This is a genomic window from Sulfitobacter sp. G5_S2_6_S6 (assembly GCF_054968505.1).
Genome location: NZ_JBQKUI010000005.1, coordinates 113,845 through 170,196 on the forward strand (window position 1 = coordinate 113,845; position 56,352 = coordinate 170,196).

At 60.6% G+C, this 56,352-nt stretch carries 56 protein-coding genes (2 of these 56 cut by a window edge); 31 read left to right on the forward strand and 25 right to left on the reverse strand.

What is annotated here, in order from left to right; translation table 11 throughout:
* Positions 1-2,661, forward strand: the 3' portion of a protein-coding gene (locus ACTRWK_RS10495) for a Hint domain-containing protein (protein WP_422802435.1). The gene continues 3,030 nt to the left of window position 1, outside the view; only the last 2,661 of its 5,691 coding nucleotides appear in the window; its start codon lies beyond the left edge, outside the window; its stop codon occupies positions 2,659-2,661.
* A gap of 114 nt (positions 2,662-2,775) precedes the next feature.
* On the opposite strand, the gene ACTRWK_RS10500 is transcribed toward ACTRWK_RS10495, so the two are convergent.
* Positions 2,776-3,378 carry a nucleotidyltransferase family protein gene (locus ACTRWK_RS10500; protein ID WP_289081139.1) on the reverse strand — a complete coding sequence of 201 codons (603 nt, stop codon included), beginning with the start codon at positions 3,376-3,378 and terminating at the stop codon, positions 2,776-2,778.
* A gap of 173 nt (positions 3,379-3,551) precedes the next feature.
* Between ACTRWK_RS10500 and ACTRWK_RS10505 the strand changes: the two genes are divergently transcribed.
* The gene (locus ACTRWK_RS10505; RefSeq protein ID WP_037966411.1) at positions 3,552-4,919 is read left to right on the forward strand and encodes a DUF2254 domain-containing protein; all 1,368 of its coding nucleotides are present in this window, start codon (positions 3,552-3,554) and stop codon (positions 4,917-4,919) included.
* Between the two features lie 9 nt (positions 4,920-4,928).
* Here the strand turns inward: ACTRWK_RS10505 and ACTRWK_RS10510 are convergent, their stop codons facing one another.
* Positions 4,929-6,233: an HlyC/CorC family transporter gene (locus ACTRWK_RS10510; RefSeq protein ID WP_064215721.1), complete on the reverse strand. Its 1,305-nt coding sequence runs from the start codon at positions 6,231-6,233 to the stop codon at positions 4,929-4,931.
* Between the two features lie 64 nt (positions 6,234-6,297).
* On the opposite strand from ACTRWK_RS10510, the gene ACTRWK_RS10515 reads away from it, so the two are divergent.
* Complete coding sequence (locus ACTRWK_RS10515) at positions 6,298-7,125, forward strand: metallophosphoesterase family protein (protein ID WP_289081138.1); 828 nt, start codon at positions 6,298-6,300, stop codon at positions 7,123-7,125.
* Here the strand turns inward: ACTRWK_RS10515 and ACTRWK_RS10520 are convergent.
* From ACTRWK_RS10520 to ACTRWK_RS10530, 3 genes are read right to left on the reverse strand one after another with little or no spacing between them, the layout of a single operon-like run.
* A complete protein-coding gene (locus tag ACTRWK_RS10520) occupies positions 7,062-8,036 on the reverse strand; it encodes a site-specific tyrosine recombinase XerD (RefSeq protein WP_289081137.1) in 975 nt (324 codons plus the stop codon). The genes ACTRWK_RS10515 and ACTRWK_RS10520 overlap by 64 nt on opposite strands.
* Complete coding sequence (locus ACTRWK_RS10525; RefSeq protein WP_289081136.1) at positions 8,036-9,604, reverse strand: hypothetical protein; 1,569 nt, start codon at positions 9,602-9,604, stop codon at positions 8,036-8,038. Before ACTRWK_RS10525 ends, ACTRWK_RS10520 begins: the two co-directional genes overlap by 1 nt.
* Entirely contained in the window at positions 9,601-9,750 is a 150-nt protein-coding gene (locus tag ACTRWK_RS10530; RefSeq protein ID WP_005853380.1) for a hypothetical protein, read from the reverse strand. The genes ACTRWK_RS10525 and ACTRWK_RS10530 overlap by 4 nt, the downstream gene beginning before the upstream one ends.
* An 80-nt stretch (positions 9,751-9,830) precedes the next feature.
* Between ACTRWK_RS10530 and ACTRWK_RS10535 the strand changes: the two genes are divergently transcribed.
* Positions 9,831-10,421, forward strand: a complete 591-nt coding sequence (locus ACTRWK_RS10535) for a shikimate kinase (RefSeq protein WP_289081135.1) — start codon at positions 9,831-9,833, stop codon at positions 10,419-10,421.
* Positions 10,421-11,536: a 3-dehydroquinate synthase gene (gene aroB, locus ACTRWK_RS10540; protein WP_289081134.1), complete on the forward strand. Its 1,116-nt coding sequence runs from the start codon at positions 10,421-10,423 to the stop codon at positions 11,534-11,536. Before ACTRWK_RS10535 ends, aroB begins: the two co-directional genes overlap by 1 nt.
* Positions 11,537-11,621: 85 nt before the next feature.
* Here aroB and ACTRWK_RS10545 read toward each other — a convergent pair whose 3' ends face one another.
* Positions 11,622-12,146, reverse strand: coding sequence for a single-stranded DNA-binding protein (locus ACTRWK_RS10545; protein ID WP_005853386.1), 525 nt, complete (start codon positions 12,144-12,146; stop codon positions 11,622-11,624).
* Between the two features lie 220 nt (positions 12,147-12,366).
* Between ACTRWK_RS10545 and ACTRWK_RS10550 the strand changes: the two genes are divergently transcribed.
* Together ACTRWK_RS10550 and ACTRWK_RS10555 are read left to right on the forward strand one after the other, a co-directional pair.
* Entirely contained in the window at positions 12,367-12,951 is a 585-nt protein-coding gene (locus ACTRWK_RS10550; protein ID WP_064215715.1) for a lytic transglycosylase domain-containing protein, read from the forward strand.
* 173 nt (positions 12,952-13,124) lie between these two features.
* On the forward strand, positions 13,125-13,652 hold the full coding sequence (locus ACTRWK_RS10555; protein WP_037944222.1) for a hypothetical protein: 528 nt from the start codon (positions 13,125-13,127) through the stop codon (positions 13,650-13,652).
* Positions 13,653-13,725: 73 nt separating this feature from the next.
* Here ACTRWK_RS10555 and ACTRWK_RS10560 read toward each other — a convergent pair whose 3' ends face one another.
* From ACTRWK_RS10560 to miaA, 5 genes are all read right to left on the reverse strand, one after another.
* Positions 13,726-15,813: a dipeptide ABC transporter ATP-binding protein gene (locus ACTRWK_RS10560; RefSeq protein ID WP_340269934.1), complete on the reverse strand. Its 2,088-nt coding sequence runs from the start codon at positions 15,811-15,813 to the stop codon at positions 13,726-13,728.
* 97 nt (positions 15,814-15,910) lie between these two features.
* Positions 15,911-17,335: an ABC transporter permease gene (locus tag ACTRWK_RS10565; RefSeq protein ID WP_289081132.1), complete on the reverse strand. Its 1,425-nt coding sequence runs from the start codon at positions 17,333-17,335 to the stop codon at positions 15,911-15,913.
* Between the two features lie 13 nt (positions 17,336-17,348).
* Complete coding sequence (locus tag ACTRWK_RS10570; protein ID WP_184582149.1) at positions 17,349-18,434, reverse strand: ABC transporter permease; 1,086 nt, start codon at positions 18,432-18,434, stop codon at positions 17,349-17,351.
* 261 nt (positions 18,435-18,695) lie between these two features.
* A complete protein-coding gene (locus tag ACTRWK_RS10575; RefSeq protein WP_037944226.1) occupies positions 18,696-19,484 on the reverse strand; it encodes an AraC family transcriptional regulator in 789 nt (262 codons plus the stop codon).
* 103 nt (positions 19,485-19,587) lie between these two features.
* Positions 19,588-20,478, reverse strand: a complete 891-nt coding sequence (gene miaA, locus ACTRWK_RS10580) for a tRNA (adenosine(37)-N6)-dimethylallyltransferase MiaA (RefSeq protein ID WP_289081131.1) — start codon at positions 20,476-20,478, stop codon at positions 19,588-19,590.
* Between the two features lie 99 nt (positions 20,479-20,577).
* Here miaA and pyrH point away from each other — a divergent pair, with 99 nt between their 5' ends.
* From pyrH to lpxB, 13 genes are all read left to right on the forward strand, one after another.
* Complete coding sequence (gene pyrH, locus ACTRWK_RS10585) at positions 20,578-21,306, forward strand: UMP kinase (protein ID WP_009826990.1); 729 nt, start codon at positions 20,578-20,580, stop codon at positions 21,304-21,306.
* Between the two features lie 99 nt (positions 21,307-21,405).
* Positions 21,406-21,969, forward strand: coding sequence for a ribosome recycling factor (gene frr, locus ACTRWK_RS10590; protein WP_005853404.1), 564 nt, complete (start codon positions 21,406-21,408; stop codon positions 21,967-21,969).
* Between the two features lie 63 nt (positions 21,970-22,032).
* Positions 22,033-22,776 (forward strand): polyprenyl diphosphate synthase, encoded by a 744-nt coding sequence (gene uppS / locus ACTRWK_RS10595; protein WP_037966392.1) that lies wholly within the window; start codon positions 22,033-22,035, stop codon positions 22,774-22,776.
* A 23-nt stretch (positions 22,777-22,799) separates the two neighbouring features.
* A complete protein-coding gene (locus tag ACTRWK_RS10600; protein ID WP_005853409.1) occupies positions 22,800-23,594 on the forward strand; it encodes a phosphatidate cytidylyltransferase in 795 nt (264 codons plus the stop codon).
* Between the two features lie 10 nt (positions 23,595-23,604).
* Positions 23,605-24,777, forward strand: coding sequence for a 1-deoxy-D-xylulose-5-phosphate reductoisomerase (gene dxr, locus ACTRWK_RS10605; RefSeq protein ID WP_289081130.1), 1,173 nt, complete (start codon positions 23,605-23,607; stop codon positions 24,775-24,777).
* 4 nt (positions 24,778-24,781) lie between these two features.
* Complete coding sequence (gene rseP / locus ACTRWK_RS10610; protein WP_462843923.1) at positions 24,782-26,134, forward strand: RIP metalloprotease RseP; 1,353 nt, start codon at positions 24,782-24,784, stop codon at positions 26,132-26,134.
* Positions 26,135-26,254: 120 nt separating this feature from the next.
* The gene (locus ACTRWK_RS10615) at positions 26,255-26,377 is read left to right on the forward strand and encodes a hypothetical protein (protein WP_005853414.1); all 123 of its coding nucleotides are present in this window, start codon (positions 26,255-26,257) and stop codon (positions 26,375-26,377) included.
* Between the two features lie 250 nt (positions 26,378-26,627).
* Entirely contained in the window at positions 26,628-28,898 is a 2,271-nt protein-coding gene (gene bamA, locus ACTRWK_RS10620) for an outer membrane protein assembly factor BamA (RefSeq protein ID WP_037966504.1), read from the forward strand.
* A gap of 7 nt (positions 28,899-28,905) precedes the next feature.
* The gene (locus ACTRWK_RS10625) at positions 28,906-29,457 is read left to right on the forward strand and encodes an OmpH/Skp family outer membrane protein (protein ID WP_132996636.1); all 552 of its coding nucleotides are present in this window, start codon (positions 28,906-28,908) and stop codon (positions 29,455-29,457) included.
* Between the two features lie 68 nt (positions 29,458-29,525).
* Positions 29,526-29,984 carry a 3-hydroxyacyl-ACP dehydratase FabZ gene (gene fabZ / locus ACTRWK_RS10630; protein WP_005853421.1) on the forward strand — a complete coding sequence of 153 codons (459 nt, stop codon included), beginning with the start codon at positions 29,526-29,528 and terminating at the stop codon, positions 29,982-29,984.
* Positions 29,984-30,766, forward strand: coding sequence for an acyl-ACP--UDP-N-acetylglucosamine O-acyltransferase (gene lpxA / locus ACTRWK_RS10635; protein ID WP_005853423.1), 783 nt, complete (start codon positions 29,984-29,986; stop codon positions 30,764-30,766). The genes fabZ and lpxA overlap by 1 nt, the downstream gene beginning before the upstream one ends.
* Positions 30,766-31,557 carry an LpxI family protein gene (locus ACTRWK_RS10640; RefSeq protein WP_037944232.1) on the forward strand — a complete coding sequence of 264 codons (792 nt, stop codon included), beginning with the start codon at positions 30,766-30,768 and terminating at the stop codon, positions 31,555-31,557. The genes lpxA and ACTRWK_RS10640 overlap by 1 nt, the downstream gene beginning before the upstream one ends.
* Complete coding sequence (gene lpxB, locus ACTRWK_RS10645) at positions 31,554-32,705, forward strand: lipid-A-disaccharide synthase (protein WP_037945017.1); 1,152 nt, start codon at positions 31,554-31,556, stop codon at positions 32,703-32,705. Before ACTRWK_RS10640 ends, lpxB begins: the two co-directional genes overlap by 4 nt.
* 113 nt (positions 32,706-32,818) lie before the next feature.
* Here lpxB and mnmA read toward each other — a convergent pair whose 3' ends face one another.
* On the reverse strand, positions 32,819-33,961 hold the full coding sequence (gene mnmA, locus ACTRWK_RS10650) for a tRNA 2-thiouridine(34) synthase MnmA (RefSeq protein ID WP_005853429.1): 1,143 nt from the start codon (positions 33,959-33,961) through the stop codon (positions 32,819-32,821).
* Between the two features lie 168 nt (positions 33,962-34,129).
* Here mnmA and sciP point away from each other — a divergent pair, with 168 nt between their 5' ends.
* The 5 genes from sciP (at position 34,130) to ACTRWK_RS10675 (ending at position 39,745) form a co-directional block, all read left to right on the forward strand.
* Complete coding sequence (gene sciP, locus ACTRWK_RS10655) at positions 34,130-34,408, forward strand: CtrA inhibitor SciP (protein WP_037944233.1); 279 nt, start codon at positions 34,130-34,132, stop codon at positions 34,406-34,408.
* A gap of 97 nt (positions 34,409-34,505) precedes the next feature.
* Positions 34,506-35,225 (forward strand): response regulator transcription factor CtrA, encoded by a 720-nt coding sequence (gene ctrA, locus ACTRWK_RS10660; RefSeq protein WP_005853432.1) that lies wholly within the window; start codon positions 34,506-34,508, stop codon positions 35,223-35,225.
* A gap of 85 nt (positions 35,226-35,310) precedes the next feature.
* A complete protein-coding gene (ligA, locus tag ACTRWK_RS10665; RefSeq protein WP_289081127.1) occupies positions 35,311-37,431 on the forward strand; it encodes an NAD-dependent DNA ligase LigA in 2,121 nt (706 codons plus the stop codon).
* Positions 37,428-39,518 carry an ATP-dependent DNA helicase RecG gene (gene recG / locus ACTRWK_RS10670; protein ID WP_289081126.1) on the forward strand — a complete coding sequence of 697 codons (2,091 nt, stop codon included), beginning with the start codon at positions 37,428-37,430 and terminating at the stop codon, positions 39,516-39,518. Before ligA ends, recG begins: the two co-directional genes overlap by 4 nt.
* A 98-nt stretch (positions 39,519-39,616) precedes the next feature.
* Complete coding sequence (locus ACTRWK_RS10675; protein WP_005853439.1) at positions 39,617-39,745, forward strand: hypothetical protein; 129 nt, start codon at positions 39,617-39,619, stop codon at positions 39,743-39,745.
* A gap of 267 nt (positions 39,746-40,012) precedes the next feature.
* Here the strand turns inward: ACTRWK_RS10675 and ACTRWK_RS10680 are convergent, their stop codons facing one another.
* A complete protein-coding gene (locus ACTRWK_RS10680) occupies positions 40,013-40,468 on the reverse strand; it encodes an iron-sulfur cluster assembly scaffold protein (RefSeq protein WP_289081125.1) in 456 nt (151 codons plus the stop codon).
* A 75-nt stretch (positions 40,469-40,543) separates the two neighbouring features.
* Here ACTRWK_RS10680 and hisI point away from each other — a divergent pair, with 75 nt between their 5' ends.
* The gene (gene hisI, locus ACTRWK_RS10685) at positions 40,544-40,909 is read left to right on the forward strand and encodes a phosphoribosyl-AMP cyclohydrolase (RefSeq protein WP_289081124.1); all 366 of its coding nucleotides are present in this window, start codon (positions 40,544-40,546) and stop codon (positions 40,907-40,909) included.
* Positions 40,910-40,912: 3 nt separating this feature from the next.
* Here hisI and gluQRS read toward each other — a convergent pair whose 3' ends face one another.
* The 3 genes from gluQRS to ACTRWK_RS10700 all read right to left on the reverse strand — a co-directional run bounded on the left by gluQRS (position 40,913) and on the right by ACTRWK_RS10700 (position 44,176).
* Positions 40,913-41,749 carry a tRNA glutamyl-Q(34) synthetase GluQRS gene (gene gluQRS / locus ACTRWK_RS10690; protein ID WP_289081123.1) on the reverse strand — a complete coding sequence of 279 codons (837 nt, stop codon included), beginning with the start codon at positions 41,747-41,749 and terminating at the stop codon, positions 40,913-40,915.
* On the reverse strand, positions 41,746-43,098 hold the full coding sequence (trmFO, locus tag ACTRWK_RS10695; protein ID WP_289081122.1) for a methylenetetrahydrofolate--tRNA-(uracil(54)-C(5))-methyltransferase (FADH(2)-oxidizing) TrmFO: 1,353 nt from the start codon (positions 43,096-43,098) through the stop codon (positions 41,746-41,748). Before trmFO ends, gluQRS begins: the two co-directional genes overlap by 4 nt.
* Before the next feature lie 298 nt (positions 43,099-43,396).
* Positions 43,397-44,176, reverse strand: a complete 780-nt coding sequence (locus tag ACTRWK_RS10700) for an enoyl-CoA hydratase (RefSeq protein WP_009824570.1) — start codon at positions 44,174-44,176, stop codon at positions 43,397-43,399.
* A gap of 63 nt (positions 44,177-44,239) precedes the next feature.
* On the opposite strand from ACTRWK_RS10700, the gene ACTRWK_RS10705 reads away from it, so the two are divergent.
* Entirely contained in the window at positions 44,240-44,659 is a 420-nt protein-coding gene (locus ACTRWK_RS10705) for a PaaI family thioesterase (RefSeq protein ID WP_005853451.1), read from the forward strand.
* A gap of 87 nt (positions 44,660-44,746) precedes the next feature.
* Here the strand turns inward: ACTRWK_RS10705 and ACTRWK_RS10710 are convergent, their stop codons facing one another.
* Positions 44,747-44,977, reverse strand: coding sequence for a DUF1127 domain-containing protein (locus ACTRWK_RS10710; protein WP_005853453.1), 231 nt, complete (start codon positions 44,975-44,977; stop codon positions 44,747-44,749).
* A gap of 98 nt (positions 44,978-45,075) precedes the next feature.
* Between ACTRWK_RS10710 and ACTRWK_RS10715 the strand changes: the two genes are divergently transcribed.
* From ACTRWK_RS10715 to ACTRWK_RS10730, 4 genes are all read left to right on the forward strand, one after another.
* Positions 45,076-46,506: an aminotransferase-like domain-containing protein gene (locus tag ACTRWK_RS10715; protein ID WP_005853455.1), complete on the forward strand. Its 1,431-nt coding sequence runs from the start codon at positions 45,076-45,078 to the stop codon at positions 46,504-46,506.
* A gap of 162 nt (positions 46,507-46,668) precedes the next feature.
* Positions 46,669-47,130: a 50S ribosomal protein L13 gene (gene rplM, locus ACTRWK_RS10720; RefSeq protein ID WP_005853457.1), complete on the forward strand. Its 462-nt coding sequence runs from the start codon at positions 46,669-46,671 to the stop codon at positions 47,128-47,130.
* Positions 47,131-47,132: 2 nt separating this feature from the next.
* Positions 47,133-47,633: a 30S ribosomal protein S9 gene (gene rpsI, locus ACTRWK_RS10725; protein WP_005853459.1), complete on the forward strand. Its 501-nt coding sequence runs from the start codon at positions 47,133-47,135 to the stop codon at positions 47,631-47,633.
* A 177-nt stretch (positions 47,634-47,810) separates the two neighbouring features.
* Complete coding sequence (locus ACTRWK_RS10730) at positions 47,811-48,800, forward strand: LLM class flavin-dependent oxidoreductase (protein WP_289081121.1); 990 nt, start codon at positions 47,811-47,813, stop codon at positions 48,798-48,800.
* Here the strand turns inward: ACTRWK_RS10730 and ACTRWK_RS10735 are convergent.
* The 8 genes from ACTRWK_RS10735 to guaA form a co-directional block, all read right to left on the reverse strand.
* Positions 48,797-49,414 carry a TetR/AcrR family transcriptional regulator gene (locus tag ACTRWK_RS10735; protein ID WP_005853462.1) on the reverse strand — a complete coding sequence of 206 codons (618 nt, stop codon included), beginning with the start codon at positions 49,412-49,414 and terminating at the stop codon, positions 48,797-48,799. The genes ACTRWK_RS10730 and ACTRWK_RS10735 overlap by 4 nt on opposite strands.
* On the reverse strand, positions 49,407-50,276 hold the full coding sequence (ppk2, locus tag ACTRWK_RS10740; RefSeq protein ID WP_289081120.1) for a polyphosphate kinase 2: 870 nt from the start codon (positions 50,274-50,276) through the stop codon (positions 49,407-49,409). Before ppk2 ends, ACTRWK_RS10735 begins: the two co-directional genes overlap by 8 nt.
* 52 nt (positions 50,277-50,328) lie before the next feature.
* On the reverse strand, positions 50,329-51,291 hold the full coding sequence (locus ACTRWK_RS10745; protein ID WP_289081119.1) for an alpha/beta fold hydrolase: 963 nt from the start codon (positions 51,289-51,291) through the stop codon (positions 50,329-50,331).
* Between the two features lies 1 nt (position 51,292).
* Positions 51,293-52,225, reverse strand: coding sequence for a homoserine O-acetyltransferase MetA (gene metA, locus ACTRWK_RS10750; protein ID WP_005853468.1), 933 nt, complete (start codon positions 52,223-52,225; stop codon positions 51,293-51,295).
* Positions 52,226-52,308: 83 nt separating this feature from the next.
* On the reverse strand, positions 52,309-53,163 hold the full coding sequence (locus ACTRWK_RS10755; protein ID WP_289081118.1) for an ATPase: 855 nt from the start codon (positions 53,161-53,163) through the stop codon (positions 52,309-52,311).
* A 159-nt stretch (positions 53,164-53,322) separates the two neighbouring features.
* Positions 53,323-54,438: an OmpP1/FadL family transporter gene (locus tag ACTRWK_RS10760; RefSeq protein ID WP_289081117.1), complete on the reverse strand. Its 1,116-nt coding sequence runs from the start codon at positions 54,436-54,438 to the stop codon at positions 53,323-53,325.
* A 143-nt stretch (positions 54,439-54,581) separates the two neighbouring features.
* Positions 54,582-55,415 (reverse strand): DMT family transporter, encoded by an 834-nt coding sequence (locus ACTRWK_RS10765; RefSeq protein WP_037944247.1) that lies wholly within the window; start codon positions 55,413-55,415, stop codon positions 54,582-54,584.
* 103 nt (positions 55,416-55,518) lie between these two features.
* Positions 55,519-56,352, reverse strand: the 3' portion of a protein-coding gene (gene guaA / locus ACTRWK_RS10770) for a glutamine-hydrolyzing GMP synthase (RefSeq protein WP_005853474.1). Its footprint extends 729 nt past the window's final position; 834 of the gene's 1,563 nt are visible here — the last part of the coding sequence; its start codon lies beyond the right edge, outside the window; it ends in the stop codon at positions 55,519-55,521.

A 56,352-nucleotide genomic window follows, 5' to 3' on the forward strand; every position in this document is an offset into this window, starting at 1 on the left:
ATCGACAGCGGGTTGGGCGACGATACCGTTGACGGCGGCGCGGGCGACGACACGTTCACACTGACCGATGGCGTCGATAACGACGTTATCATCGGCGGCGAAAGCGGCGAAACCGACGGCGATGTCATCGACAGTACGGCCGTGGATGACGACCTGACAGTCACTTTCACCGACAAAGAGGAAGGGACACTGACCAACGGGTCCGGCACCACCGAATTCTCGGAGATCGAGAGACTCGAACTGGGTGGCGGTGACGATACGGTCACAGGCTCCGGCGGTGATGAAAATGTCTTGACCGGTGACGGCAACGACGTGGTGAACGCCGGCGGTGGTGATGATACCATCGATGGCCAGGGCGGCAATGATACCATCGACGGTGGTAAATATGACGACAGCCTGATCGGTGGTGACGGCAACGACTCCCTCGTCGGTGGTGAGGGTGACGACGTACTGATCGGCAACAAGCCCGGTGCGATTGGCGTGCCCGACACGGACGTTCCTTTGGTCTCCACACCCTTTGATCAGGATACCAACCCCAACGACGACAAAGACACGCTGATCGGCGGCGCGGGGAATGATACGATCGATGGCGGTGATGATGCCGACTATATCGACGGTGGCGACGATGATGATGTCATCGAAGGCGGCATCGACAACGACACCATCTATGGCGGCAGCGGCAACGACACCATCACCGATGTCCAAGGTGCGGACGAAATCTATGGCGGTGACGGTGACGATCTGATCGAAGCGGGTATCGACACCTTCTCTGATTATGCGAATGATCAGCCGACCGTTGGTGGACGACCCAACCCCTTCTTCAACTCCGGCGATCCGAATAAGGACGATGGTCGTGATTTCGTCGATGGCGGCAGCGGCAACGATACGATCCGCACCGGCGACGATTCTGACACCATCTACGGCGGTACGGGCGACGATTCTATCAACGCGGGTATCGATGACGATGAGGTCTACGGCGACGACGGCGATGACAGCATCATCGGCAGCCACGGGTCCGACAGCCTTTATGGCGGCGAAGGCAATGACACCATCTATGGTGGCTTTGGCAACGAACCGATCGCCGGCTACGAGGGAGAGGAAGTCGACGCCACCGATCCGCAGCCGAATAACGGCAAGGATTATATCGAAGGCGGTGCCGGCAATGACGTGCTGTACGGTGAAGACGACAACGACACCATCCTGGGTGGTGCCGATGACGACTACATCGACGGTGGCATTGACGACGACAGCCTGGATGGCGGTCAGGGCAACGATACGATCTTGGGTGGTCAAGGCAACGACACCATCCGCGGCGCACAGGGCCATGATGAGATCGAAGGGGGGGACGGTGACGACTCCATCCTCGCTGGCAATGGCAACGACGACGTTAAAGGCGGTGACGGGAACGACACCATCGACGGTGGTCAGGGCAACGACACCATCGACGGCGGTGACGGCGATGACTCCATCCTTGGGGGCTTTGGCGACGACTCCATCCTCGGGGGGGCCGGAAACGACACGATCATCGCGGCCGGTGACAATGATACCGTAGACGGTGGGACCGGTGACGACTCCATCAGCGGTGTGCGCGGCGACGACATCTTGTTCGGTGGCGAGGGTGACGACACCATCGACGGCGGTGAAGACAACGACGAAATCGACGGCGGCGACGGCGACGACAGCCTGCTTGGTGGCTTTGGCAACGACACCATCGAAGGTGGTGAGGGCGACGATACCATCAGCGCAGGTGGCGGTGACGACATCATCAGCGGTGGCGCGGGCAATGACAGCCTGCAAGGTAACGACGGGCGCGATACCTTCACCAACGTCAATGGTGGCGACACCATCGACGGCGGTGCCGGCACAGATGCCTCCGACTACGACGTCATCGATCTGAGAGGCGCGCTGAGCCCCGGCGGCGGTTATCGCCTTGAAAACGTCACGCCGGATAATGATGCCGGTGACACCATCGACGGCGACAGCCCCAACGATGGCATCGACGGTACGATCGTCTTTACGGATGCGTCCGGCACTGAGACCGGTCGTCTCGACTTTACCAACATCGAAGAGATCATTCCCTGCTTCACACCGGGCACCTTGATCGCTACGCCTAAAGGGGAACGTCGGGTCGAAGATCTGGTGGTGGGCGACCGTGTCATCACCCGTGACAACGGTATCCAGGAAATCCGCTGGGTCGGTGCCCGCGAGATGACCGGACAAGAGCTGGCGCATAAAGCGCATCTGCTGCCGGTTCTGATCCGTCAGGGTGCTTTGGGCAACAATCTGCCCGAGCGTGACATGCTGGTCAGCCCCAACCACCGCGTTCTGGTGGCCAACGACAAGACAGCGCTCTACTTTGAAGAGCGCGAAGTTCTGGTCGCGGCGAAACACCTGACCGGTCTGGAAGGTGTTGATATCGTTGAAACCTCTGGCACGACCTACATCCATGTGATGTTCGACCAGCACGAGGTGATCCTGTCTGACGGCACATGGACCGAAAGCTTCCAGCCGGGCGATATGAGCCTTGCAGGTGTCGGCAACGCGCAGCGCAACGAGATCCTGGAGCTTTTCCCGGAACTGGCAACGCGCGAAGGGGTGGACGGCTATGTCGCCGCGCGCCGCACGCTGAAAAAGCACGAGGCGAAGCTTCTGACGAAGTAAGCGCCACATTATATGCAGCAACATGCCTGCATCCCCTAGGGGGTGCGGGGCGAAGAACGGGGCAGGCGACTGTCCCGTTTTTTTCGTGTTGAGGGGTACGTGGTTAGGGGCCGGTCAGCGCACCGCGCGCCATGCGGCCCATGCTTCGGGCGTATCAAGGTCCAGTCGCGCGCGGTTCTCCGGCAGGGGGATCAGCAGCGTCTGGTCCTGGGCCTGAGCGATGATCTCTTTCCCGCCGGTGTCACCTTGCATCCGGGCAAAATGATCGAAATGGCAGGCGGCAAATACCGTCGGGTGACCCGGCTTTCCATCCGCCGTCGCACCGCGCCATATCGTGTAATTTGATTTAATATCAACGGCGTGAAAGACAGAGTTCAAGTCATCTTCAGTCAGCTCTGGCAGGTCGGCAAGCAGCACCATCGCGGCAGGCGTCCCGGCGGGAAGGGCCGCAAACCCAGCGCGAAGCGAGGCGTTCATCCCCTCTGCCGCGTCGGGAACGGGGAGCGCTTCAACCTCCATATCAGCCACAAGCGCATAGCGAGGGTGGGGCGCAGGTGGCAGCGCCACAATGACCGCGCCTCGCGTCGCCGCCCGCGCAATCCGTGCCTGTCGGCGCAGCAGGGGTTCGCCCTCCACGATCTCTTGCAGTTTGTCGCGCCCCCGCATCCGCGAGGATTGCCCCGCGGCCAGCAGGATGATGGGGATGTCATGGCTCATACACCGACCATAGCCAGATTGTTCAACCACCGTAAGAGCATAGCATCAGACCCGCCCGCTGATTTAGCCCGGCATTTTTGAACCATCGGGCGGCATAGGGCGTTGGGCTTGTAAGCCAGGTGATCTCCGCGCAAGCTTGTTGAACATGGCACTTCATGACGCGGACATACCCTATGAACTTTGACTTCCTTCTGCCATCGACACTGCTCCGCAAGGGCCGTGAATACAGCCGCAAGCTTTGGGTGCGTGTGCTGATCATGGGGTTGTTGGCGGTCTTGTCGCTGCTGCTGAGCATGTTGATCGAACGCTGGATCCCGCAATCGCTCGCGACCTATCTGACCGGCAGTGCGGCGGACCGGTTGCTGTCGATCATCGCCAACGCGATGCTTGCGGTCACCACCTTTTCGCTTAGCGTCATGGTCACGGTATATCGCAGCACCTCGACCCAATGGACGCCGCGCATTCACCGCTTGATCGTGCAGGACCGCACCACCCAGAATACGCTGGCCGTCTTCATCGGGGCCTATGTGTATGCGCTGATCGCCATCATCCTGCGCGAGCTTGGGGTGTTCGACGACAAGCGGTCTTTCGTGTTGTTCGTGATGACGGTGATCGTATTGACGGTGATCGTGTTCAGCCTGATCCGCTGGGTGCTGCATTTGCAGACCTTTGGCAGCCTGATCGATACCTCGCGACAGGTGGAGGATCAGACACGCCGCACCTTCAAGGAACGCCTGCATAATCCCTGCCTCGGGGCCAATCCGCTGACCGGAGATATCCCCGACAGTGCAAAGCCGTTCACCGCGGATGAAAACGGCTATATCCAGCATATCTACCCCGAAGCGTTGAATACCGTGGCGGAAAACCACGGGGTGAAGATCTATCTCAAGCGCAACATCGGCAGCTTTGTTTTCGTCAACGAACCTTTGATGATGATCGACCGCGTGGGGCAGCCCAAGGACGATGAACACACCGATGAAACGCTGCATGCAGGGATCAATGCCAGTATCACCATCGGCGATCTGCGTACCTATGACCAAGATCCGCGCTTTGGTCTCATCGTGATGGGAGAGGTTGCGTCAAAGGCGCTGTCGCCGGGGGTCAACGACCCCGGCACCGCGATCGACGTGATCACCCGTATTGGCCGCATCCTGAGCTTTTACGAGGACGAGACCGAAAGGGACCGCGACGAGGTGCTGGACCACATCTATGTCGCACCGCTGGACCCGTCTGACCTGATGCAGGACGCTTTTGGCGCGTTGGCGCGGGACGGGTGTACGGTGGTCGAGGTGCAGCAGCGGCTTCAAGCCACGCTGACCGGCCTGATGCGGCACCCTGACGAGGGGCTACGCATCGCCGCGCGCAGGGCTGCCGAACGTCACCTCAGACGCGCGCTTGCCAAGATCGACTTTGAACCCGACCGGGCGCAGTTGATGGAAAGCGCCAGCCAAGACGTGCGCGATGCGGTCCGTGATGCGGTAAAGCACAGCGATACAGAGGATGACGCGCCAAAGATGGACAATGATACCGACACCACCTGAGGGCGGCTTTTACAGGGGGCGGATTTTCAGCTGTGTGATCCGGTTGCCATCGCGGGCGATGACCTCGAACCGGAACCCGTGGAAAGAAAACACCTGATTGGGCGTCGGGATCATCTGCGCTTCGTGGATCACCAGACCGGCGACGGTATTGGCCTCTTCGTCGGGCAAATCCCATTCCGTGGCGCGGTTCAGGTCGCGGATCGTCATGGCCCCATCGACGAAATATTGCCCGTCCTCGGCCTTGGTCACGCCGTGGTCCGCATCTGGGTCGAATTCATCGGTGATCTCGCCCACAATCTCTTCAAGGATATCCTCGAGCGTGATCAACCCCTGAAGCGAGCCATATTCATCCACCACCAGCGCAAAATGGGTGCGGCGCCGCAAGAACTGGCGCATCTGTTCGTCCAGCGTAGATGTCTCGGGTACGAAATAGGGTTTCATCGCGATATCGGCGATTTTGAACGTCTTGAACGGTTTGTCATCCTCGGCACCGCTGATGTGCTTGTACATGGCACGCAGCAGGTCTTTGGCATGGATCACGCCGATGATGTTCTCGGGGTCATCGCGATAGACGGGCAGGCGGGTGTGGTTGCTTTCCAGGATCTGTTCAAGGATCTGCGAAGGGTCATCGGCGGCATCAATCATCTCGATCCCTGACCGGTGGAGCATGACCTCTTCCACCATACGTTCGCGCAGGTCGAGCGCGCCTAGAATACGGTCGCGGTCTTCTTTCTCTACCACCCCTTCAGAGCGGCCGATTTGCAGCGCCCCCGCGATTTCCTCGCGCACGGCAAGGATGTTGCTGTCAGGGTCGATGGTCACGCCGAAAAGGCGCAGGATGCCGCGGACCAGAAACCGCACGGCTGACACCACGGGGCTGAAGATCAGCACCACCAGCGCAATGGGCCGCGACACGGCGGCGGCGGCGGTTTCAGCATTGGTGATCGCATAGGTCTTGGGCAGAACCTCGGCAAAGATCAGGACCAGCAGCGTCATCACCAGCGTCGCCAGCGCCACACCGGATTCGCCAAAGACCCGCGTGAACAGCGCCGTCGCAAGCGAGGCTGCAAGAATGTTCACAAGATTGTTGCCCAGCAGGACAGAGCCGATCAGCCGCTCGTTATCCTCGGTGATCTTGAGCGCACGTTCCGCCCCCTTGGACCCTTTATCCGCCTGACCCCGCAGCTTGCCCCGCGATGCCGCCGTCAGCGCCGTTTCCGACCCCGAAAAGAAGCCGGAAAGCACCAGAAGAAACAGGATGATACCGCTGCTGATCCAAAATGCGCCGTCTAGGATTGCGGGGGCCGTGTCCATTTGTGAGTATACCTTATCCGTTTGCTCATAGGGTTATGGGCGTGTGTGCGGTTTCATTCAAGGGATGAGCAGGGTGAACCATCAAGATTTGGGACAATTGAACGGGCCAATTGTGCTGTTCGGCGGGCCATATTCCAACCTGCAGGCGCTTGACGCGCTGTTTGACCGCGCGCGGGCCTTAGGGGTGGTGCCGGACCGGATGATTTGCACCGGCGACGTCGTGGCCTATTGCGCCGATGCCCATGCCGTCAGTGAAAGGATGCAGGACAGTGGCATCGCGGTGGTGGCCGGGAATTGTGAAAAGCAGCTTGCCGCAGGTGCGATGGATTGCGGCTGCGGGTTCGAGGATGGCAGCGCCTGCGATCTGCTGTCGGTCGGCTGGTACGGCTACGCCAGCGCACAGATCACCCAAGCGCAGCGCGACTGGATGGGGCAGGTGCCGGATATCCTCAGCTTTCACCACGCCGGAAAGCGCTATGCCGTGATCCACGGGGGGCACCACGATATCGCCCGCTTTATCTGGCCCGTCTCGTCCGAGGCCGTGTTTGACGCGGAATGGCAGGCGGTGGAGCACAGCATCGGTCCGGTGGATGGGATCATCGCAGGGCACTGCGGGGTGGCGTTTGAACGGCAGACAGCGCGGGGGATGTGGATCAACGCCGGTGTCATCGGCATGCCGCCCAACGACGGCGCACCGCAGACGCGTTTTGCGGTGCTTGATGCGGGGCAGGTGTCGTTTCACAGGCTTGACTATGACCACGCCGCCGCCGCCCGCGCGATGGTGCAGGCGGGGCTGACCCAAGGCTACCACAAGGCGCTAGAGACGGGTCACTGGCCGTCAGAGGATGTCTTGCCGCCGGAACTGCGCCGCGCCGCCTTGGCCAGCGGATGATTTTCCAGCACCAGCTCGGACAGACGTGCCTCTAGCACATGGGTGTAGATCTCGGTCGTGGCGACATCGGCGTGCCCCAACATCGTCTGGATCGCCCGCAGATCGGCCCCATTGGCCAGCAGATGCGTTGCAAAGGCGTGGCGTAGGGTGTGGGGGGTAACCTTGGACGGATCAACACCGGCGGTCAGGGCGAATTCCTTGATCAGCAGATAAAAGCGGTGGCGCGTCAGATATCCGGCGCTGCCGCGACTGGGGAACAGGTAGATCGACGCGGGTTTGTCCTTGGCTTGTGCGGCCTCGTCGGTTTTATCGCGCTGCACCAGCCATGCCGCCAGCGCCTCGCGCGCGGGGTCAGACAGGGGCACCAGACGTTCCTTGCCGCCTTTGCCCATGATCAAAAGCAAACGCGGATCGCCGCGGGCCGCGCTGACCCTAAGGCTCACCAGCTCGCTCACCCGCATACCCGTGGCGTAGAGCAGCTCCATCAGACAGGTGTTGCGCAGCTGGTCCGAGGTGTTGCGCCCCGAGCGGCGCGCCGCGTCGAGCAGCTGGTCAACCTCGTCTTCTGAAAGCACTTTGGGCAGACGTTTGTCCTGACCCGGACCGGCAATCTGGATCGCGGGGTTATCGCTGCGCCACCCTTCTTCAAAGGCGAAACGGTACAGCTGTTTGATCGCCGACAGCCGCCGTGCGCGGGTGGATTTGGCAAGCCCCTGCGCGTCGCACCAGACCATATAGGCCTCGATATCCTTGCGACCGACCGAGACAAAATCCAATGCGCGGCGGGCGAGGAAACTGTCAAAATCCTTCAGGTCGCGCCCATAGGCGAGTTGCGTGTTCGTGGCCGCGCCCAGTTCCGCCGCCTGCGCCTCTAGGAAGGTCGAAATCCAGTGCAGCAACTCGGTCTGCATCAGTCACGCTCCAGCAAAGACGTCTGCAAGGCAGCCCGCCGCGCAGCATCTTCCAGCCCCAGGGCCCGCAGGGTAGAGATCGCATCGCGCAGGGCAGCCGTGTCACCGCGGGCGCCGTCCTCTAGCAGGGCAATCGTATGCAGGATGGCGCTGCCCAACTGACCGTTTTGCGCCATTTCAACCAGCCCCTCACGTGGTGTTGGCGTCGTGAACGCGCTGGCAATCCCCTGTGCGTGGGGGATGTCGGGCGTGGTTTTCGGGGCCTCGCCGCGCGCGATCTGCGACAGGAATGTAATCTCTGCCGGTGTCGTATCGGCGCTGGTAACCTGCTCGTAGAGCGGTGACAGCAGCAGGATACGGTCGCGCAGGGCCGCGCTGGCACCTGTAAGGTCGGTGCCCTGCAAATCCTCGGCATAGAGGGTGGCGAAGGTCACTTCGGTCTCGGCCTGCTGCATGGCGCGCCACGCGGGGCGCAGGGCTTTGGCGATTGCCTCTGCATTGCCGCTGGACATGGCCGTGTCGAACCGCTGGAGCGCTTCTACACGGTCCCACACCCCGCCAGAGGCCGCAGGCTCACGGTCGGTATAAATGCCCAGAAACCGGTTGTCGGGCAGGGCACCGATACGGGTCAGACGCTCCGCCGCATCTAGCTGCGCTTTCCAGCCCGCGATATCGCGCAGATCGGCCACAGCGTAGGCGGCGGGCAGGTTCCGCGTGGGCTGCGGCTCTCCGATCGCTTCGAGAAGCCGGAACTTGAGCGGCGTCATTTCGCGCGGGCCGGGCAGGGGCGCGGCCCCTTCGTAAAGGTCAGGGTTGAGGAACCGGTCCAGCAACGACAGATCGCTTTCGGGCAGCAGCGCCAGCGCTTGGGCAGACCCCAACGTCAGCGCCGCCGTGTCCCATTCCCCCGACCGCGCAGCGCACAGGATGCGCACGCCGTAATCCGTTGTCAGGAAGGGCTTGTCCTTTAGTCGCAGGCAGGCACGATCTTCTGTGCCCAAAAGCAGGCTCACCTGCATCCATAGGCCAAAGTGATCCGGCGAGGTCTCGACACCCGCCTGTTCGATCAGCGACATCGCAGGGTCAAGCGCCGCAGAATCCATCAAGGTGCGCACACGGGCGAGGGCCAGCGCATCGCCCTGTTTCGCATCCCCCTGCGGCGCGGTTGCTTGCGCCAGCAGCAGGGTAAACAGCAGCGAATGGGCCACGGGCAGATGAAGCTCTGGCAGACGGTCAAGCTGGTGGGCGATGTCTTCCGCGGTGCTGCCCGTCCATAGATCCTGCGGCAGCCCTGTCACCTTGGTTGGCACCAACCCGATGGCGCGCGGCCCGCCTTTGCCCAAGGGGGCCACGGTCACGGCAGGCGGCAGCGCGGTCCGCGCCACGGGGGCCTCGTCCGGCTTTACGGGGGGCTTGCGCGTCGGTTGCGGCGTCTTGGGACGTTCGCCGAGCCAGTCGATCACCGACAAAGGCGCGTTGCGGTCATTTTGCGCCGCGGTTTGCGCGGCGACACCAAGGGGGAGGGCAATCAGGCAAAAAACGCTTAGCTGCCTGACAAATCGGATCATTGCTGCTCCAACGTCACGGATTCGCGGATTTCGACCTGGGGTGGTGCAAAGTCCGCCCCGAAGAACGGCCCCACATAGGCATAGACCGCAAGGCCGATGAACCCGATAATTGCGAGGTAAATCAGAAACTTGATCAGCTTGCCCATGGAATCCGCCTGCTTTCTTCTGCATCTTTTGACTATTCTATATATGGCCTTTTGGGCAAGATCACGTCATTCACACAAGAATGAGCGAAATTCAGCAATCCCCAGCCGATACGGCCCAAAACACCCCTCGGTACCATCTAAAGAAGACGGTTGTCATGGTGGGTATGATGGGCGCAGGTAAAACCGCCGTAGGCCGCGCTTTGGCCGCGAAACTCGGCGTGCCCTTTGTGGACAGCGACCACGAGATTGAGGCCGCTGCCAATCTGACCGTGCCCGAAATCTTTGAGCGCGACGGCGAGCCCTTCTTTCGCAAGCGCGAGACCGAAGTGATCTCGCGTCTGCTGGATAAAGAGCCCGGCATCCTGTCGACCGGCGGCGGCGCCTTTCTGGCGGAAGCCAACCGCGAGAATATCTCGGCCCGCGGGGTGTCGGTGTGGCTGGATGCGGATCTTGACCTGCTGTGGAACCGTGTGCGGTACAAGACCTCGCGCCCGTTGCTGCGCACTGCTGACCCACGCGGGACCCTGACCGAACTTTACGAAAAACGTGTGCCGATCTACCGGCTTGCGGATATGACGGTTGCCAGCACGCCGGCGCTGTCGATTGACGCGATGGCGCAGCGCGTGGTGGATGCGCTGACGGATCGTCCAGATGTACTTGAGGTGCTGTGATGCGAGAAACGGTTCATGTCGGTCTTGAGGGCCGCGCCTATGATGTGGTGATCGGCCCCGATCTGCTGGCGCAAGCAGGCACGTTGATTGCCCCGCTGTTGCGCCGCAAACGTGTTGTGGTGGTCAGCGATGAAACGGTTGCGGCGCACCATCTGGACAGTTTACGCGCCGGACTGGACGCCGCTGACATCAGCGTCGAGGCACTGGCATTGCCGCCGGGCGAGGCCACAAAATGTTGGGCAGAGCTGACCCGCACGGTCGATTGGCTGATGGATCAGAAGGTCGAACGCAACGATGTCGTGATTGCCTTTGGCGGCGGTGTCATCGGTGATCTGGTGGGCTTTGCCGCCGCAATTCTGCGCCGTGGTGTACGCTTTGTGCAAATCCCGACCTCGCTTCTGGCACAGGTCGACAGTTCGGTCGGGGGCAAGACGGGGATCAACGTATCACAGGGCAAGAACCTTGTCGGCGCGTTTCATCAGCCGTCCCTTGTATTGGCCGATACGGCCGTGCTTGGCACATTGCAGACGCGCGATTTCCTCGCCGGATATGGCGAGGTCGTCAAATACGGGCTGCTGGGGGATGCGGCCTTCTTTGACTGGCTCGAGGTGAACGCTCCCGCGATGGCCGCTGGCGATATGGCGCTGCGCGTAGAGGCGGTGCGCCGGTCTGTCCAGATGAAGGCCGATATTGTGCTGCGCGACGAAAAAGAACATGGCGACCGCGCGCTGTTGAACCTTGGCCATACCTTCTGTCACGCGCTTGAGGCGGCGACGGGCTATTCCGACCGGTTGCTGCATGGCGAAGGTGTGGCGATCGGCTGTGCGATGGCGTTTGAATTGTCCGCCCGTTTGGGGCTTTGCGCGCAAGAGGACCCCAGCCGCGTCCGTGCGCATCTGCGGGCCATGGGCATGAAAACCGACCTGCGCGACATCGACGGAGATCTGCCGGACGCCGCCTATCTGCTTGATCTGATGGGGCAGGATAAAAAGGTCATCGACGGCAAGCTGCGCTTTATTCTGGCCCGCAGCATTGGCGATGCTTTTGTCACCGCCGATGTCCCCAGGGACGCGGTGCTGCAACTGCTGGAGGACGCGTTGGCTGAACGCCACTAGGGCGCGACGCCCACCCGTCTTAAGTCACAACAAAGAAAAAGGCGGGGAATTCCCCGCCTTAACTATGTTTGGTATCCAATTGATGTCAGAATGGGATTTCATCATCCAGATCGCGCGAGGAACCGCGACCACCGTCGTTGCCACCGCCCGAGGGGCCACTGTCATAGCCGCCGCCGTAGCCGCCCTGATCTGACGGGCCGCTGTCGTAGCCACCGCCGCCGCCGCCGTAGTTGCCACCACCACCGGAACCTCCACCGTCGCGGCCATCGAGCATGGTCAGCGTACCGCCAAAGCCCTGCAGGACAACTTCTGTGCTGTATTTATCTTGACCGGACTGATCTTGCCATTTGCGCGTTTGCAGCTGGCCTTCGATATACACTTTGGAACCTTTCTTCAGGTATTGCTCTGCAATGCGCACAAGCCCTTCCTGAAAGATCGCCACCGAATGCCATTCGGTCTTTTCGCGGCGCTCGCCGGTGTTGCGGTCTTTCCATGTCTCGGATGTCGCGATGCGCAGGTTGCACACTTTGCCGCCGTTCTGGAACGAACGCACTTCGGGATCGCGCCCCAGATTCCCGATTAGGATCACTTTATTCACTGAGCCGGCCATGATGCCCCCATTTGCTGCAAGTTTACGGGCCACGCGCGAATCCCGCACGCACCTTGGATTGGCCGACGTTATACCCAGCAGGGATTGCGATAAACAGGGGGGAGGCGGGATTATCGCCGTTGCGACCCACGCAGATGTGACAGGGGGCAATAAAGGGTGGCACCAACGGGTCAGTTTGATATGGTCTGCGGGAATTGAGACTGCGTGGGGCAGGGACAATATGCGAATTTTACTAACGGCGGCGCTGTGCTGCCTTTCTGTGGGCGCAGCACCGGTTGCCGCTGATGTTTTTTCATCCAAGAACCGGACCAAGCTTTTTGCGTCCCAGACCAAGATTTTGGACACACGGGCGTCAAAACAATATGCGGCCTCTGTCCGGCTGCAGCCACAACGCGTGGTCACCCCGACAAAATGGGACACACCCAAATATCGCGGCAAGTACAAGGGCGTCTACCTTGGCATGGCGCGCGAAGCCGCGATGCGCCACGGCATTCCGGCGGATCTCTTCTTGCGTCTCGTGCAGCAGGAAAGCGGCTGGAACCCTGCGGCGCGGTCGCATAAAGGCGCGCTTGGTCTGGCGCAGCTTATGCCGGAAACGGCGCGTATCCTGCGCGTGGACCCGACCGACCCCTACGAGAACCTTGATGGCGGTGCACGCTACCTCAAGCGCCAATATCAGGCGTTCGGGTCATGGAACCTCGCGCTTGCGGCCTATAACGCGGGGCCGGGGGCGGTGAAGAAATACGGTGGCATCCCGCCCTACGCCGAAACCAAGAACTATGTGAAGGTGATCGCGGGTCTGTGATGCACCCCGATAAGTGGCTGTAAATACTATGTATTTAGCCGCTTTATGCTGATTTCCGCTTGCCGTTTTTCGCGGCGATGGAACCATATCGCCACGCCTGATGTTCCCTTTCCACAGCGTCAGCAGGTCGTCTTCTACGGTCTGCGCGCATCAGGAAGATAAGGAGCATTCGCATGTTCAACTCAGTTAAATCGATCGCCTTGGCCACGGGTGTCAGCTTGGCCGCATTGTCCTCTGCCGCATTTGCGGACGACAGCGTTGCCTTCTCGGCGATTGACGTAAGCTCGTCAATCAACGCCGCGCAGGACGCCAATGCGATGGAATACTACCCCCAGATCACCGAGGATCTGAAAGCCGCCGTGGCCGCCCGCGTCTTGGGCAGCGATGACGCCAGCGATCCGACGATCAACATCGACATCCGCAAAATCTCGCTGGATGGGGATACGATGCTGAGCGATAGCCAGGAATTTAACGAGATTGAAGGTGTGGTCGACATCACATCGCCCAATGAATCGATCGGCGCACGCAGCTTCCCTGTGAATGTCGCCGCCTATTCGGTCGATCAGGTCGTGCCCGAGGGCTATGTCGCCGTGTCCCCGACCGAGGGTGTGTTCTACGAAGTCATGATCAACGGTTTTGCCGATGAGGTGGCCGAACAGGTCGGCAATCTGAACACCGCAGGTAGCGGCGTCAGCAAATAAGCCACCCTGCCTCGATCAGGCAGAAGCGGCCATCGCACATGCGATGGCCGTTTTTTGATGCGTAGCGAAGGGTTCAGCGCGCCGTAACGTCCATCTCGATCACCGGCTCCATCGCCGCAAGCTGCGCGTCATCCAGATGACATTTCACCGTATGCCCCGCCTCCAGCGCCCGCAGCTCTGGTACCTGCGTCTCGCATAGATTTCCCGGCAGCTGAGATTTCCATCGGCAGCGCGTCTGAAAGGGGCAACCGGGCGGCGGGTTCATCGCCGAGGGGACATCGCCTTCCAGTACAATATGTTTTTTCTTCACCCGCGTGTCGGCAATCGGCACTGCCGAAAGCAGCGCTTCGGTATAGGGGTGATAGGGCGGAGAGAACACCTGATCCGTGGTGCCCAACTCGACCACATGACCCAGATACATCACCATCACCCGGTCGCTAAGGTATCGCACGATGCTCAGGTCATGGCTGATGAACAACAGACAGGTCTGTTGCGCCTGCTGGATCTCCATCAAAAGATCCGTAACCGCCGCCTGAACCGAGACATCAAGCGCCGAAACGGGTTCATCCGCCACCACAATCCGCGCGTCTCCGGCAAAGGCACGGGCAATCCCCACGCGTTGTTTCTGCCCGCCCGACAGTTGGCGCGGCATGCGGCAGGCGAATTCCCGCGGCAGTTTGACCAGATCCAGCAGCTCCAGCATGCGCGCCTTACGGTCGCGCGCGGATGTGCCCACGCCAAACACTTCAAGCGCGCGGATGATCTGGCGGCCCACGGTCATTGACGGGTTCAATGTGTCGAAAGGGTTCTGGAACACCATCTGGATATCAGCGACGGTCTGTGTCCCCCGATCCTCGATCGCGGTGGTACCGATATCACGGCCATCCAGCAGCAGATGACCGGCTGTGGCCGTCTCCAGCCCCATGAGAACCTTGGCAAAAGTGGACTTGCCGCAACCGGATTCCCCCACGATGGCAAGGGTTTCACCCGCGCGCGCTTCAAAGCTCAGCTCTTCGTTTGCTTTAACCACTTTGGTACCGGTGCCGCCAAACATGGAATGCGCCGCCACCTGATAGTATTTCTTGAGCTTGTCCATTTTCAGAACGACGTCGCCAACCTCGCCCTTCGACTTGGTCGCCGCATGCGCCATCGGCGCGGACCAGTCGATTTCATCGTGGCGGATACAGCGTGTCGCGTGTCGCGTGTTTTCGGGCACATCCAGCATCGGAATGGCACCCTGATCGCAGCGCCCCGCGACAAAGTAGTCACAGCGCGGGCCAAAGTTGCAGCCCTCGGGGCGTTCATGGGGCAGGGGGAAATTGCCGGGGATAGCGACCAGCGGGCGCGCGGTCTTGTCGGCTCCGGGCAGCGGGATCGACCGGAACAGAGCCTGTGTATAGGGATGGCGCATGCCGTCGAACACATCCGCAATCGACCCGCGCTCGACCGCCTCGCCTGAGTACATGACACAGATGCGATCGCAGGTGTCCAGCACCAGCCCGAGGTTGTGGCTGATGAACAGCATAGAGGTGCCGTATTTGCGCCCCAGATCTTTGACCAGATCAATGATCACCGCCTCGACCGTGACATCCAATGCTGTGGTGGGCTCGTCCAGGATCAGCAAGGACGGCTCTGACATCAGGGCCATAGCGATGACGATACGCTGCTGTTGCCCGCCTGACAGTTGGTGCGGATAGGCCTTGAGGATACGTTCGGGGTCCGGCAGCTTGACGTCGGTCACCAGTTGCAAGGCGCGGGCATGGGCCTCGCGTTTCGACATGCCACCGTGGATCATCGGCACTTCCATCAACTGCTGCCCGATCCGCATGGCGGGGTTCAAAGAGGCCATAGGCTCTTGATAGATCATCGCGATTTCGCTGCCCCTGATCTGACGCAACTCAGCGGCGCTCATCTGGGACAGATCGCGCCCCTTGAACTTGATGGACCCGCCCACGACACGCCCGTTCACCCCAAGGTCCTGCATCACACCCAAGGCGACCGTTGATTTACCACAACCGGATTCACCAACCAGCCCCACAGCCTCGCCCGGTTTGACCGAGACAGAGAAATCCATCACCGCCGGAATTTCGCGCAGCCGTGTGAAGAAAGAGATCGACAGCCCGTCGATCTCCAGAATTGGCCCGTCATATGCCTCGCCCATGTCCAACTCCCTTACCTTCAACCGCAACCATATACTTCATTTTGCCAAGTAAACTCCGGGGGTGCGGGGGCTGGCCCCCGGCGGCGGCCATCCCAAATCAATCCCGCAAACTCTCTTCGCGCAGCCCATCCGCGAGCAGGTTCAACCCCAGCACAAGGCTGAGCAAAGCCAGCGCCGGCGCGATTGCCGCATGGGGGTAGAGCGCCAGCAGGCGCCGCCCTGCGTTGATCGTGGTGCCCCAATCGGGGCTTTCGGATTCCAGTCCCAGCCCAAAGAACCCCAGCGTGCCAAGCAGGATCGTGGTATAGCCGATGCGCAGGCAGAAATCGACGATCAGGGGGCCGCGGGCATTGGGCAGGATCTCCCATAGCATGATGTACCACGGTCCTTCGCCGCGGGTCTGCGCGGCCGCCACGTAGTCGCGTGTCTTGATGTCCAGTGCGAGCCCGCGCACGATCCGGAATACTGTGGGCGCATTGACGAAAACCACCGCGACAAAGACCACCAGCAACCCCGGCCCGATGTCGAGGAAATCCAGAAACGCGGGCAGGCCCGGGATCTCGTAGGTCTGGGTGCGCACCAACGCCCCATCGTCCGAGATCATCGCGAGGTAAAGCCAGCCCACCAGCCCCAGTACCACGACCAGCACCGGCGTGCGGGTGCCTGGCTGCGTGCGCAGACGAGTGTTGAGCAGCACCCCAAGGAACACTAGCGGAAAGATGAACAGCACAATTGCCATGTAATTCGGCAGTCCGGTCAGCACGATTTCGGGGGTGACCAGAAGATAAAAGATCAAGATCACCGGAAAGGCGAGGATCAGATTGGCTAGAAAGCTCAGGAATACGTCCAGTTTACCGCCATAGTAGCCCGCAGGCAGCCCCAGCGTGATCCCCACCATAAAGGCAAAGACCGTCGCCATCGGCGCGATCTGGATCACCACCCAGGCCCCCTTGATCAGTCGGCTGAACACATCGCGGGCAAGGTTATCGCCGCCCAGCAGGAACCACGGGTAGTCGCCATCCTCGGCACGGGCCAGTGGTGTGCCGGGAAGCTTGTTCTTCATGCCCGAGGTCTGGCTGAGGCTATCATGGGTCACGATCATGTCGAACACCCCGCCGAACAGCCCCGTATAGACCCAGAACATCACCAGCCCAAAGCCGATCATGCCAACGGTGCTGTCAAACAATTTGCCATAAAGCCCCAGCCGGCGTTTGAAGGCGATCGACAGGGCAAAGGTCACGATCAGCGCAATCCAGACCGGCAGCAGACGTTGCGCCATGCCGCCAAAGATGCCGGCCTCGGCACCCATGAAAACGCCCCCGACGACATAGACCATCAGCAATGCCGTCGCCGCCGCGATCCCCGCGGTGGTGATCTGCCCCAAGCGGCGCGCTCCCGCAGGGGAAATGGGAAGCAGGGGCCAGACCATCTGCATCGCGATGCCAAGCAGCACGACCAACACCGCGCCCCCCAGCAATGGGTTCATCCAGTCCAGCGCACCTGTCCATGTCAAGGGGTCCATCTGCATTGTCTCCTCAGGTGATCCGGATGCGCGGGTTCAGCACGACATAGCCGATGTCCGAGATCAGCTGCGTTGTCAGCACCACGATCACCGACACGACCGACACGGCCAGCAACAACTCGATGTCATTATTCGACGCGGCGCGGACCAGCAGCCAGCCGAAACCCTTGTAGTTAAAGAGGGTCTCGACGATGACGACTCCGTTCAGAAGCCAGGGGATTTGCAGCATGATCACCGTGAACGGCGCGATCAGTGCATTGCGCAGGGCGTGTTTCAGGACGATGTTGCCAAAGCTCACCCCCTTCAGCCGCGCCGTGCGGATGTATTGCGCGGTCATCACCTCGGTCATCGAGGCACGGGTCATGCGCGCGATATAGCCCATCCCGTAAAGCGAGATGGTGAGCACCGGCAAAAAGAAATTCCAGAAGCTCGCGTCTTTCATCGCGCTGGCGGCGGAGCCCAGAAACAGCGTTTTGCTGTCGATCCAGCCCCAGTCGGCCAGCAGGGGTGACAACCCAAATCGCGAGGAGGCGAGCAGGGCGATGAACACGACACCAGACACATATTCAGGCGTCGCGGTTGTGAGGATTGAAAAGGTCGACAGGGTCCGGTCCGTCCGCGACCCTTCGCGCATCCCTGCCAGCACGCCCACAATCAGCGCCATCGGCACCATCAGCAGGATCACGCAGCCCATCAGCTTGCCCGTCAGCGCCAATCGCGTCAGGACGGTGGGGCCGACATCCTCTTGGAAAACAGTCGAAAATCCCCAATCCCCTTGCAAGATACCGCAAAAGCGGCGGCGGTCGCCCTCGGGCGTGTCCTTGGTAAAGCAGCGCCCGAAACTGGTGCCGTCATCCTCTTGCGTCACCCATCCGGGCATGACGCCCAGCCATTGGCCGAATTTGACCGGCAGCGGGTCAAGATAGCCGCGATCCCCCAGATAGCTTGCGACCGCTTCGTCCGACATGCGGAAGTTGCCTTGGGTCTTGGCGAGCTTTTCGAGGTTCGGATAGAGGTTGGTCAGCCAGAACACGATAAAGGTCAGGCATAGCGCTGTTACCACCATCACGCCCAAACGGCGCAATATGAAAATACCCATGTGATGACCCTGTTGCGCGGCGGTACGGCGACACCTCGAAGGCGCGCGGCTGCGTTTGAATTTGTCGCAGCGCGGTCCGGCTTTTGCCGATACGTTGCGCGCTGCGCGGCTCCCTTATTGTCCGCTTTCCACCATGACATGGGCGGTGCGGATGTGTTTTTCTTGAGTACCAGTCAGCCACAGGTCGCGGTGGCAGGTCAACTCGGTACTTTGGAAAAGGGCGCTAACCCGAGCGTCCTTGCGGCCACCGGCCCTGACGCGTCAGGCCGCAGTTGCCCGCAGACGCGAGGGTGTGAGGCCCGTGTGTTGCTGCATGAACCGTGTGAAATAGGCGGCAGAGCCAAAGCCAAGGTGACGCGCGATATCCTGTGCGGAATGCTCTGTCGTGCCAAGCAGATGCCGTGCCTCATGCACCACCCGTTCGGTCAGGATATCCGCTGCAGTCTTGCCGGTGGCAGATTTTACGGCCCGTGACAGATGCGTCGGCGTGACCTCCAGGCTTTCGGCGTATTGCGCCATCGGCGCGCCGCTGCTGTAGTGTTCACAGACCATCTGGCAGAACCGCGCGCTGAGCCGTGCGGCGGCGTTGCGCCGGTTGGGGACATGTTCGTCCTGCATGATCTGGCGCCGCAGCCAGACCGACATCAGCGCCGCGTGCCCCTCTAACGCGTCATGATACAGCGGGCGCTTGGCCTGTTGTTCGCGCTGCGCGGCTTCGATCAGGCCGGTCAGTTCGGTCTGGGCCTGCACATCCCGAATACGCAGGTGGCGCGGCATTTGGGGCAGGCGCAGCTCGGTGCCGTCGGGGATCACCACCGCTTGCCCGATGCCCTGCCGCCCCATATCAAGGGCAAAGAGCGCACGGGCAGGGATAAACACCGCGTTATGCGCCCCCAAGCCGCGCCGCTGGCCGTCAAGCTGCAGCAACCCCTGACCGCGGGTGATCCAGATCAGCATATGCACAGGCCGGTCATGACAAAGCTGCACGCGCCAGTCCTGCCCTTGCGACAGTTGCGCCAGCGTCAGCAATTCGATCGTGTTCTCTGTCATTGCATGACCCTATCAGCAAAAGACAAGTAAACACTATCGTTATACAGAGATACGGAAAGATAAAGGCAGTAAAAGATAATTCCGCCGTTTTGGCGACTGCGTGCTAGCCCGGCACATATTGCAGCCAATCGGCGGTGTTCTTGCGCATCCACGTGCGCTGCCGTTTGGCATACTGCCGTGTCGCGATGATGGCATCCTGTCGCGCCACGTCAAGCGGTGTTACGCCGTCAAGGTAGCGCATCAGCTCGGGTACGCCGATGGCACGGTGCGCGGGCAGGGCGGGGTCATAATCGGGGCGCACGGCGGCAACTTCGTCCAGCGCGCCTTGGTCCAGCATCTGGTCAAAGCGACGGATGATCCTGTCGTTCAGCCAGTCCTTTGACGCGGCAACGGCGACAGGCTGACAGCGACCCATCGGCAGGATGGGGGGCGGCGTATCATCTTGCCACGCGGCCAGCCCGCGCCCTGTGGCTTGCTGCACCTCCCACGCACGCTGGACGCGCATGGGGTTATAAAGATCGATGCGGCGCGCCGTCTCTGCATCAAGCGCGTCGATCATCGCCGCGCGGGGCATGGTATTGCCCGCGGCGCGCACCGCATCGGGGGTCGGGGGAATGTCCACCAGCCCCTTGGTCAGCGCCGCGAAATAAAGCCCCGTGCCACCGACAATAATCGGGCGTGCGGGCTGGCGCAGCACCTCGGTCACCTCGCGCAGCCAGTGGCCGACCGAATAGGGGTCGTGTGCTGCGACATGGCCGTACATCAGATGCGGTGCCAAGGCCTCTTCCTCGGCCGGGGGGCGGGCCGAGATCACGCGCCAGCAGCCGTAGACCTGACTGGCATCCGCATTCACAATCACCCCGCCCTGAGCCTGCGCAATCGCCAGCGCCAGCGCCGATTTACCCGAGGCCGTGGGCCCCGCAATCAGGACAGGCGCAGTAGCGTCGATAGAGGAAACCACGTCAGAGACGCGGGACAGCGGGGCATCTGGCATTTCTTTGCGTGAACCTCTGACGGAGCATTGAATGTTTGCGCTATTTGCGACATTTTACGGCGCAATGAAAACCCCTCCCACACCCTGAAAGGTGCGCCCATGCCCGAGAGCCAGTCAAAAGTAACATTCAACCGGGTCATGCTGAAGATTTCAGGCGAAGCATTGATGGGCGATCAGGGGTTCGGGCTGAACCCGCCAACCGTGCAACGCATCGCGAACGAGGTCAAATCGGTTCACGATCTTGGCGTCGAAATCTGCATGGTCATCGGGGGCGGCAATATCTTCCGCGGGCTGCAAGGATCGGCCCAAGGGATGGAACGCACCACCGCTGACTATATGGGGATGCTGGCCACCGTGATGAACGCGCTGGCGATGCAATCCGCGCTGGAGGAACTGGGCATCCACACGCGGGTGATTTCCGCGATCACAATGAACGAGGTCGCCGAACCCTATATTCGCCGCCGCGCCGTGCGCCACCTTGAGAAAAAGCGCGTGTGCATCTTTGCCGCGGGCACCGGCAACCCGTATTTCACCACTGATACCGCCGCGACGCTGCGCGCCAATGAAATGGCCTGCGAAGCGATCTTCAAGGGCACCAAGGTCGATGGTGTCTATGACAAAGACCCCGCCAAATTCGACGATGCGGTCCGCTATGATGCCGTCAGCTATGACGACGTGCTGCAAAAGCGCTTGGGGGTCATGGATGCCTCTGCCATCGCCTTGGCGCGCGACAACAACCTGCCGATCATCGTCTTCTCTCTGGACGAGCCGGGCGGCTTCAAGGGGATTCTCGCGGGCGAGGGCACATACACACGGGTTCAGGGCTAGGCCCCAACCTACGATAGATGCGGGGCTCCCTATACAAGGGGGGCCTGATCGCGTTATATCGGTTCAAATCTAGATAGTTACAAAACCACCGGGGACATCATGTCAGACGATTTTATGCTGGACACAGACGATCTTGAGCGGCGCATGAACGGCGCAATCGCATCGTTGCGCACCGAATTTGCCTCTTTGCGCACAGGCCGCGCGTCCGCTTCTATGCTGGAGCCTGTGATGGTCGACGCCTATGGCAGCAGCACGCCGATCAACCAGGTGGGCACCGTCAACGTGCCCGAGCCACGCATGGTCACCATCAACGTCTGGGACAAGGCGCTGGTCGGCAAGGTCGAAAAGGCGATCCGTGAATCCGGTCTGGGTATCAACCCGCAGTTGAACGGCACGATCATCATGTTGCCGATCCCCGAGCTGAACGAGGAACGCCGCACCCAGCTGACCAAGGTCGCGGGGCAATATGCCGAGAGCGCCCGTGTATCGATCCGCAACGTGCGCCGCGACGGTATGGACCAGATCAAGAAAGCCAAGGCCGACGGCATGTCGGAAGACGATCAGAAAGTCTGGGAGGGTGAGGTTCAGGACATGACCAACAAGTTCATCGCCCAGATCGACGAGCAGCTTGAAAGCAAACAAGCCGAGATCATGCAGGTTTAAGTACCTTACTCGATGCGCGCGACCCCAAGGTCCGCGCATCGGCCTGCAGTTCGATAAGGATAGATGATGCCTGCTGCGACCGACCAGACCTTCCAGCTTGTCCCAGGGGCACCGCGCCATGTTGCGATCATCATGGACGGAAACGGCCGTTGGGCGACCCAGCGGGGGCGTCCGCGTCTGTTCGGGCATCACGCCGGTGCCAAACGTGTGCGCGAGATCGTCGAGGCATGCCCCGATTTCGGCGTCGAATATCTGACGATCTTTGCCTTCTCGACCGAGAACTGGAAACGTACTCAGGTCGAGGTGGCAGGACTCATGAGCCTGTTCCGCCGCTATATCACCAAAGAGACCAAGGCGCTGAAAGCCAAGGGCGTGCGCGTCCGATTTATCGGTGACCGTGTCCGGCTGGATGCGAAACTGGTCAAGCTGATGAATGTGCTAGAGGCAGAGACGGCGGAAAATACCCGTACCCATCTGACGATTGCGTTGAACTACGGCGGTCGCGACGAGGTCGCGCGCGCGACCCAGCGGCTGGCGCAGGACGTTGCAGCGGGTCTGCTCAGCCCTGATGACGTCGACGAAGAAACCCTGCCGCGCTATCTGGATACCCATGTTCTGCCGGACCCCGATCTGGTGATCCGCACCAGTGGCGAGGCGCGGATATCGAACTTTCTGCTGTGGCAATCAGCCTATGCCGAATATGAATTCATTGATACGCTCTGGCCCGACTTCACCAAGGCCGAGTTCGGCAATCTTTGTGCGGCCTTTGGCAATCGCGACCGGCGCTTTGGTGCCGTGTCCTCCTGATCGTACGACGAAAGGAAAGCACTATGACACCTTCTTCGGAACGCTGGTCCGACCTCACGGCGCGCGTCGGTTCGGCGCTGGCGATGATCGTGGTCGGTCTGGGTGGTATCTATCTGGGCGGGCCCGTGTTCCACGTTCTTGTCGCGATCATTTGCGGCGTCATGGCGTGGGAACTGGTGGGGATGTTGAACCCGTCAAACCGTGGTGCGCGGATGCAGATGGGCTTGCTGGTGGGCGCGGCGACGCTCGCCGCGATCTACCTGCCCGTGGGCTTTGCCCTGCCGGTGCTGCTGGCCCCCGCGTTGGTGGGCTTTGGCCAGTTGGAAAAGCACCGCACCATTTTCATGTGTTTCACCGTGATGATCATGCTGGCCGGTTTCGGGCTAACGCAGGTCCGCGATGATTTCGGCTTTGGCTGGCTGATGTGGTTGGTGCTGGTTGTGGTGATCACCGATGTCGTTGGCTATTTCGCCGGACGTGCCATCGGTGGCCCGAAGTTCTGGCCCAAGGTCAGCCCCAAGAAAACATGGTCCGGCACGGCGGCGGGCTGGATCGGGGCCGCGGCTGTCGGTTTCCTGTTCTCGATCAACACCGGTGTGGGCTTGCAGCTGGTCGGTGTCTCTGTCGCCATGTCGATGGCGTCACAGATGGGTGATATGGCGGAATCCGGGATGAAGCGTCGCTTGGGGGTCAAGGACAGCTCAAACTTGATCCCCGGTCATGGCGGCTTGCTGGATCGGTTCGACGGTATGCTGGGGGCGGCGCTGTTCCTGCTGATCATTGGTCGTTTCCTGACCATCACCCCCGCGCTAAGCTGATCTTCACCCCATGAAGAAAGTCAGTATTTTCGGGGCCACGGGCTCTATCGGGCAGAACACCATTGATCTGATCGCGCGCGCGCCCGACGCCTATGATGTCGTCGCGTTGACCGGTGCCAGCAATATCGCGCAACTGGCAGAAGATGCGCAGCGGTTGAACGCGCAGCTTGCCGTCACGGCCCATGAGCATCTGCTGGACGACCTGCGCGACGCGCTATCAGGCACGGGGGTAGAGGCCGCCGCCGGAACACAAGCCATCAACGAAGCCGCCGCACGCCCCGCCGATTGGGTCATGTCCGCCATCATCGGGGCCGCGGGTCTGGCACCGGGGGTGGAGGCGTTGAAACAAGGCGCGACGCTGGCCCTTGCGAATAAAGAGTCGTTGGTCTGCGCCGGTCAACTGATGCTGGACACAGCCGCGGCACATGAGGCCACCATGCTACCGGTCGATAGCGAACATTCCGCCGTGTTTCAGGCCCTGATCGGCGAGGATATCTCGGCGGTGGAACGGATCATCATCACCGCCAGCGGCGGGGCGTTTCGCGATTGGCCGCTGGAAAAGCTTGCCGATGCCACGCTAGAGCAGGCGTCGAGCCATCCGAACTGGGACATGGGCCAGCGCATCACCATTGACAGCGCGTCGATGTTCAACAAGGCGATGGAAGTCATTGAAACGCGTGAATATTTTCGCGTGGATCCCGACCAGATCGAGGTGTTGGTGCATCCGCAGTCGATGATCCATGCGCTGGTGGGGTTCAACGATGGTGCCTTGATGGCGCATATCGGCCCGCCCGACATGCGCCACGCCATCGGCTTTGCCCTGCATCACCCCGACCGTACCCATTTGCCGGTAGAGCGGCTGGATCTGGCAAAGATCGGCAGTTTTGACTTCCGCGCCCCCGATGACATCCGTTGGCCCGCCCTGCGCCTCGCGCGCGAGGTGATGGCGCGTGGTGGCATGGCCGGTGCGGTGTTCAACGCCGCAAAAGAGGTCGCGCTGGACGGGTTTATCGGCGGCAAGCTGCGCTTTCCCCAGATGGCAGAGATCGTCGAAGACACGATGGAAGCGCTTTTCCCTGACAATGGGGTGATCGATGCGGCCATCACACTTGATAACGTCGCACAGGTGGACCATCTGGCAAGGCAGGCCGCATGGGACGAAATAACAAAGAGGGCAGGGTAGAGTTTTGGATATTATGGCATTGATCCCGCAGTTTGGCGGGCTGATCTGGACGCTTCTGGCTTTTGTGATTGCCCTGTCGGTGATCGTCGCGATCCATGAATACGGTCATTATATCGTCGGACGCTGGTCCGGCATCCATGCCGATGTCTTCTCTCTCGGGTTTGGCCCTGTGATCTACAGCCGCTACGACAAACGCGGCACCAAGTGGCAGATCGCCGCGCTGCCCTTTGGCGGCTACGTGAAATTCGCGGGCGATGCGGATGCGGCCTCGGGCAAGGATGTGGCCGCGATGGAAGCGGCCGAGGCGGACCCCAAGCGGTTGCGGGCCACCATGCATGGTGCGCCGCTATGGGCGCGTGCGGCCACAGTCGCTGCGGGGCCGGTGTTCAACTTTGCCTTGTCCATTCTGGTCTTCGCGGCCATCGGCCTGTCGGTCGGTGTTCCGCGTGATCCGATGACCGTCGGGGAATTGCACCCGCTGCCGTTTGAACAGAATGAACTGGTGGAAGGGGACGAGATCGTCTCTATCGGCGGGGTGACCCTGCCGCCGGTGTCCGATGCCACCGCCTATGCCGATGCTTTCGCCAGCATCCCGCTGGACCAGCCGCTGCCCTATGAGGTGAACCGTGGCGGGGAGGTCGTGACCGTGGATGGGCCTTATGTCATGCCATCGCTGGTCAAGCAGGTGATGCCGCAATCGGCGGCCTATGAGGCCGGTCTGAAAAGCGGCGATGTGATCACCTCGGTTGACGGGGCAGAGATTTTCGCCTTCCGCCAGTTGAAGACCGCTGTTGAAGCGTCTGAAGGCACGCCGCTTGAACTTGATATCTGGCGCGACGGGCAAATGCTGGACATCACCCTGCGCCCCAAAGTGACGGACGAACCGCAGCCGGACGGCAGCTTTAAGTCTCAGATGCGCATTGGCATCGTGGGCGGCACCGCCTTTGACACCGCCACCACGAACCCTGGCGTGCTGACAGCGCTCTGGGGTGGGGTAGAGAACACAGGCCGGATCATCAGCGGGTCGCTGTCGGGTCTCAAGCATATGATCGTCGGCAATATCAGCACCTGTAACCTGAGCGGCCCGGTGGGGATCGCGCAAACCTCTGGCGCGATGGCGTCGCAGGGTGCGCAAAGCTTCATCTACTTTATCGCGGTGCTGTCGACGGCGGTCGGTCTGCTGAACCTCTTCCCGATTCCGGCGTTGGATGGCGGGCATCTGGTGTTCTACGCCTATGAAGCCGTGACCGGCAAACCACCCAGCGATGGCGCGTTGCGCATCCTGATGACCATTGGTCTGACCTTGTTACTGGGGTTAATGGTCTTTGCCTTGGGTAACGATTTATTTTGCCCTTAGGCGATATTTTGCCGCCTAAAGGGGGGTAAAAAGTTACAAAAGTCTTATTGCTGCCTTAATTGGTCAAACGAGCGCCGCAATCGCCTGCGATATTCGATCCAAGTTACAAAGGATACGAGTATGCAGACGTTCAAGACAAGTTATCGCGGTTTGAGCCTTTTGGTTGATCTGAACTGGGACCGCGCTTTGTACTTCGGCTTCCTGATCATCGCGCTGACCGCCGGCGCGTGGATCGGCGCATAACGCCGTTCTCTCTCCCTACCCAAGTGCCCTCCCGCACTCTATCGTGATCCAACTGGCCGTCATACACACTATATAGGTGTATGGCGGTCTCTTCGTTTTGACAAAGGCCGCTAACCTGTCTAGTCAGGACGAAAGAGTTTTTTGACAGCGGGTAGGGCAAATGATGCACAACGACAGGTGGAATAAGCCCACCGAAACAGCGGTTTTCACTCCTTTTGCGAAATCCTTGCGCAGCGCTTCTTTTTGCGTAATGTTATCAGTCGCTTGGCTGGTTCCAGCGCCACATGCTGACGCGCAAAGCTATCAATTCAACACAGTTCAGATCGACGGCAACGAACGGATCGGCGACAGCGCCATCCTAAGCCGCGCAGGAATCGCACGTGGTCGGGCGATCAGCGCGGGCGAATTGAACGATGCTTACCAGAACCTTCAGGCGTCCGGCCTGTTCGAAAGCGTCGCACTTGAACCGCGCGGCGGGACATTGGTGATCACGGTCGTAGAATTCCCCACGATCAACCGCATCAGCTTTGAAGGCAACGCGCGCATCGACGACGAAGCGCTGGCTTCGGTCGTTGATTCAGACGAACGCCGCGTCTTTAACCCGACCCAAGCCGAAAAAGACGCCAATGCCATCGCGCAGGCCTATAGCAACGACGGCCGTATCGCCGCCCGCGTCCAGCCCAAGGTCATCCGCCGCGACCAGAACCGCGTTGATCTGGTGTTTGAAGTCTTCGAAGGCGACAACGTCGAGATTGAACGCCTGAGCTTTGTCGGCAACCGCCAATATTCGGACCGTCGTCTGCGCCGCGTTCTGGGGACCAAGCAAGCGGGCCTGTTCCGCCGACTGATCAAACGCGACACTTTTGTGCCCGAACGCATCGAGGCCGACCAGCAGATGCTGCGCGATTTCTACCTGTCGCGCGGGTATGTCGACATGCGCATTTCGGCGGCGAACGCTCAGCTGACCGAAGAACGCGACGGCTATTTTGTGCAGTTCAACGTGCAAGAGGGGCAACAGTTCAAGTTCGGCGAACTGACCGTGACCTCGACCATCAACGGGGTGAACGCCGAAGATTATCGTGGCGTAATCAAGACCAAATCCGGTGCCGTCTATTCACCGTCGCTGGTCGAGACGGATATCGCCCGGATGGAACGCAAAGCCATCCGTGACGGCGTTGATTTTCTGCGGGTAGAACCGGTTGTCACGCGCAATGATCGCGACCTGACGCTGAACGTCGAATATCGTATCTCTCGTGGTCCACGTGTCTTTGTCGAACGGATCGACATCGAAGGTAACACCACCACGCTTGACCGCGTTGTACGCCGCCAGTTTGACAGCGTAGAGGGTGACCCGTTCAACCCGCGCGAGATCCGTGAAAGCGCCGAGCGCATCCGCGCCCTTGGTTATTTTGAAAGCGCCGAAGTCAATGCCCGCGAGGGGTCTTCCCCCGAGCAGGTCGTCGTCGACGTGAATGTTGTGGAACAGCCGACAGGCTCGCTCAACTTCGGTGGGTCGTTCTCGTCCAGTGACGGGATCGGCGTCGCGGTCAGCTTCGCCGAGGATAACTTCCTGGGACGCGGCCAGAAGCTCAAGCTGACGGTCAGCACGGCTGAAGATGCACAGCGCTATGGCTTCAACTTTATCGAGCCGAGCCTCTTGGGGCGTGATGTGGCGTTCGGGCTGAACCTTGATTATGCCGAAACAAGCTCGTCCTATAACTCCTTCGATACCGAACGTATCGTCTTCCAGCCGACCCTGTCGTTCCCTGTCAGCGAAAACGGACGGTTGAGCCTCAACTATACCTATGACGACCTTGAGATGTCGGAGCGGGACGATACCACAACCGGTTTTGTCGTCGCAAATGACATCGCCGCAGGCCGTCAGGTGACCTCTTCGATCGGGTATAACTACAGCTACGACACCCGCCGCGCCGGCCTTGACCCGACATCGGGTGTGCTGCTGCAATTCGGGCAGGATTTCGCAGGTCTAGGGGGGGACACCAAGTTCGTGAAAACCACCGCCAAAGCCATCGGCGAAAAGCGTATCTTCAACGAGGAAGTTACCCTGCGTGCCACCTTGCAAGGTGGGGCATTGGCATGGAGCGAAGGCAACAACCGCGTTTCCGACCGCTTCTTGATCGGCCCGTCGATCATGCGCGGCTTTGAAACCGGCGGCATCGGTCCGCGCGATCAAAGCAACGGGTCTGACGACTCCCTTGGGGGTAACCTCTTTGTGGTTGGTAGTCTTGAGGCGGAATTCCCGCTGGGCCTGCCCGAAGAGTACGGCATCAGCGGCGGCGTCTTCTATGATGTCGGCAACGTCTGGAACCTCGACGATGTAGAGATCCCTCTGGGCTCGTCTATCGTTGGTGAATCCGGTTCGTTCCGCCACGTGATCGGTGTCTCGCTCTTCTGGGATACGCCTGTTGGTCCTTTGCAGTTCAACGTCTCTAAAGCCTTGAAAAAAGAGGACTTTGACGAAGAGCAGAAGTTTGAAGTGACCCTGCGGACCGATTTCTGAGGCCGTTATGAAACTGCGGGCACTCTTGATTTGCCTTCTGCCGGTACTGCCCCTTGCGGCGGTGCCGGTTTTTGCACAACAGCAGTCTGAACGGCGGGTGGTGCAAAGCCCGATCCTGACCATCGATTCAGATCGTGTGTTCAATGAAAGCGCCTTTGGTCTGCGGGTGGCGGATGACGTGGAAACCCAAAGCGCTGAAATATCTGCCGAAAACCGCCTGATTGAAGCGGATTTGAAGGCCGAGGAGCGCAAGCTCACCGATCAGCGCAGCAAGCTCAGCCCCGAAGCCTTTAGCGGGCTGGCGGATGCCTTTGACGAAAAGGTGCAGAAAACCCGCGCGGCGCAAGCGGCAAAGGGGCGGGCGTTGAACGAATTGGTCGAGAAAGAGCGCCAGGTGTTTCTGGCCGCTGCGGGCCCTGTGTTGGAACAGATGATGCGTGAAGCCGGGGCGGCCGTGATCCTTGAACGCCGGTCGGTCTTCGTCAGCGCCAACGCCATCGACATCACCGACGAAGCCATAGAGCGGCTTGATGCGTCGGTCGGCAGCGGCAAGAACTGATCCCCCCGCTTGCCCATGGCGGCCAGAATTGGTAGCCAGCATACAGCTTTTAACAGACAGGACATGCAATGACTGACACCCTGCCAAGTGCCGATATCCAGATGATCCAGCGGATCATTCCGCACCGCTATCCCTTTTTGCTGGTCGATAAAGTGGTCGATATTCAGGGCACGCAAAGCGCTGTCGGGATTAAGAATGTCACGATGAACGAACCGCATTTTCAGGGGCATTTCCCCGGCATGCCGATTATGCCCGGCGTCACCATCGTAGAGGCGATGGCGCAGACCGCTGCGGTGATGGTTGGTGTCACGCTGGAAATGGCGGATAAGGACATGAAGGTCTATTTCATGGCCATCGACAAATGCAAATTCCGCCGCAAGGTCGTTCCTGGTGACGTCGTCCGGATGGAGCTGAACACCCTGCGCGGCAAACCCGGCGGCAAAGTCTGGAAATTTGGCGGCGTCGCGTCGGTCGAGGGTGAAATGGCGGCCGAGGTTGAATTTACTGCGATGATGGACCTGTCCTGATGGGCAACATCCACCCAAGCGCCGTGATCGAGGAAGGGGCGCAGATCGCGGCCTCTGCCAAGGTCGGCCCGTTCTGCGTCATCGGCCCTCGGGTCGTGCTGCATGACAACGTTGAGGTGAAGTCCCACGCCATCGTCACCGGCGACACCGAAGTCGGCGAAGGCACGGTGATCTTTTCCTTCGCGGTGATCGGTGAAATCCCCCAAGACCTTAAGTTCAAAGGGGAATCCAGCCGCCTTGAGATCGGGAAGCGCAACCGTATCCGCGAACATGTCACCATGAACGGCGGCACCGAAGGCGGTGGCGGCGTGACCAGGATCGGCGATGACGGGCTGTTTATGGCGGGCTGTCACATCGCCCATGACGCCATTCTTGGCGACCGGGTGATTGTGGTGAACAATGCCGCCGTCGCGGGCCACTGCATCATTGAAGACGATGTTCTGATCGGCGGGCTGGCCGGTATCCATCAATTCGTGCGCATCGGTCGCGGGGCCATCATCGGCGCTGTGACGATGGTAACAAATGACGTGATCCCCTACGGTCTGGTGCAAGCGCCCCGAGGGGTCTTGGACGGGCTTAACCTCGTCGGGCTCAAGCGTCGCGGTGTCACCCGTGCCGACATCACGGCCCTTCGCGCGGCGTTCCAGATGCTGGCGCAGGGAGAGGGGACATTCCACGACCGCGCCCGCCGTTTGGGCGAGGAAACCGGCAGCGACTACGTCCGCGAGATCGTCGACTTCGTGCTGGCCGACACGGGCCGTCACTTTCTGACACCGGGTTGATGCTGGCGCTGATCGCAGGGGGCGGCGGACTGCCTCAACGGGTGGCCGGCGCGCTGGCCGATGCGCCTTTGATCTGCGCCTACGAGGGGACGACACCGGTCGGGCTGGAGCCTGATCTGGTGTTCCGCCTTGAAACGCTTGGCACCTTGCTGGCCGAGCTGACCGCGCGCGGCGTGACGCATGTGTGTTTCTGCGGTGCCGTGGCACGGCCGTCCTTCGATCCGTCCAAGCTGGATGCGGCAACGCTGCCCTTGGTGCCGGTCTTCCAGAAAGCCCTTGCCGCGGGGGACGACGGTGCCCTGCGCGCCTTGGTCGATATTTTCCAGACAGCGGGGCTGACCGTCGTTGCCGCGCATGACCTCGCGCCCGACTTGATGGCGGCCGAAGGCGTGTTCAGCCAGCGTCAGCCGGATGCGCAGATGCGCGATGACGCCGCGCGCGGTGCTGCCTTGGTGCGCTGCCTTGCGCCGATGGATGTGGGGCAATGCTGCGTCGTCGGGCAAGGGCAGGTCATGGGGGTCGAGGCGATTGGCGGCACGGATCACCTGCTGTCGACCCTGCCTGATCGTGCGCGCGCGGCCAGCGCGGTGCTGTTTAAAGGTCCGAAGCCGGGCCAAAGCCATCTTGTCGATATGCCCACCATCGGGCCCGACACCCTGCGCCGCGCCCATGCGGCAGGGCTGGCGGGTGTCGTGATCGAGGCGGGGTCTGTCATTCTGCTGGAGCCAGACGCCTGCGTCGCCTTGGCGGATGAATTTTACCTCGTGCTATGGGCAAGGGCCGCGACATGAAGGTGTTCATCATCGCGGGCGAACCTTCGGGCGACCGTTTGGGGGGCGCGCTGATGGCAGGGCTGAAATCCCTGCGCTCCGACATCACCTTTGACGGGATCGGCGGGACGGATATGGCCGCCGAAGGGCTGACCAGCCGTTTTGATATGTCCGAACTGTCTGTCATGGGCATCGCCGAGATCCTGCCGAAATACAAATCCTTGATGGCGCGGATCAACGAGACGGCGCAGGCCGTGATTGAAGCAAGGCCCGATGTGATGATCACCATCGACAGCCCCGATTTCTCGCTCCGCGTGGCCAAGCGGGTCAAGGCGGCGTCGGATATTCGCACGGTTCATTACGTCGCGCCCACGGTCTGGGCCTGGCGTCCCGGGCGCGCGAAAAAGATGGCGCGGTATATCGATCATGTGCTTGCGCTTTTCCCCTTCGAGCCGCCCCTGATGGAGGCCGAGGGCATGGCCTGCGATTTCGTCGGCCATCCCGTAGTCGGAGAGAAGATCGCCACACACCGCGAAGCCGCTGCCTTTCGTCAAGCGCATGAGATCGGGGATGCCCCCCTGATGCTCGTCCTGCCCGGATCGCGGCGGTCAGAGGTGGCGCGTCTGTCGGATGTGTTCGGCGATGCGGTGGCCCGTTTTGCCCGGACACATCCTGATCTGCGCGTGGTCATTCCCGCCGCTGGTCCTGTGGCAGACGCGGTGATTGCGCAGACCCAGGGCTGGACGGTGCGCCCCATCGTGCTGGACCCGCGTGCGGGCAGCAGGGAGGAAGGTGCCGCGATGAAACGGGCGGCTTTTGCCGCCGCGGACGTGGCACTTGCGGCCTCTGGCACGGTGTCGCTGGAACTGGCCGCCGCATCGCTGCCGATGGTGATCGCCTACCGGATGAACTGGCTCAGCTTCCGTCTGATCAAAGCGATGGCGCTGATTGATACGGTGACTTTGGTGAACCTTGTGTCCGACACCCGCGTCGTGCCGGAGTTTCTGGGCCCCGATTGCACCGCCGATAAGATCGCTGGCGGTTTGGCGCATGTTTTTGCGCATCCCGAGGATCAAAAGGACGCGATGGCGCTGACGATGGAGAGGCTCGGCAAGGGGGGCGAGAGCCCGGGCCTGCGCGCGGCGCGGGCGGTATTGGCAAAGCTATAGGTCTAGAGACTGGCCATAGAGTAAAATGAGGGGCGCTGCCCCTCAAACTCACGACCCCATATGAGGGGCGCTGCCCCTCAAACTCCTCGGGATTTTAAACCATTTGGAAGGGGTTAGCCTTTGTGGATCCAGCCGCCGCCGAAGATGCGGGTGCTTTCGGGGTCGTAGAAGACGCAAGCCTGACCCGGCGAGATCCCTTCCTCGGGGGTGAGCAGCTCTACCGTGGCTTCGGTATCCGAGATCGGACGCAGGATCGCGTCTGTCGGAGGGCGGGTAGAGCGTACGCGCACAGCAATGGGCCATTCGCTTTGCGACATGAGCGGGGTGTCACCAAGCCAGTTAATCTCTTTCACGGGCACGGTTCGGGTGGCCAGCATTGATTTCGGCCCCACGACGACCTGCGCATTATCCGCATCAAGTTTCACCACATAAAGCGGGTCGGCCAAGCCGCCGATGCCAAGGCCACGGCGCTGCCCGATGGTGTAGTTGATCACCCCGTCATGCTGCGCCAGCACATTGCCGTCGGTGTCGACGATATTGCCGGGGTTGGCGGCTTCGGGGCGCAGTTTGCGGATCACCGAGGCGTAGTCGCCATTCGGAACAAAGCAGATATCCTGACTGTCGGGCTTGTCCGCCACGCTCAGCCCGTATTTCGCCGCCAGCGCCCGCGTGTCGTTTTTTGACGGCAGGTGGCCAAGGGGGAAACGCAGATAGTCCAACTGTTCGGGCGTGGTCGAGAACAGAAAGTAGCTTTGATCACGATTGGCATCGGCGGCGCAATGCAGTTCGGCCCCGTCGGGACCCATCTTGCGTTGGATATAGTGACCGGTCGCCATGCAATCGGCATCCAGATCCTTGGCCGTTTCCAGCAGATCCTTGAACTTCACCCGTTCGTTGCAGCGGATGCAGGGAACGGGCGTGGCCCCGCCCAGATAGCTATCGGCGAATTCGTCAATCACGGCGTCCTTGAACACGTTTTCATAATCCAAAACGTAATGCGGGAACCCCATGGATTCCGCGACACGCCGCGCGTCATGGATATCGATGCCCGCACAGCAGGCCCCTTTGCGCGCCAGTGCCGCACCGTGGTCGTAGAGCTGCAGGGTGACGCCGACGACGTCATAGCCTTCCTCGGCCAGCATGGCGGCGACCACGGAACTGTCGACACCGCCCGACATCGCCACAACGACGCGGGTGTCGGCAGGTGCTTTGGCAAAGCCCAACGAATTGAGCGGCGGGGTGCGATCAAGCGGCATGAGAATACTCCGGGAGGTTTGAGGCTTAATATAGGAAAATTAGCGGTACTCTCAAGGGGCGACTTCACGGGTCGTTAACATGCGGCGACCTAGCCTGCACCGGATCAAGAACGGGCCGTGAACAGTGGGCGCGCGTCTTATGTGTAAGGGGTGAAAAGGGGAAAACGAGTGTATTTGAAAAAGGTCGAACGACCCAGGGCGGTTACCCTGCCCGACGGGTCCAGCTTTAGCCTTGCGGATCTGCCGGATCGCAATACCCGCCGGTGGGTCGCATCGCGCAAGGCTGCGGTGGTGCGCGGTGTGTTATACGGGCTGATCACTGAGGCGGATGCGGAAGAACGCTATGGTGTGGGGCGGGCGGAATTTGTCGAATGGGTGCGCGCTGTCTCTGAACATGGGGAGGCGGCTTTGCGGGCCACAGCGCTACAAAAGTATAGACAACTTTAAGTTGCTCGCCTAACAAGTTGAGCACTATTAACGAGTGGTTAAACTATTTTGTTCACGGTGCCTTTTATACCAAATCCATTTGAGCGGAGTGAGACACATGCGAATACTGTTGGTCGAAGATGACCCAACCACCTCCAAAAGCATCGAACTGATGCTGACCCATGCCAATCTGAACACCTATACCACCGATTTGGGGGAAGAGGGCATCGATCTGGCAAAGCTCTATGACTACGATCTGATCCTGCTGGATCTGGATCTGCCGGATATGAACGGGCATGACGTCTTGCGCCAATTACGGCTGAGCAAGATCCAGACGCCGATCCTGATCCTCTCCGGCTCTGACGACACAGAAAACAAGATCAAGGGGTTCGGCTTTGGTGCTGATGACTATCTGACCAAACCTTTCCACCGCGAAGAACTGGTGGCGCGGATCCATGCGATCATCCGGCGGTCCAAGGGCCATTCGCAATCGGTGATCAACGTCGGGCGCGTGTCGGTCAATCTGGACGCCAAGTCGGTGACCGTGGGGGATAAGCCCGTGCATCTGACCGGAAAGGAATACCAGATGTTCGAACTGCTGAGCCTGCGCAAAGGGTCGACCCTGACGAAAGAGATGTTCCTGAACCATCTTTACGGCGGCATGGATGAACCCGAGCTCAAGATTATCGATGTTTTCATCTGCAAATTGCGTAAAAAGCTTAGCAATGCCACGGGTGGCGAGAATTACATCGAGACGGTCTGGGGCCGGGGCTATGTACTGCGCGATCCGGCCACCATGGGCTACCCCGAACAGGAAAGATTGGCCGTCGGCGGCTAGCCACAAAGGCAAGGGAAATATTCTAGACGCGGGGGAGTTCCCTGCGTATCTAGACCCCAGTTGAAACAGCAGGCTGGGGCTTACCGTGACTGATAAAACCGCACTTCAGGAGCTTTCCGAAGAGGAGGCCAAAGCCGAATTGGCGCGGTTGGCTGACCTGTTGGGGCGGGCGAATGCGGCCTATCACACGCAGGACGCGCCCGACCTGTCAGACGCGGAATATGATCGCCTGAAACGTCGCAATCAGGCGATCGAGGAACGGTTTCCCGGCCTCAAACGCGCTGATAGCCCCAGCGACAAGGTCGGTGCCGCCCCGGCGGAAGGGTTCGGCAAGGTCCGGCATGACGTGGCGATGCTGTCCTTGGGCAATGCCTTCGAGGATGAGGATGTTGTCGATTTCGATGCGCGCATCCGCAAATATCTGGGGCTGCCAAGCGGCACGCCGCTGGCCTTCACCGCAGAGCCCAAGATTGACGGGCTGTCGCTGTCGCTGCGCTATGAAAACGGGGATCTGGTGCAGGCCGCGACCCGTGGGGATGGTGCCGTCGGGGAAAACGTCACCGCCAATGCGCGCACGATTGATACCATTCCGACGCGGATCGAGGGCGCACCGGCGCTGCTTGAGGTGCGAGGCGAAGTCTATATGCGCCACGACGATTTTGATGCGCTGAACGCCCGACAGACGGCCAATGGCGGCAAGACCTTTGCTAATCCGCGCAACGCCGCCGCCGGATCCTTGCGCCAGCTGGATCCCGAGATTACCCGCGCACGGCCGCTGGCGTTTTTCGCCTATGCCTGGGGGGCCTTGTCCGCGCCTCTGGCCGAAACGCAGTTTCAAGCGATAGAGCGGCTTAAGGCATTCGGGTTTGACACCAACCCGTTGACGACGCTCTGCGATGGTCCGCAAGAGATGATCGCGCATTACCGTAAGATCGAAGAGCAACGCGCGACGCTTGGCTATGATATCGACGGCGTCGTCTACAAGGTGAACGATCTGGCGTTGCAAGACCGGCTTGGCTTTCGCTCAACCACCCCCCGTTGGGCAATTGCGCATAAATTCCCTGCAGAACTAGCCTGGACCCGGCTGGAGGATATCACCATTCAGGTCGGCCGCACCGGCGCGCTGTCGCCGGTGGCGCGGTTGAAGCCGGTGACCGTGGGGGGCGTCGTTGTCTCGAATGCGACGCTCCATAACGAGGATTATATCAAAGGGCTCGACAGTAAGGGGGCCCGTATCCGCGACGGCAAGGATATCCGCGTCGGCGACTGGGTGCAGGTCTACCGTGCGGGGGACGTGATCCCCAAGATCGCGGATGTGGACCTTGGCAAGCGACCCGAGGACGCTAGAGCCTATGTCTATCCAACGACATGCCCGGAATGTGGCAGCGACGCCATCCGCGAGGAAGGTGACGCGGTGCGTCGCTGTACGGGGGGTTTGATCTGTCCTGCCCAAGCGGTTGAAAAGCTGAAACATTTCGTATCACGCGCGGCTTTTGATATTGACGGTCTGGGCGCGAAACAGGTCGAGCAATTCTATGCCGATGGCTGGATCGCGGAACCGGCGGATATCTTCACGCTAAAGGCGCGATATGGCAGCGGCATGCAGCAGCTCAAGAACCGCGAGGGCTGGGGCGAGAAATCTGCCGATAAACTGTTTCAGGCCATTGAGGATAAACGCAAAATTCCCCTGTCGCGGCTGATTTTTGCGCTTGGCATCCGCCATGTTGGCGAAGCGGCGTCGAACCTGATCGCGCAGCATTACGGCAGCTGGACCGCGTTCGAGGCTGCAATGGGCCATGCAAAATCCGGGGTTGGCCCCGCCTGGGACGATCTGATCGGTGTGGACGGCATCGGTCAGGTCATGGCGCAAAGCTTGGTAAGCACCTTTGCCCAAGAGGCCGAACGTGCCTCGATCGACCGGCTGGTAACGGAACTGTCGGTGCAGGATGTGGCGCGCCCTGATACCGAAGGGTCCCCCGTGGCGGGAAAAACCGTGGTCTTCACCGGTACGCTTGAAAAAATGACCCGCGCCGAGGCGAAGGCGCGCGCCGAACGTTTGGGTGCCAAGGTCTCTGGCTCGGTCAGTGCGAAAACCGATATTCTGGTCGCGGGGCCGGGGGCTGGCTCCAAGGCCAAGAAAGCGGCGGATCTGGGCATTCAGACATTGGACGAGGACGGCTGGCTTGCGCTGATCGACGGCGCATGACGGGCCGGCCCGAGGCGCTTTTCCCCCTCTTTGCCAAGCTCGAAACGCTGGAAGGGGTCGGGCCGAAGACCGCGCAGAACTTTGCCCAGCTTGGGGTGATGGCCCCGCGGGACCTGTTGTTTACGCTGCCGTATTCCGGCATCGACCGACGGCTGCAGCCCAGTGTGAAGGATGCGATCCTGCCCGCCACTGTTACCGTGGCGGTCACCGTTGGCGCGCATCGGGCCCCTGCAAACAAGGGCGGGGCCTACCGTATTCATGTCGAAGACAGCGCCACCGCCTTTCAGGTGGTCTTCTTTCACGCGCGCGGGGATTATTGGAAACGACAGATGCCCGAAGGGTCACGGCGCGTGGTGTCGGGGCGGGTAGAGCTCTTTGACGGCATCCCCCAGATGGTGCACCCGGATTTCGTCGTGCCCGAGGCCGAGGCGGGCGATATTCCGACGTTTGAACCGGTCTATCCGCTGACCAGCGGGATCACGCAAAAGCTGATGTATAAGGCCACGCGGGCCGCATTGTCGCGGGTGCCAGAGGTCGGCGAATGGATTGATCCCAATCAGAAAAACCAAGAGAACTGGCCAGACTTTCCAGATGCGCTGCAACAGGCGCATGCCCCGAACGACATGGCTGACCTTTCTGCCGCGGTGCCAGCGCGGGCGCGGCTGGCCTATGATGAATTGCTCGCCCATCAACTGACGCTTGCCCTTGCGCGCGCCAAGGACCGGCGGAAGGCGGGGCGCAAGACGGTTGGGGATGGCCACCTGCAGCAGCGCGTGCTTGGCGCATTGCCCTACGCGCCCACCGGTGCACAGACCCGCGCCATCGCCGAGATTGCAAAGGACATGGCCAGCGGGGCGCGGATGAACCGCTTGCTGCAGGGGGATGTGGGCGCGGGCAAAACGCTGGTCGCCTTCATGGCATTGTTGCGGGCGGTCGAGGCAGGCGGGCAGGGCGTGCTGATGGCCCCGACAGAAATCCTGGCGCGTCAACATCTTGAAGGCTTGCGCCCCCTGGCCGAACAAGCGGGTGTGGTGCTTGAGCTTTTGACCGGACGCGACAAAGGGCCCGAACGGCGCGCCAAGCTGAGCGCGCTGGAAAGCGGCGCGATCCAGATCCTTGTGGGCACCCATGCGGTGTTTCAGGCCGATGTCGCCTTTGGCGATCTGCGCCTTGCGGTGGTGGATGAACAGCACCGTTTTGGGGTGCGCCAGCGGCTTGAGCTTGGCAAAAAAGGGCAGGCCGTCGATGTTTTGGTCATGACCGCGACGCCGATCCCGCGGTCGCTGGCCCTTGCGCAATATGGCGATATGGACGTGTCTGTGCTGGATGAAAAGCCGCCCGGGCGCAAACCCATCCGCACCGCCCTGATTGCCACCGACCGGATGGAGGAGGTCGTAACCCGTTTGCGCGCCGCCATCAGCGAAGGGCGGCAATGCTATTGGGTGTGCCCGCTGGTCGAAGAAAGCGAGGTCAGCGATCTAATCGCCGCAGAAGCGCGGTTCAAACACCTGCGTGCGGCATTGGGCGAAGGCGTGGTCGGGCTGGTCCATGGGCAGATGCCGCCCGCCGATAAAGACGCGGCCATGCGTGCCTTTCAGCAAGGGCAGACCAAGCTGCTGGTCGCCACCACGGTGATCGAGGTGGGCGTCGACGTGCCGAACGCCAGCATCATCGTGATCGAGCGCGCCGAAAGCTTCGGGCTGGCACAGCTGCACCAGCTGCGCGGGCGCGTGGGACGGGGGCAGGCGGCCTCTACCTGCTTGCTGATGTATCAAGCCCCGCTCAGCGAAAGCGGCCGCCAACGGCTGGAGGTTTTGCGCGAAAGCGAGGATGGGTTTGTGATCGCCGAGACGGACCTGAAGATGCGCGGGACCGGTGATCTGATCGGCACGGCGCAATCCGGCGTACCGCGGTTTCGGGTGGCGGATCTGGAGAAACAGGCGGCTTTGATGCAGGTCGCCCAATCGGATGCGCGCGCCTTGCTGGCTGTGGACCCTGATCTGACCACCCCGCGCGGCAAAGCCGCCCGGTTGCTGTTGTGGCTGATGCGCCAGGACGAAGCGATCCGTTTGATATCAGTGGGTTAGCAATTTAATCCCATTTTGTTCTCTTTTGTTCTCATAAAGTTCTTTACACAGGGGCTTGAAAATGAGAACAAATAGGCAACGAAAACGGGAGAACGCACATGACCACGATCCTTACAGTCAAAGCCATTGCCAAACGGTCGAAAGACACGCTGTTGCAAGATGCCGCAGGGGCGGCTGCCTTGGTTGTCATCCTCGTGGTCGGTCTGCACCTTCCCGCCTTCGTTTGACTTCTGCCTGCGTAAACCGTGTTGTTTTGATCTAGCCCGCGCATCTGTCCCAAACTCTATGCGTTGGCGAAGTCCGCAATACCTTCGTCCCTGTGCCCGAGTTGTCCCCTCTGTCACGGATCAAAACGAGCCTTCACGGTCACCGCACCCTTACGCCGCCATCCTGCCCGGATGTGCGGCGTTTTTTTGCAGGCGTTCGCGGGGGGCGTTCGCCGCTGGAGGCATCGCTGCCGCGGCGCTATTTGCACAAATCGCAGCGGAACGGGCCTAGCCGTTTTGCGCAACCTCTTGGGTCCGTTCCATCGCTTCGGCCAAAGCCTCTATCGTCAGCAGGATGGACGCATGACGGTTTTTGTAGGCCACCGCGGGGGTTAACACCTCGAACCCGTCAAAGGGGGCGTCGGGCACGGGGCCTTGGCCTTTCAACATCGCTTTCAACTGATCCCGCGCCGTCTGGATCTGATCCAACGTGGCACCAACTGCCGCCGCACCGGCCACAGCGGCAGAAGCCTGACCCAAGGCGCAGGCCTTCACATCCTGACCCATCTGCGCCAGCTTGCCATCTTCGACCACGACATCGACCGTGACGGTGGACCCACATAGGGGCGAGCGCCGCGTGACGCTGGCATCGGGATTTTCCAAACGCCCCAGATGCGGGATGTCAGCCGCAAGCCCCAAAATCCGCGCCGAGTATAGCTTGATCAGGTCTGTCTCGTCACTCATGGCTGTTCCTCTGTGTCGTTAACCCTTACATAAGCCTTCACGCGGATGATGCAAAAACAAACTGAAGGCACGGCGATGGACTTTGACACCAGCACATTGAAATTCAACGAAGCAGGGCTGATCCCCGCGATTGCGCAGGATGCGACCACGGGCGAGGTGTTGATGATGGCGTGGATGAACGCGCAGGCCGTCACCCAAACGCTGGAAACCGGCCGCGTCACCTATTGGAGCCGCTCTCGTCAGTCGTTCTGGATCAAGGGCGAAACCAGCGGCCACGTGCAAGAGCTGGTCGAGCTGCGCATCGACTGTGACCGCGATTGCCTGCTGGTGAAGGTGAACCAGACGGGGGCGGCCTGTCACACGGGACGGCGAAGCTGCTTTTACACGCTGGTCGAGGATGGTGCCGAACGTATCACGCTTGACGTAATGCATGATGAATAGGCGCTAAAGCCCTATCATTGCACGTATATCTTGTGGTGACGCGCCTTCTCTCCGGTACAAGGAGATTGCGCGCGCGTCATCGCGTTTGGCCAGCCGTTTGCCATTTTCATCACGGATCAGATCGTGGTGGAAATAGCGCGGGGGTTTGTGGCCCAGCAGATCCAGCAGCAACACTTGCACCTGAGTGAAGTCAAACAGGTCCACGCCGCGCACCACATGGGTGATCCCCTCGCGGATATCGTCGATGGCAGAGGCAAGGAAGTAGGCGGCGGTCTGGATGTCTTTGCGCCCCACCACGATATCACCGATCTTCGTCAAAAGGGCTGCGTGATCAAGGGGATGCGGGCCGGTGTGTAGCGGTCCGTCCTCGACAAAGCCCAACCCGTCTGACGCCTGCGCAAGCGCGCGGTCCATATGCAGGCGGATGGCGTCATTCGGTCCGCGGTCGTCCATACTGCGCGTTTTGCAGGTCTGCGGATAGACGCTGTGCGGTGCCCCTTCCTGCGGCGCGGCGAGTGCGGCGGCAATATCTTTGCGGCTACAACGGCAGGGATAGGTCAATCCACGTGAAGAAAGCGCCTCAACACTTTGATTATACACATCAAGGTTTTCGGATTGCATCAGAGGCGGTGCATCCCACGTGATGCCCAGCCACGCCAGATCGTCCAACGCTTGGCGCATGTATTCGGGCTTTGATCGCTCCAGATCCGTGTCCTCGAACCGCAGGAAAAAGCTGCCGCCTTGCGCGCGCGCCATATCATGGGCCACCAGCGCCGAATAGGCGTGACCCAGATGCAGCGGCCCGGTGGGCGACGGCGCGAACCGGGTGCGAAAACTCATGCTGCGGGCGTGGTGCCGTCCAACCAGCCCTGCCAGTCTGTCTTGGCGCGGTCGGTGTAGGCTTTATAGCGATCCTTGCGGCCGCGACGGCCAGATTTCAGCCCGTCGACCGGTGGGAACAGGCCAAAGTTGACGTTCATCGGCTGGAAGGTTTTCGCATCCGCGCCGCCGGTGATATGGGTGATCAAGGCACCGGTCGCAGTGGTTGGCGGCGGCGGGGTGGCCGCTTCGCCCTTGATCTCGGCCACGGCCAGACGCCCGGCAAGCAGCCCCATCGCAGCGCTTTCCACATAGCCTTCGACACCGGTGATCTGCCCGGCAAACCGCACGTTCGGCTGGCTGCGCAGACGCATCTGATCGTCCAACAGCGTGGGCGAGTTCAGGAAGGTATTGCGGTGGATACCGCCGAGCCGCGCGAAGGAGGCATTTTCAAGCCCCGGAATCATCCGCAGCACCTCTGTCTGGGCCCCGTATTTCATCTTTGTCTGGAAGCCGACGATATTATACAACGTGCCCAACTTGTTATCGCGGCGCAGTTGCACCACGGCATAGGGTTTGTTGTCGGGATCATGGGGGTTGGTCAGGCCGACGGGCTTCATCGGGCCAAAGCGCAGAGTTTCGCGCCCGCGTTCGGCCATGACCTCGATCGGGAGGCAGCCGTCGAAGTAGCCCGCCGTCTCGCCTTCCTTGAATTCTGTCTTGTCCGCGGCCAGCAGCGCGTCGATGAACGCCTCGTATTGATCCTTGGTCATCGGGCAGTTGAGGTAGGCGGTACGCTCTTCCTCGGTCTCGCCCTTGTCATAGCGCGATTGCATCCACGCTTTGCTCATATCGATGCTGTCATGGTAGATGATCGGCGCGATCGCGTCGAAAAAGGCCAGTGCCTCGGCACCGGTTTCGGCGGCAATGGACTGCGCCAGATCGCCCGAGGTCAGCGGGCCGGTCGCGATGATCCAGTGACCCTCGCGCGGCAGATCGGTGATCTCGCCATATTCGACAGAGATATTCGGGTGCGCCATCAGCGCGTCTGTCACCGATTGCGCGAAGGGATCACGGTCCACCGCCAAGGCACCGCCGGCGGGCAGGCGGTGTTTCTCGGCGGTTGCCATGATCAGCCCGTTGGCGGCACGCATCTCCCAATGCAGCAGGCCCACGGCGTTCTGTTCGTTATCATCCGAGCGGAAGGAGTTGGAGCAGACCATTTCCCCCAGCAGCCCCGTCTGATGCGCGAAGGTGCCGACCTTGGGCCGCATTTCATGGAGCACAACCTGAATGCCCGCGTTCGCCGCCTGCCAGGCGGCCTCTGATCCGGCCATGCCGCCGCCGATGATATGGAGTGTATGTGTCATGCCAGCGATGTAGGGCAGGGGCTGGCGCGGTGCAATAGCCAGCGGTGCCTGTCGCGAAACGCGTGCCCGCCGCCCATTGGGCTGTCAAACACATCAACTGAATGGGAAGGGGGTTTTTTGGGGTCGCCGCTGCGGGAACGGTCGGTCAGTGAGAGGCTGACCTGGAGGGACCTTCCGCCGGCGGCGACCCAAAATCATCAAGGCATCTGCCTTGTCTTATTTGTGCCACAAAAGCGCCCGAATTGAAAGCACGAATTCGTGATCTGTGAGGCACCATCGGAAACAGTCTGTTTCCGGCTTACTGATCCCACTCAGGGGTGCGTTTTTCCAGGAAGGCCGCGATGCCCTCGGCCGTGTCGGGGTTGAGCATGTTTTCCACCATCACGTCGCCCGTGTAGACATAAGCTTGCGCGACCGGCATGGCGAGCTGCGCATAGAAGGCCTGTTTGCCTATCTTGACCGCTGTGCCCAGCTTGTCCGCGATCTGCTGGGCCAGCGCTGTCGTCTGCGTCGCAAGCTCGTCTGGTGGGGCGATGCGGTTGATCAACCCCAGCTCGCGGGCGCGGGCTGCATCGATAAACTCGCCCGTGGTCAGCATCTCGAACGCCTGTTTGCGCGGGATATTGCGGCTGAGCGCGACCATCGGGGTCGAGCAAAACAGGCCGATATTCACCCCGTTCACGCCAAAGCGCGTATCCTCGGCCGCGACCGCAAGATCGCAGGTCGCGACCAGCTGACATCCCGCGGCCGTAGCGATGCCGTGGACCTGCGCGATCACGGGCTGGGGCAGGGACTGGATGCGCGCCATCAGACGGGCGCAGCGTTCGAACAGGTCTTGGAAGCCGGCGACACCCCCATCCTTGGCGTCGCGCAACGCCGTCATCTGCTTCAGATCATGGCCGGCGCAGAACGCCTTGCCCGCCCCGGCAAGGATGACGACCCGTATATCGGGACGATGCGCAATCTCGTCCAGACGCGCCTGCAACGCGGCCAGCATCTCGTCCGACAGCGCGTTCAACCGGTCCGGCGCGTTCATCGTCAACCGGACTACCGCACCGTCACATGCCATTTCGACCATTGTCATCTTGAACCCCTCCCGCTTTTCCCTGAGCCTAGCCGCGACATATGAGGGAGGACAAGTATGCCAATTATGATGGATGCCGACGCGCTCGCGGTTTTTATGAAAGACGTGTTCAAGCAGGTCGCCGATGATTTCGCCATCGACCATGTCGGAGAGACGGATCTGACCACACGTTTGCTCACCGCGGACCGGCACCTGCGCCCCGGTGGCACCGTGTCCGGCCCGTCGATCTTCGCGCTGGCCGATGTCAGCGCCTATCTGATGACCTTGGCGCGAATCGGGCCCAAGGCGCTGGCGGTGACCACAAACTGTTCGATCGATTTCATGCGCAAGCCCGCGGCCAACACCGATCTGATCGCCAAGACGCGGTTGCTCAAGCTTGGCAAACTTCTGTCGATTTGTGATGTGCTGGTCTATTCCGAAGGGCTGGACGACCCTGTCGCGCGGGCATCGCTGACCTATGCCATTCCGCCACGCTGATTGTACCCCACACTGACAGGTACAATCGAAAAAAGGGCCGGTATTTACCGGCCCGAGTGAAGAGGTCTGGACTGCGCCACAGGGACGTTACGCCTTCCAGAACACCCGAATAGACTCATCATGAGCCTGTCGCGGTGTGAGTCCCACGTCTGCCAACTGCCAAGGCTCAAGCTGTGCGAGCGCTTTGCGTGTCCGGCGACGCGATGCCATCTTCGTGACGCAGACCGCAAATTTGACCGCAAGAACAGCGGCAAACGGTGTGCTGCGCTGGTTCAGGATTGCCACAGTTTCGTGGTTGAGGGTCAGGGTCTGTGTCATGAGAATCTCCTATTTCTGAATTGTATTGACACAATGTTACGTTTTGCCGTAACAAAGGGGTACAAAATGCGATACATTTTGAAAAGGAAAACATTGTAATGGGTACAATTTGGCAACCTGATCAAATTGACGGGCCTGGCCCTAAATACAAAGCCGTTGTTACAATGATACGAAACGGTATCTCGAACGGTGCTTTATCGGCGGGGGAAAAACTGCCGCCGGTGCGGGAACTGGCATGGAAGCTGGGCGTCACGCCGGGGACTGTGGCACGGGCCTATACGATGCTGACCGAAAGCGGCACGTTGCAGGCCGAGGTCGGGCGCGGCACCTTTGTCGCGCTGCCGCCCACGACCCCCGATCGCAACAGCCCGATCGAGATGGATGTGATCGCCCACCACGTGCATCAAGGGACAAAGAATTACCCCGCGGACACCTATGCCGTGAACATGTTCTCGCCGCACCTTCCATCGGCGGGGCAGGCGACGCTGATCCGCAATCTGATGGCCGAGGTCGCTCAGGATCCGGCGTCAGGTGTGATGCATTATCCCAGCCGCACCGGGGCGCGCCCCGCCCGCGAAGCCGTGGTCAAATGGCTGGCCGGCACGCCGCTGGGATCCTTTACCGAAGCCGATGTGATCCTGTCTCACGGCGGGCAAAATGGTCTGTCTCTCGTGTTCCAGTCCATCCTGCAAGGCCGACGCCCCGCCATCGCGATTGAAGAGCTGTCGTACCCCGGTTTCCGCCGCGCGGGCGAGCTGCTGCGCGCCGATGTCATTCCGGTGGCGATGGATAAAGACGGCGTGATCCCCGAAGCGCTGGACGAGGTGGCGCGGAACCATGATCTTCAGATTTTCTGCACCTCGCCCGAAGTCCATAACCCGACCGCAGGCTTCACACCTGTGGCGCGCCGCGAGGCGCTGGTCGAGGTGGCGCGCAAACATGACTTTCAAATTGTCGAGGACGATTGTTATCGCATGCGCGTAGAGCGTGCACCGACCTACCGGATGCTTGCCCCCGAACGCGGCTGGTATGTCTCTTCGCTGGCCAAGACTCTGACGCCTGCGCTGCGCATCGGCTTCGCCATCGGCCCGCGCCAGCGCACACCCGATCTGCGTCGCGTGGCCGAGTACAATTGCTTCGGCCTTGCAACCCCGTTGATAGACCTTTGTGCCAAGCTGCTGGTGCATCCGGATATCGACGCCATCGCCGAGGGCACGCGTCAGGGCTTTAACGCCTATGTCCAAAGCGCGGTGAATATACTGGGCGGGTATGATGTGGCGTGGCGCACCAACGTACCGTTTTTGTGGCTGAGCCTGCCGGTTGGCTGGCGGGCGGGTGCGTTCTGTCAGGCGGCTGAAGGGCAGGGTGTTCAAATCCGCTCGGCCGAGGAATTTGTCTGCCGCGATGCCCGCGCGCCCCATGCAGTGCGGCTTGCGATCAACGCAGGCGTGGCGCTACACAGTTTTGAGGATGCGATCATGCGCCTGCGACATCTGCTGGACTCTCCACCCGAGCAGTTGAGTGTGTGATTTTTGTGGGGTATAATAATACCTAATTTGCAAGATATTGTTTTTGTGAGAAAAAATAGGGAATGTGGCGCTTGACGTGGCGAAGGGCGTGTTTATAACCCAGCCATCAGATAGCGGGGTTCGGTTTCGGACCCTTTCACCAAAGTAACGGGAATTCCCTCCATGAAAACCTTTTCTGCAACACCGGCAGATATCGACAAGAAATGGATCATCGTCGACGCTGAAGGCGTCGTCCTTGGCCGTCTTGCGTCGATCATTGCCATGCGTCTGCGCGGCAAGCACAAGCCTTCCTACACACCTCACATGGATTGCGGCGACAACGTCATCGTGATCAATGCCGAGAAAATCCAGATGACCGGCAAGAAGCGCGAAGAAAACTTCTACTGGCACACTGGCCACCCCGGCGGGATCAAAGAGCGTACCAAAGCTCAGATCCTTGAAGGTGCGCACCCCGAGCGTGTTGTGACCCAAGCGGTCAAGCGCATGCTGCCCGGCAACCGCCTGAGCCGCCAGATCATGACCAACCTGCGCGTTTACGCCGGTTCCGAACACCCCCACGAGGCGCAAAGCCCCGAGGTTCTGGACGTGAAATCCATGAACTCTAAAAACACGCGGAGTGCATAAGCATGGCTGATGAAATCAAAACACTCGAAGGCCTCGAAGCGGCCGTAACCGAGAACATCGGTGGCGTTCAGGGGACAGAAGTTGAAATGACCCCACGCGAGCCCGTGCGTGACGCGCAAGGCCGCGCCTATGCAACCGGTAAGCGTAAAGATGCGGTTGCCCGCGTCTGGATCAAACCAGGTTCCGGTAAAGTCATCGTAAACGGCAAAGCGCAAAACGAATATTTTGCACGCCCCGTTCTGCAGATGATCCTGGCACAGCCATTCACCATCACAGGCACCGACGGTCAGTTCGACGTTGTTGCAACTGTGAAAGGTGGCGGTCTGTCCGGTCAGGCGGGCGCGGTGAAGCACGGTGTTTCCAAAGCACTGCAGCTCTACGATCCCTCCCTGCGCGGCGCGCTGAAAGCGGCAGGCTTCCTGACACGCGACAGCCGCGTTGTTGAGCGTAAGAAGTACGGTCGTGCGAAAGCGCGTAAGAGCTTCCAGTTCTCCAAGCGTTAAGCTTTACTTTACAGTTTTTGGAAAAGGCCGCTCCTGCCGGGGCGGCCTTTTTCATATGCGCCTGAGGCCAGCCGGCCCTTCGGGGAGAGTTTATTTCGCAAAATGAAGCCGGCGGGGTGGTTTTGTTTTCCAGACCGCGTGCTTAGGTAAAGGATGCGTTAAAAACGGAGCCGCCCCATGCGATATTCAGTCCTTGATCTTTCCCCCGTGCCCGAAGGGTCAGATGCCCGCCAGGCCATTGCGAATACGATTGATCTGGCAAAGCGGACCGAAGCGGCGGGATATTATCGCTACTGGATGGCAGAGCATCACAACATGCCGGGGATCGCCTCTGCCGCGACATCGGTGTTGATCGGGCATGTGGCGGATCACACCTCTCGCATCCGTGTGGGCGCGGGGGGCATCATGTTGCCGAACCACGCGCCGCTGGCGATTGCAGAGCAGTTCGGCACGCTTGCCACGATTCACGGAGACCGGATTGATCTGGGCCTTGGCCGCGCGCCCGGTGGGGATCAGGCCGTGTACCACGCCTTGCGGCGCGGGATGCAAGGGGGCGACCGTTTCCCCGAAGATGTGGGCGAGCTGATCGGCTATCTTGGCGAGGCCCCTGCGGGGGCGCGTGTGATGGCGCATCCGGGGCAGGGCACCCATGTGCCGGTGTGGATATTGGGCTCTTCGCTTTATGGCGCGCAGCTGGCGGCGCATTTCGGGCTGCCCTATGCCTTTGCCTCGCATTTCGCCCCCGATGCGTTGGAAGACGCCGTGGCGATTTACCGTCGCGATTTCAAACCCTCGGCGCAGTGGGAGAAACCGCATTTCATGTTGGCGGCGAATGTTTTCGCGGCGGATACCGATGAAGAGGGGGCCTACCTTCGGACCTCCATGCAGCAGGCTTTTGTGCGGTTGCGCACCGGCAAACCGGGCAAGCTGCCGCGTCCGGTGCGCGATATTGATGCCGAAGTTGGCGTGCAGATGCGTCAGGCCGTCGATCAGGCCTTGCGGGTCACTGCCGTGGGCAGCCCCGAGCGCGTCGCGCGGCAACTGTCGCAGATGATTGAGACATATCAACCGGATGAATTGATCCTGACAGGGCAGATCCACGACCACGACGCGCGGGTCAAATCCTTCGAGATCGCGGCGCAGGCCCTGGCGGAGATTGCCGCCTAGTCGTCCGGTCCCACCAGACCAAGGCCGCGCAGGTAGATGCCGATGCCGCTTTCCAGCAGATCATCTGCGGGAAACGGCGAGGCCCTGCCGGGGGAATTGCGCGCGAAGAGTTCAACCACCCCGTGGCTCAGCGCCCAGATATGGGCCGAGAACATCGAGGCGGGCGGGCGTTTTTCCAACGGGATATGCTGGCTGAGATCGCTTGCGGCCTGTTCCAGCACCCCATTGGCCCGCGCCGCAGCGGCAGCCAGATCGGGGGTGCGGTTGACGGAAATACCGCTTTCGAACATCGCGATGTAATGGCCCGGATAATCGCGGGCGAAAGCAAGATAGGCGCGGCCCGTCGCCTCGAACGCCTTGAGCGCGGAAGGTTGGCCGGATTGATACGCGGCTTCCATCAATTCGGCAAAAATATCATAGCCTTGCAATGCGCCTTCGGCGATCAGGTCTTCGCGGCCTTCGAAATGCCGATAGACGGCTGCGGGGGTAACACCCGCCTGTTTCGCCGCCTCTGACAGGGTGAACCCCGTGGGGCCGCGATCCTCGATCAGTTTGAGCGCGCCGTCGATCAGCGCCTGTCGCAGGTTGCCGTGGTGATAGCCGCGTTTAGGCATCCCAGATATCCGGCCCGCCGCAAATCTGGTCATCAATCGCGCCGATCGCCTTGGTATCTTTGCCTGTATAGTCAAACGCGTGGAGCACGGTCCGGATCGCTGCCAGCCGCGCGCGACGTTTATCGTCAGAGCGGATCACCGTCCACGGGGTCTGCGGCGTGTGGGACCGCTGCAGGGTGTCCTTGATCGCGGCGCTATAGGCGTCCCATTTCGCCAGCCCTTTGACATCGATGATGCTGAGCTTCCATTGCTTCAGCGGGTCGCCTTCGCGCGCGAGCATCCGCCGCAGCTGTTCGCCCCGGCCTACGTTGAGCCAGAATTTGAACAGGTGCAGCCCGTCGTCCACCAGCATCTTTTCCAGCGGGACCACCTGATCGAAGAAGGCTTCACGCTCGGCCTCGGTGCAAAAGCCGAAAACCGGCTCGACGACGCCGCGATTATACCAGCTGCGATCAAAGAACACCATGTCACCAGCGGTCGGCAAATGCTTGATATAGCGTTGAAAATACCACTGACCAGCTTCGGTTTCGGTGGGTTTGGGCAGGGCCACCACATGGGCGGAACGCTGGTTCAGGTTCTGACGGAAGCGCGAGATGGTGCCGCCTTTGCCCGCAGCGTCGCGGCCTTCAAAGATCATCGCGATCCGCGTGCCGGTGTCGCGCGCCCATGCTTGCAGCTTGACCAGTTCGATCTGGAGCCGATCCATCTCGCGGTCATATTGCTTGCGCCCCAGACGTTCGGAATGGGGGTAGCTGTCGCTCAGGATATCGTCCTTATCGGCGCGTTTGATCGCCTTGTTGATGGGCGCGGGCGCGTCGTTTTCGAAATAGGCGCTGATCGCACCGTCAAAGGGCAGGTCCATGGGGGCCTCCTCAAATATCCTGTTCACCCTAACTTATGGAGAGTTCTGCCCCCTAGCGCAAACCCGCACGTGTCGCTGCGCGGTCAATGACGGCGATGACGTCGGGTTGGGTCACATGTTGTGGCATATGGCCAATGCCGGGCAGGGTGGTCAGCACCGCGTCGGGCAGTTGCGGCGTTGCGATTGCCGCGTGGACATCCAGCGGGACGATAGTGTCTGCGGTGCCGTGGATCAGCTCGACCGGCATGGTCAGCGTATCATATTTCGGGACCATCTTCTTGATCTCGGGCAGCAGCGTGTTCACCTGTTGCGCATTGGCGCGCATGGACATCCGCCGCAGGGACAGGCCGGTGCCGATGTGGTCACTATAGCCGTCAGGCGTGGCTTGCGGGGCAAAGATCGCGCCGACGCTGGCGCGTACAAATCCCTGCGGCACAAAGGCGGTGACCAGCGGGATCACAATACCCGACCCAAAGGCCGAACCGGTGATCTTGTACTGCCAGCCAAGGTCACCTTCCCACGGCTCGGACACGGCGGATACGAGCACCAGCGCCGCCGTGTCATCGGGCCGCGACAGCCCCCACGCCAGCGCCACCGCGCCGCCGTAGCTGTGCCCCAGCACGATCGGGTTGCTCACCCCAAGCCTGTCCGCTGCCTTTTGCAACAGCGCGGCCTGTTCATGGGGTGTGGCCGCAGTGGCATTCCATGCGCCCGCGTGCTGGGGCAGGTTGTCGGTCCAGCCGAGCCCAGGACGGTCGAACAGGATAACGCGGTAGCGGTCGGAAAGCTGGTCCACCATATCAAAGGTGAAATCCCGCATATTCCCTGAAGCCCCGTGGATCAGCACCAGATCCGGCCCGCTGCCCTGCACCTTGGCATGGACCTTCACGCCGTCGATATCGATCAGCTCGCCAATCGGCGGATAGGCGGCGTTGGCCGCAGCCTCACGCGCGCTGGCCCGCCAGTGAACCACGATCACCAAGCCCAGGGCGACCAGCGTCAGGATCAACAGCATGCTACGTCCCAAAATTGCTGCGACCGATGTCGTTCAGATCGTAGTGGGTGGTCTGGTAGATCTCGTTGATCCAGTTGCCGTAGAGCAGATGCGCGTGGCTACGCCAACGGTTCAGCGGCACCTGCGCGGGGTCATCATCGGGGTAATAGTTGCAGGGCACGTTGATCGGCGTGCCTTGGGCGACATCGCGGTCATATTCGTCCTTCAATGTGTCGCGGTCATATTCAAGGTGATTGAAGATATAGAGCGCCCGATGCCCTGCATCCTCGACCAGACAGGGGCCGACCTCCTTACTGCCGAGCAAGGTGGTCAGGCTGGGCACGGCGTCGACCTCTGCCGCGCGCATTTCGGTCCAACGGCTGACCGGCACCACCAGATCATCCGAGAACCCGCGCAGATAGGGCGACGACGGTTCAAGGTTGCTGTGGCGGAAGCAGCCGAATGCCTTTTCCTCCAACAGATGCTTTTTGATACCGTGGAAATAATTGATCATCGCCATGCCACCCCAGCACACGCCGAAGGTCGAATGGACATTGGTCTGGGTCCAGTCAAAGACGCGGGTAAGCTCTTCCCAATAGGTGACGTCATCAAAGTCCAGATGCTCTATCGGGGCGCCGGTGATGATCAGCCCATCGAATTTCTCGTGGGTGACTTCCTCGAACGGGCGGTAGAAGCTTTCAAGGTGATCTGCGGCCGTATTGCGCGACTGGTGGTCGGACATGCGGATCAGGCTGAATTCGATCTGCAAGGGCGTGGCCCCGATCAGCCGCGCGAACTGGTTTTCTGTCTGGATTTTTTTCGGCATCAGGTTCAGCAAGGCAATGCGCAAAGGCCGGATGTCCTGACGTGCCGCCATTTCCTCATCCAGCACCATGACACCTTCGCGCGTCAGCACGTCATAGGCAGGCAGGTCGGAAGGCAGTTTAATCGGCATGTCAGTATTCCACGTCTAGGGGCTCAGGTCTTGCATCATCTGCGCCGGATTTAGATAAGCGCCCGCGCAGAGGGCGCCAAGGGTCACGCGCTTAACGTCCCCGCGATCAGGTCGTTGAAGTCAGCCTCGGATTTGAGCCCGGCCACCTGATCCGCGGTCACGGTCACCCCCCATCGCGACATCGCCTCATAGCGTGGCTGTCGGTGGGCAAGCGCTTGGGCGTAGGTCCAGCGGATAAAGGCATCCGGATCGACATCATCCTCTTGGCAGTTGTTTTTGCTCAGATATTCTTGCCACACCCGCAGCAGGAACTCGGGCTGGTAGGCCATCGGCTTGGGGGCTTTGTCAAAGCGGCGGATCAGCTCTTGGGTGTGGGCATCGTCGCCCTTGATCCAGACCGGCAGACATTCCGCCGACAGGGTTTGCATCAGCGGATCATTGTCGTCATCGGGGTCCACCCATTCACAGATCGAGCCGCCGGTGTCACAGATGAAATGCGGATACCCATAAAGCGTCTGCGCACGGCGGGCGAAATGGCCGGTGTCGCGCAGGGCCGCGATCTCTGCCTGTTTGAACGCTTCCTGTCGGGACGCATATTCCGCCATCGGCAATCCCCCCTTGGCCGCATCGCCGGGCTTGCCCAGCCAGGTCGCCACGGGCGAAAGATTATCAAAGGTGATGTTTGACCCGATGTAGATGCTATCGCTCAGCAGAAGATCCCGCAGGAAGGGCACCTTCATCGCTTCGGCTTTGGCGTTGTCGGCGATGGTTTCACCCAAGTATCGCGTGCCGATCCGGTAGTCGATGGAGTAGTGGAACCACCCCCCAGATTGCCGCAGCAGATGCGCCATATGCGTTTTGCCCAGACCCGACATGCCAAAGACCAGCACATGTTTATGCGGCGCGGCACGCCACGCATCGGCAGAGGGGTAAAGCATGGGTCGTCATCCTTGGAACGTCTTGTTTCGCAATGAGTAGCCTAGCCTGTGCCCAGACACCAGACGCGAGACCTCGGCCACGAGACATCAGACATCGCACCCATGAAAAAGCCCGCCACATTGCTGGGGCGGGCTGATAGAGCGTTGCTGTGGTAGGGCTTAGAAGGTGAAGCCGACTTTCACACCGATCGCGACAGCGTCATTGTCTTCGAATGTCGCTGCGGTCTGACCGGCACCGAGTGTCGTCTCCGCGTCACCGATGTTGATGTAGCGGATGCCGGTTGTAACTTTCATACTGTCGCGCGTATAGGTCGCTGCCAATGCAAGGCTCTTGTTGCCGTCAGTCGGTCCCAAGTTGCTCGAAAAGCCACCGTTGGATTTCTCGTAACCGACGGACGCCGCAACGGACCACGTGTCACTCAGTCGGCGACCGACACCTAAGGAGTAGGTGTAGACGTCGTCTTCGTAGCTCAGCAGTTTTCCACCGCCTGTAAGGGTTGAGTAATCGTTTGGCGCGATTTCGAATGATGACCAGTCAACCCAACGGACACCACCGAAGACAAGCGTGTCTGCTGCAACGCCGGTTTGGAATTCAAGGTTAACCGACTGAGGTGTTTCTACCTCTGTTTCAGTTACATTGGATCCAATAAGCGAATTCTCGGATGTGCGCACATCGTAGCTGATCTTGGAATTATAAGTCAAAGACACGCGCAGCGCGATTTCAGGCTTTTCGTACGCGACACCGGCAACATACCCGACGCCTGTATCACGGTCTCCGTCCACGCTGTAGTTCGCGATGAAAGGGATGACAGCGCTGGCTTCAATGGTTTGCACCCGAATACCGCCATGCACACTGAAGTTGTTCGGCATCTTGTAGCGCAACAGGCCTGTCAGCGCGTGGCTGTTGAACTCGGCCGTGGACCCTTGGGCGAAATACCCAGTTCCCGTAGGGTACTCCACATCAGCACCAAAGGGCTGGTCATAGATAATCGCGTAGGACAGCTGATCGTTGATGTCAGCTTTGTACGCCGCACCAAAGGTAAAGAAATTATCCGTCATGTTGCCGGAGTTTGCGCCTGGCGTCGGCGTGACTGGGGACGCAGGCCCTGCACCCACCCCCGATGTATTCGGCGACACCGACCCAAGGCTGAACTCAGCATACCGGCCGCTTTCGAACAGGGCCGTGATCGACTGACCCGACCGGTCGATCCCCCCCGCGTGCAACGTGGATGCGCTGCCCAACAGGGCCGCCATTGCGATTACTCGATACGTCATCTCTAAATACTCCTCCCCAGAAGCAATGCAGCCACAACACGCAGCCACAATTTATACAGCAACTGAACGGTAGCATGCGTCAATCTGTCAATTCTTGACCAAGGGGAAGTCTGCGCCCCTATGCCAGAACTGTTGCAGTTTCGTTACGAAACGCGGCGGGATTCGATCCAGAGGTTCATGTAATTGCCCGCGAAGATGATCGCGCCGCCGATGAAAACCCAGATATCCAGGGCCTCGGCATAGACCAGCATTCCGATGACGGCGATCAGGGGCAGTCGAACAAAGTCGATTGGAACGACCACGGTCGCAGGCGCAATGGACAAGGCGTTGGTCAGACAGAAATGCGCCATGAGCCCTGCGACACCGATCAGCAACAACAGCGGCATCTGTGCCACCTCGGGCACCGCGATATCCCCGTCGTAACCGGCCATGATCACGCCAAAAACCAGTTGCGTCACGGTCAGGTAAAACAGGATGCAGGTGATCGTCTGGCTGCGCGTCAGCCGCTTGGTCAGCATGATCGTCAGTGCAAAGAAGATCGCCGAGGACGCCGCCGTGATCACGCCGGCATTCAGCCCGGCAATCGTCGGACGGGCAACACAAAGGATGCCGATAAACCCAAGAACCGCCGCCAAAGCCCGCACCTTGGTAAGCCGTTCGCCCAAAATCAGCGGCGACAGGACAATCACCCAAAGCGGAGAAGTGAATTCAAGCGCAAAGACCTGCGCGAGCGGGATCACGGTAACCGCGTAGAACCACAGATTCTGTCCGGTGAAATGCGCCAGATTGCGCCCGATCTGCGTGCCGAAATCGCGCCGGTTGATCTGCCCCCAGGTCCCGTAAACGGTCGCGAGCGTAAACACAGCGATCACGCCCACCAGCGACCGGTACATCATGATCTCGAACGTATCGAGGCTGCCGCCAAGCTCGCGCCCGGCGACGGCCATCGCAGAGAAAGACGTGATCGACCCCATCATCCACAAAGCCGCTCTTAGCGTCGGGGTCACGGTCTCTCTTCCAAATGGAAAAAAATCCCCGCCGGAGGCATCTTTGTCATGCGGCCGATCACAGCCATTCAGATCATTCCCATTCAATCGTGCCGGGAGGTTTCGACGTGATGTCGTAGGTCACCCGGTTGATGCCCGGAATCTCGTTGATGATCCGCGTTGCGGTCTCGCCCAGGAATTCGTGGGTGAACGGATAGTAATCCGCCGTCATCCCATCGACCGAGGTGACGGCCCGCAGGGCACAGGCAAAATCATAGGTCCGCCCGTCGCCCATCACACCCACGGTGCGGACCGGCAGGATCGCCACAAAGGCTTGCCAGATTTCATCGTAAAGCCCGTGCTTGCGGATCTGGTCGATATAGACCGCGTCCGCCTCGCGCAGGATGTCGAGCTTTTCGCGGGTGATCTCGCCGGGGCAGCGGATTGCGAGGCCGGGGCCGGGGAAGGGATGGCGGCCGATAAACGACGGCGGCAAACCCAGCTCGCGGCCAAGCTCGCGCACCTCGTCCTTGAAAAGTTCGCGCAGCGGCTCGACCAGCTTGAGGCCCATCTTTTCGGGCAAGCCGCCCACATTATGATGCGATTTGATTGTCACCGACGGCCCGCCGGAAAAGGACACCGATTCAATGACATCGGGGTACAGTGTGCCCTGTGCGAGGAAGGTGGCATCGCCGACTTCCTTGGCATGCTTCTGGAACACGTCGATGAACAGTTTGCCGATGATCTTGCGCTTGGTTTCGGGGTCGGACACGCCATCCAGCTCGCCCAGGAACAGTTCCTGTTCGTCGGCGTGGATCAGCGGCATGTTGTAGTTGTCACGGAACATGGTGACGACCTCTTCGGCCTCGCCCTTGCGCAGCAGACCGTGGTCGACGAAGACGCAAGTGAGCTGGTCACCAATCGCTTC

Bases quoted from the DNA above. Each gene is read 5' to 3' on its own strand.
- ACTRWK_RS10500 (WP_289081139.1), bottom strand. From the start codon at position 3,378: ATGAGCCATGACATCCCCATCATCCTGCTGGCCGCGGGGCAATCCTCG.
- ACTRWK_RS10505 (WP_037966411.1), top strand. From the start codon at position 3,552: ATGAACTTTGACTTCCTTCTGCCATCGACACTGCTCCGCAAGGGCCGT.
- ACTRWK_RS10510 (WP_064215721.1), bottom strand. From the start codon at position 6,233: ATGGACACGGCCCCCGCAATCCTAGACGGCGCATTTTGGATCAGCAGC.
- ACTRWK_RS10515 (WP_289081138.1), top strand. From the start codon at position 6,298: ATGAGCAGGGTGAACCATCAAGATTTGGGACAATTGAACGGGCCAATT.
- ACTRWK_RS10520 (WP_289081137.1), bottom strand. From the start codon at position 8,036: ATGCAGACCGAGTTGCTGCACTGGATTTCGACCTTCCTAGAGGCGCAG.
- ACTRWK_RS10525 (WP_289081136.1), bottom strand. From the start codon at position 9,604: ATGATCCGATTTGTCAGGCAGCTAAGCGTTTTTTGCCTGATTGCCCTC.
- ACTRWK_RS10530 (WP_005853380.1), bottom strand. From the start codon at position 9,750: ATGGGCAAGCTGATCAAGTTTCTGATTTACCTCGCAATTATCGGGTTC.
- ACTRWK_RS10535 (WP_289081135.1), top strand. From the start codon at position 9,831: ATGAGCGAAATTCAGCAATCCCCAGCCGATACGGCCCAAAACACCCCT.
- aroB (WP_289081134.1), top strand. From the start codon at position 10,421: ATGCGAGAAACGGTTCATGTCGGTCTTGAGGGCCGCGCCTATGATGTG.
- ACTRWK_RS10545 (WP_005853386.1), bottom strand. From the start codon at position 12,146: ATGGCCGGCTCAGTGAATAAAGTGATCCTAATCGGGAATCTGGGGCGC.
- ACTRWK_RS10550 (WP_064215715.1), top strand. From the start codon at position 12,367: ATGCGAATTTTACTAACGGCGGCGCTGTGCTGCCTTTCTGTGGGCGCA.
- ACTRWK_RS10555 (WP_037944222.1), top strand. From the start codon at position 13,125: ATGTTCAACTCAGTTAAATCGATCGCCTTGGCCACGGGTGTCAGCTTG.
- ACTRWK_RS10560 (WP_340269934.1), bottom strand. From the start codon at position 15,813: ATGGGCGAGGCATATGACGGGCCAATTCTGGAGATCGACGGGCTGTCG.
- ACTRWK_RS10565 (WP_289081132.1), bottom strand. From the start codon at position 17,335: ATGGACCCCTTGACATGGACAGGTGCGCTGGACTGGATGAACCCATTG.
- ACTRWK_RS10570 (WP_184582149.1), bottom strand. From the start codon at position 18,434: ATGGGTATTTTCATATTGCGCCGTTTGGGCGTGATGGTGGTAACAGCG.
- ACTRWK_RS10575 (WP_037944226.1), bottom strand. From the start codon at position 19,484: ATGACAGAGAACACGATCGAATTGCTGACGCTGGCGCAACTGTCGCAA.
- miaA (WP_289081131.1), bottom strand. From the start codon at position 20,478: ATGCCAGATGCCCCGCTGTCCCGCGTCTCTGACGTGGTTTCCTCTATC.
- pyrH (WP_009826990.1), top strand. From the start codon at position 20,578: ATGCCCGAGAGCCAGTCAAAAGTAACATTCAACCGGGTCATGCTGAAG.
- frr (WP_005853404.1), top strand. From the start codon at position 21,406: ATGTCAGACGATTTTATGCTGGACACAGACGATCTTGAGCGGCGCATG.
- uppS (WP_037966392.1), top strand. From the start codon at position 22,033: ATGATGCCTGCTGCGACCGACCAGACCTTCCAGCTTGTCCCAGGGGCA.
- ACTRWK_RS10600 (WP_005853409.1), top strand. From the start codon at position 22,800: ATGACACCTTCTTCGGAACGCTGGTCCGACCTCACGGCGCGCGTCGGT.
- dxr (WP_289081130.1), top strand. From the start codon at position 23,605: ATGAAGAAAGTCAGTATTTTCGGGGCCACGGGCTCTATCGGGCAGAAC.
- ACTRWK_RS10615 (WP_005853414.1), top strand. From the start codon at position 26,255: ATGCAGACGTTCAAGACAAGTTATCGCGGTTTGAGCCTTTTGGTTGAT.
- bamA (WP_037966504.1), top strand. From the start codon at position 26,628: ATGTTATCAGTCGCTTGGCTGGTTCCAGCGCCACATGCTGACGCGCAA.
- ACTRWK_RS10625 (WP_132996636.1), top strand. From the start codon at position 28,906: ATGAAACTGCGGGCACTCTTGATTTGCCTTCTGCCGGTACTGCCCCTT.
- fabZ (WP_005853421.1), top strand. From the start codon at position 29,526: ATGACTGACACCCTGCCAAGTGCCGATATCCAGATGATCCAGCGGATC.
- lpxA (WP_005853423.1), top strand. From the start codon at position 29,984: ATGGGCAACATCCACCCAAGCGCCGTGATCGAGGAAGGGGCGCAGATC.
- ACTRWK_RS10640 (WP_037944232.1), top strand. From the start codon at position 30,766: ATGCTGGCGCTGATCGCAGGGGGCGGCGGACTGCCTCAACGGGTGGCC.
- lpxB (WP_037945017.1), top strand. From the start codon at position 31,554: ATGAAGGTGTTCATCATCGCGGGCGAACCTTCGGGCGACCGTTTGGGG.
- mnmA (WP_005853429.1), bottom strand. From the start codon at position 33,961: ATGCCGCTTGATCGCACCCCGCCGCTCAATTCGTTGGGCTTTGCCAAA.
- ctrA (WP_005853432.1), top strand. From the start codon at position 34,506: ATGCGAATACTGTTGGTCGAAGATGACCCAACCACCTCCAAAAGCATC.
- recG (WP_289081126.1), top strand. From the start codon at position 37,428: ATGACGGGCCGGCCCGAGGCGCTTTTCCCCCTCTTTGCCAAGCTCGAA.
- ACTRWK_RS10675 (WP_005853439.1), top strand. From the start codon at position 39,617: ATGACCACGATCCTTACAGTCAAAGCCATTGCCAAACGGTCGAAAGAC.
- ACTRWK_RS10680 (WP_289081125.1), bottom strand. From the start codon at position 40,468: ATGAGTGACGAGACAGACCTGATCAAGCTATACTCGGCGCGGATTTTG.
- hisI (WP_289081124.1), top strand. From the start codon at position 40,544: ATGGACTTTGACACCAGCACATTGAAATTCAACGAAGCAGGGCTGATC.
- gluQRS (WP_289081123.1), bottom strand. From the start codon at position 41,749: ATGAGTTTTCGCACCCGGTTCGCGCCGTCGCCCACCGGGCCGCTGCAT.
- trmFO (WP_289081122.1), bottom strand. From the start codon at position 43,098: ATGACACATACACTCCATATCATCGGCGGCGGCATGGCCGGATCAGAG.
- ACTRWK_RS10700 (WP_009824570.1), bottom strand. From the start codon at position 44,176: ATGGTCGAAATGGCATGTGACGGTGCGGTAGTCCGGTTGACGATGAAC.
- ACTRWK_RS10705 (WP_005853451.1), top strand. From the start codon at position 44,240: ATGCCAATTATGATGGATGCCGACGCGCTCGCGGTTTTTATGAAAGAC.
- ACTRWK_RS10710 (WP_005853453.1), bottom strand. From the start codon at position 44,977: ATGACACAGACCCTGACCCTCAACCACGAAACTGTGGCAATCCTGAAC.
- ACTRWK_RS10715 (WP_005853455.1), top strand. From the start codon at position 45,076: ATGGGTACAATTTGGCAACCTGATCAAATTGACGGGCCTGGCCCTAAA.
- rplM (WP_005853457.1), top strand. From the start codon at position 46,669: ATGAAAACCTTTTCTGCAACACCGGCAGATATCGACAAGAAATGGATC.
- rpsI (WP_005853459.1), top strand. From the start codon at position 47,133: ATGGCTGATGAAATCAAAACACTCGAAGGCCTCGAAGCGGCCGTAACC.
- ACTRWK_RS10730 (WP_289081121.1), top strand. From the start codon at position 47,811: ATGCGATATTCAGTCCTTGATCTTTCCCCCGTGCCCGAAGGGTCAGAT.
- ACTRWK_RS10735 (WP_005853462.1), bottom strand. From the start codon at position 49,414: ATGCCTAAACGCGGCTATCACCACGGCAACCTGCGACAGGCGCTGATC.
- ppk2 (WP_289081120.1), bottom strand. From the start codon at position 50,276: ATGGACCTGCCCTTTGACGGTGCGATCAGCGCCTATTTCGAAAACGAC.
- ACTRWK_RS10745 (WP_289081119.1), bottom strand. From the start codon at position 51,291: ATGCTGTTGATCCTGACGCTGGTCGCCCTGGGCTTGGTGATCGTGGTT.
- metA (WP_005853468.1), bottom strand. From the start codon at position 52,225: ATGCCGATTAAACTGCCTTCCGACCTGCCTGCCTATGACGTGCTGACG.
- ACTRWK_RS10755 (WP_289081118.1), bottom strand. From the start codon at position 53,163: ATGCTTTACCCCTCTGCCGATGCGTGGCGTGCCGCGCCGCATAAACAT.
- ACTRWK_RS10760 (WP_289081117.1), bottom strand. From the start codon at position 54,438: ATGACGTATCGAGTAATCGCAATGGCGGCCCTGTTGGGCAGCGCATCC.
- ACTRWK_RS10765 (WP_037944247.1), bottom strand. From the start codon at position 55,415: ATGATGGGGTCGATCACGTCTTTCTCTGCGATGGCCGTCGCCGGGCGC.